This window comes from Longitalea arenae, from assembly GCF_016924755.1.
In the GTDB taxonomy this organism is placed as follows: domain Bacteria; phylum Bacteroidota; class Bacteroidia; order Chitinophagales; family Chitinophagaceae; genus Niastella; species Niastella arenae.
This window is the reverse complement of record NZ_JAFFJX010000006.1, coordinates 230,685-288,355: the sequence shown is the minus strand read 5'-3', so window position 1 is coordinate 288,355 and position 57,671 is coordinate 230,685. Positions and strand designations below refer to the sequence as shown.

Below are 57,671 nucleotides of genomic sequence, written 5' to 3'. Positions count from 1 at the left end.
TGGTTACTGAGATCGATGCCATTTATGAAGCATGCAGGGCTTCCCTGAGAACGCTCTATGGCAAAATACCCCTGAAAGGCTATCCCCGCCTGAATCCATTGAAAGACATGCCGGCTTACGGCGTGCGCCAGTTCATAATCGTTGATCCCAATGGCAATTATATCAGGGTAGGGCAGCGCATTCAAAAAACAAACAGCCTTGTGTTTCCCGAAAAAGACAAACCGGCAATTGCTGGTACGCCCCTTGCCAAAGTATATGAGCTGGGAAGCAGGCTGGCCGATGCACACGGAGATTTTGAAACCGCTGCTAAAGTGCTGGACAAGGCCTTGCTGGTGGCCGATGCGAATGATGCATTCAATTTGCTTAAGGTGCTGATCCTGCGGGCAGATCTTGCAACACGGCTTTCAGAAAGCGATCGCCGGCAGGAACTGATCCAGGCTGCAGAAGGCCAGTTGCTGCTGCTTCCTGCTGAGGATACCAAAGAAGAACGCAGGCTGCTGGCAGAGTTGAAGAATATATAGAAAAAAGCACCGATGCAAGGAATTTCCGGCTGAATAGTTTTTAGCATGTTGTTGCTTTTGCTAAACGCCGAAATTCGTTGTATTCACCGTTAACATTAAACTTTTTTCTATGAACCAAACGCTTGCTTTATGCCGCATGAAAGCAGCCTGGCTATTGCCGCTGCTGCAATTCATCATCCTTCCAACAATGGCCCAGATAACGTGGCCTTCTTCACAACTCCTTCCTTCATTTCCGCCGCCTGCAGCAACGCAGGATCATATACTGCTCCGGGAGACCTCTTCCCATTGGGAAGCAGAAGGCCCGGCATTACGCCATAATACCGGCCGCCTGGAATCAGATGGCTGGCTCTGCCAGACCAGCATCGATGCGCCGAACCAGCATATGATCTATGGTCCCTATGATGCCAGTATCCCTGCCGGCCCGAACGTGGCGGAATTCAGAATGAAGGTGGATAACAATACCGCCAATAACGACTCGGTAGTGGATATTGACGTTAGAAACGCCACTACCGGTGAAACATTGGCATTTCGCACTATCACGCGGCTGGAGTTTCCGGTGGCATCAAACTATGTAAACTTTACCTTGCCCTTTACCATGCCGGCCGCCAATCAATCGATCGAGTTGCGGGTTTTCTGGCGCGGCACTTCTTATACAAAGGTCGACTGGGTCGCCGTGCAGCAAAACGCTTCTTCCGCTGAAATGTTCCTTTTCGCTTCTTTGAAAGGCATTATAAACAGAACAAAACCCCGCATTTTTTCCTATGAAGGAGATGCCTTTGCGGAAGGCCCTTTCACCTGGCTGCAATCCCTGGGTTTGAATTATACCGAACATAGCGATAAATGGAGTTTGATCAGCAAATACCGGAACGAGATTGCCGGCCTCATCGTGTATGACCCCGCGCAGATCCATACAGTAAACCTGGCTACCATGCTGGCGAAGAACAGAAGGGCCCTTATAGCTTCGCCATTATTATTGTCGCGCCTCACTGCTGCACCTTATAATTTACCGGTCCTGCTCGACCTGCGCGGTCAGTTCAGCAGCAAATTACAGGTGTATCAAACCCTGTATAATACCTATTGGCCCAACCTCGACCGCCGCTTGCTGATCGGCCTAAATCCCGATATACATAAGGCGGCTCTTCGTGAATATGCAACAGCACTGGGCGCCGCCGTTATATGGCTCGATCCGAATATACCTGCAGAAAGTACGCTGCTGAATAGTTTCCTGGCTTCCATGCCGCCCGGCGCCAACTACATGGGTTGGTGGCCAGAGGAAGCGCCCGGCGTTCAAAGGGCATCGCAATATGGCATCTCCACTATTGCCAGCGACTGGTGCAGCAATCTGACCATGCACAGCGGTACTTCGCGAACTGTAGCTGTAAAACCCACCCCGCCAAAACCGGCATTACAGAACAAGATCTATGTAGCTTTTATTTTAAGCGATGGTGATAACCTGCAGTATGTTGAACATTTGATGCGAAAGCTTTGGAACAATCCAGATCGCGGCTCCGTCCCTATTGGCTGGACCCTTTCGCCGGCCATGCTCGATGCCATGCCCGGCGCCCTCAACTTCTATTATCAAACGGCCACTGATAATGATAATCTCATCTCCGGTCCATCAGGGTATGGTTATGTATATCCCAACAGTTTTCCCAATCAGCAGCGCCTGAACCAGTTTGTGGCCAAAACCGAAGATTACAATCGCCGTGCAGGTTTCAGGGTGATCACCATTTGGAATACGATCACGGGCGGCATTAATCAAAATGTAGGACAAAGCTTTGCTACCTATGCGCCTTCACTGCTTGGCCTTACCGCCCAAAACACCGGCGGCGGCCTGACCATTTATAACAATAGTTTGCCCGGTGTGGCGCTTTCCTGCAATTACTGTACAGGTGAACAGGCCATGAAAGACCATATTGCTTCCGCGGCTGCCGGCTGGAATGGCACAGCGCCCCGCTTTATCATCATTCAGGCGCAACCCTGGACAGATGTAAAACCATCCAATTTCAAGAATGTGGCCAATTCCCTCAATGCCGATTATGTGGTGGTGCGGCCTGACCATATCTTTCAGCTGATCAGGGAAGCCAATGGTTTACCGGTGGATGCTTCACCCAATGGCTGCCGGTTCAACCCGATAACAAAGAAGTAAAATATTTCCAGCATTACCTGTGGCACATTTTTCGAAATGTGCCACACCTTTTTATGGGACTTGTTGCTGCTTACGAGCGGGAATATCCGAAGTAAGCTTACTATGTTAAACGCCACTTCATAATACATGGAATTATATATAATATTTGGCATTGCATTTGCGTAAAAACTGACATATTTTGCAGCAGTATACCTAATATCTAATCCATTACCAATGAAAATGAACATCCCTTTTACCATGTGCATCATGGCCTTCATTGCATCATGTACTGTTTCGAACCAGGTACAGAAATCCTGCTGGACAGTTAAGGAGGTGCAGGAAAGGTATAATAAGGATTCTTCAAAGTACAATGCTAACTGCATTCTTTACCGCGGTTCCGACAACCAATCGCACCATTTTCTAAGTCAGTTTACCGACAAATGGGTATTTCTCACCATCAAAAAAAATGAATTATCAATTACTGAAGAAAAGCCTTACAAGGTCGATTCAGTGGTTAAGCTGGGCTACTATTATGTAGATCCCAATAATCATTTCGTAAAAGTCCGTGAGTACAACTAATTCTCAATACCTGTACAGGTAATTATACGAATAGTATGATCCGGTGTTTACCAGGTATGATCCCACATAGGCACAATTTTTTGGTACCGCCAACAGATTGTGACCTATGTGGTTAAAATAAATATACCAGAGGCATTGCAATTGTTTTACCTAGTTTTTATATTTCCGTAATAATCCGTATTAAACAAAAAAATCCAGTACCATGTGGAAATCACTTGCCTACACCCAAAGAGTTTACCAGGGAGATAAGATCAGATTCAATAACCCTCCACGCGAAGTTGGTCCACAAACATTGTTTCAGGTAGTAAGAGCGGATGAGCATTATTTTGAAGTGTGCCCCATTTCACAGGAATGCGATACCCTGCTCGATATCTTTACCAAGAAGATCGTACGGTATTTCGATCTCGGCTATCATGTTCAGGTAGAGATCTGGAATGATGAATAGCGGATGGCCTGATTGTCTTTGCTGATACGATCTCTTATGTGATTCCCGGTTATATCTTTTCCAACCCCTTTCAACTGCCCTAACAAGACCCCCGGCCTGAGCACTATTTCGATATAACTTAAGGAGGTTAACAGGTGTGTGGACTTAGGTCACTGCTGCAACTGATGAGGTATTTCTTCAATGGAAGGCCATATAAAATATGGCTTACTGAAAAAATTATGCCTGGCATGAAAGGCATTTACCGATGATATTGTGCAGTGTTTGCAACAATTCAATTCTGCTGCCCGTTATTTTTTTTCTACACTTCCCTTAGGCGCAGGTATATTTTTTTTCTTCCATTCCTTGCATTACCTTAGTATGACTACGGTAATTCACTGTACGTTCATACTATTTCCTGGTCGTTTTTCCCAACAAGTTTATATTCCCATTCATTTGTTGTTCTCCTTTAAGGTAAGGTCTGTTATGCTGGCATGGCTATAGTAGTGATCATTAATAAAAGGAATCGTTTATTGAACATGCGCGAAAAAAATGTGCTGAAAGACTTATGGTTAAAGGAAATCGTTCCGGATCAAAGAACCGGCCAGTCTTCATTTACCCATAGCCGTATTGATTGCCGCAACAATAACCATGCAAAGGAATGTTTTCACATTGCAGCGGGCAGGTTACGGAATGTGAACCGATGGAACGAGTTTGCCGGGAAACCGACCGCTGCCTTCCAGGTGTTCGACGAAGCTGGCAATGCCGTTAACCGGCCGGTGCAGAAGAACGATTATATGCGGATCAATATTCCAGGCCCCGGTAACCCGGATAGTGATGGCGGCGATTGGGTGCAGGTGATCGAGCTTGGCGAAAAACAGGGCGAACAGCAGCAGTTGCTGTTTTTTACGGTAAGGGCGGCTTCGAATCCGATGGTGACCGCAACCGGTGCTGCGCATTTCTTCGACCGGCCAGCTACCTCAACATTCGTGGTGTATCGCAAGCAGCTGACCCTGATGGCCGCTGTATTTGGAAGGAATGAGCATTCGAACCTCCGGACCCCAAATTTTATTACCAAGATCCGCAATTGGTTCATCTATATAGGTGCACAGCTGGGTTTGGCCAACCTGCAATGGAAAGCATTGACCCATGGGTTATTACATTATAATCAGTCCTGAAACTATAGATAATTTAAAAGACGATCTATGATACGCACAGTTGTACAAATTATTTGCTGCCTTTTTGTTTACTTTTCATTCACTGCCTGTGATAAATTACCTTGTGAGCCTGAGATCGACCGGTTGAAAACGGTCTTTGTCGATGATACCTTCCAATTGACAGGGGTGGCCATTACGCCGGAAGAGCGTTTATTTGTCAACTATCCCCTGTGGTCAGATATTTATAAGTATGCAGTCATAGAAGCCGGCAGGGAAAACGATAAGCGGCATGAAGAGACATCCTGGAACCGTAAACACCCATATCCCAATTTATATATGAACAGCTGGCAGGCGGGGCAGGATGGAAAAGACAAATGGGTATGTGTACAGGCGGTATATGCTGATGAAAGGAATTACCTGTGGGTAGTTGATCCCGCATCTCCTAAAATGGCAGGCGTGTATCAGAACAGCCATAAGCTGGTAAAGATCAATCTGGCTACCAATAATATCGAGCGCACGTACTTCTTTGAAGGAGTGGCGGGGCCCCAAAGTTATATCAACGATGTGCGGGTAGATAACCAGCGCCAGTATGCGTACTTGACCAATAGTAATGAAGGTGGTATCCTGGTGGTGAACCTCGCTTCAGGAAATGCCCGCCAGGTTTTACAGGAACACTATTCTACCAAATCCGATCCGGCCTTCAGGTTCATCATCGATGGCAGGGAGCTCACGAAAAACGGACAGCCGGTGAAGATACACTCCGATGGTATTGCGCTAACACCTGATGGTGACTGGTTATACTATAAACCCTTAACAGATGATAAATTGTATCGCATCCGTACAGAATTCCTGCGCAATGATACCATGAGCAGCGCCGCATTGGGGTCCAAAGTAGAAGACCTGGGCCATTTTGCCACAACGGATGGAATGATCTTCGATAAAAAAGGGAATCTGTATATCGGCGATCTGCAGAATTATGCCATTAAACGCATTTCACCCGATCTCAAAATGCAAACGCTGATCAGGGATGAAAGACTGATCTGGCCCGACAGTTACTCTATTTCCAATGATGGCTATTTGTATATCAGCTGTTCGCAGATACACAAGCAGCCCGAATATAATAACGGAGTCAATAAACGCACTACGCCGTACACGGTCTACAAACTGAAGCTGCCCTGACCGTATTTGTTTTATTTAAATACTATTTTATGATTGAAGGAATTGTGGGGATCATTGCAGTTATAGGCATACTTATTTTTCTATTTGTTGCCTTTAATAAGAAGAAGAAAGGCCAGGACCTGGGAGAAAGGGACCAGCAATAAGTTTTGCCGGACAAAAAGGTTTGTGAAGCAGTTTTTTCGTAATTTTTCCAATATTTGATTACAAAATCACTGCTATGAACCTTTCCAAACAGATAGCTACGAATTTCAGAACGGTGTATTTCGGTGATAACTGGACCGATGTAAACTGTAAGGACAGTCTTGCCGGGGTAAGCTGGGAGCAGGCGACCAGGCAGATCTATAACTGCAATAGCATTGCAACGCTGGTTTTTCATATGAATTACTACGTGAGCCGCGTATTGAAAATGTTCCAGGGACAGCCGTTCGAGGCGCATGATAATAATGCCTTTAATACGCCGCCGATCAAATCGGAAGCAGACTGGCAGAAGCTGTTAGATCAATTCTGGAGCGATGCGGAAGCTTTTGCCAAAGAAATTGAAAAATTACCGGATAGTAAGTTTGAAGAAGTTTTCGTCAATGAAAAATATGGTAATTATTACAAGAACATTCATGGGATCATCGAGCATAATCATTATCACCTGGGACAGATCGTTCTTCTGAAAAAGATCATGGCCCAGCTTTGAATACAATTTCTCATTGCGGGATTTAGAGATTTTGGGATTTGCCGCGGTTTGATTTTTCCCATTAACTGCAAATCAAGAAATCCCGAAATCTCGAAATCAGAAATCCCGAAATCAGAAATCCCGAAATCCCGAAATCTCGAAATCAAGAAATCCCGAAATCCCGAAATCGGAAATCCCGAAATCAGAAATTTCGAAATCAGAAATCAAGAAATCTCAAAGTCCTCCGGCGAGCGCCACCAACGCCGCAATTAATGTATTGAGAAAATTCACCTGGTCATTATTGAGCCAGCCTTTTCGTTCAAGGGAGGCACCGAGAACCGAATCTGCAAGGTTGCCGGTAAAGCCGGCAAGCAGGATCCATATGACTGCCGGGCTGAAGCCATAACCGATCGCATAGATCAGAGCGATCATGGCACTGCCGGCAATACCCCATAGCGTGCCCTCAAGGCTTATAACGCCATCCAGTCCGCAAGCGTCTTTTTTAAAGGTTAGGATATTGTAGAAGGATTTACCGTATACACTTCCCATTTCAGAAGAGAGTGTATCTGCGCTGGCGGAAGCGAGGGCAGCGGCGGCGGCCAGTTGGCATAAACCCGCCTGTTGCGGATACAACCAGCCCAGCAAGCCTGCCAGGGCGGCAACACCACCATTGGCCAGTACCTGTCCGGCCCTTCTTTGGCCCTTGTTCTGTTCTGCGATACCAATTTTTTCTTTTTTGCTGCGGCCGAAAGCCGTGGCGGCGGTACCGGCCACAAAAAAGGCGCCCAGCATGGCAAGCCCGGTAATACCGGCGCCTTTATACAGGAACATAGCCAGGCAAGCGCCTGTAAGCGCACCAGCTACCGTTAATTTGCGGAAAATGATAGTGGCCGCTACCAATGCGCCTGTAAATAACAGCACGATCCAGTCGGTTATATGCATCGTGGCAAACTACTTGATTGACGGCAAACGGCCAATTTATCTGCCGGGTAATACCGGTTGCCGCGATTTGGTTGGTACAGCCGTTTATAGGCTTCCAGGAAGGCAATTAAGTCGGTTTATTCTGCTATTCGTCGGGCATTATAAAATGCAAAAATGGTCCCTTTTTAAAGGACCATTTACCCATAAGGAAAATTCATTTATGAAGAAAGAAAATAGAACGGACTGTTAGGTATTATGCAAGATTTAATCAGCCATTACTCCACTACGGTTATGCCGGTTGCAGTAAACCGGATCTCTTTTTTAGGTTGTGTGATGGCGTTGATCTCAGCGGCTGATTTTTTGGCGTCTTTCGCATAGTGCTGCAGTTCACTCACCGGCGTGGTGATCATTTTTACTTCGCCATCCAGTACAATCGTTTTGCCTTTCACTGCTGTTGGCAGGAAGAACCCATAGTCCTTCATTTTTACAAAAGCCGTGGTACTGTCGTTAACAGCCAGCTTTAACCAGCAACCTTTTTTGGGACAAACATCCAGCACTTTGGCTTTCACCTTGGTGTTGAAGCTTTCTTTGTTGTTGAGTTTTGCCGGGATCTCTGCAATATCTATTGCATTGGCCGTTTGTATTTTCTCCCCATACCAATCGCCGGGATTGGCATTTCCGGCCGGTGGTTGGGCGGCCGCTTTTATAAGGCTACAGGCAACGAGTGCCGTCAATAGTAAGTGTTTCATATACCAAATTTAGTTGAAAAGTTGATAAGGCGATATAACTGATATAATTGATAAAGTTAATATGGATGATGGGTGGCCACACAGAAGGATTTGGGTTGTTCTTCGATCCGCGGCGAATGTATCAGGAGCTGCAGTAAATAGTGATAGCGATTAGGGAAACGATTTACGAAAGCCGTAAAAATCTGGTAGTATGAAGTAAATGAAGATGCGAGTGAGGGGCGTTGAACTGAAATAGCTTAAGAAGCAGGTTTTATATGGTCCGGATCTTACAAAAGCAGCAATAAAAAGAAGGGTACGGATCAATACAAATCAGGTAATCAGTGTAATTAAAAACGGGACATTTGGTGAAAAAGGGATTAGGGACAGGAATAACTAAATACGAAGAATTGACATGGCTGATCAGCTGACAGCCGGTTGACTGGTATCCCGTAGCTGCAATCATTTCTCAACCCAATGAGATAATTCATAAGAGAGTTAGCATCGGCTTTTTCAGGACTATGGATATTATACTTGGTTTTTCACTGTTCATTATTTGGGTGATATCGCTGGGTTATGAGGGTACTTGTAAGTTACAAAAATTTTCAATACAACAATTAATTAGCATACTATTTCATGTTGGCGTTAGTGAGTTTTGATTTTCGTCAAGGCGCTTGCAGGGCCCCGTGTACCAATGGGTGCGGGAACGTATTTGGTAATTTTACTATTGCGAACGGCAGCTGATCTTAAGCGTTCAATACGGGTATGCCTAAATATGCTTCAGTGTGATAAACGCCCGATTTATACAACTGTTCTTTTTGTTGCTGCGTAATGTCGAAATCGGTGGCGGCAATGCCAAAGTCATCGATCCGCACGGTTCTTTTTTCCAAAGACGCATTGTTCTCGAAATCGATGTCCTGCGAATCGAGCAGGGTCTCGAACAAAGCCTTGCAGTAAGCGATCGGCTGATCGTAATCGAGCGTACTGGGCTTTTTATTACCGTTGCGGTCATATAAAAAGAAACCAAGGGTTTGCGGATTATCAGGGGCTTTTTCTGTATCGAACACCGTGAGCGGGTAATTTAAGACCACCCCGCCATCTACATAAATATGATCATCGGGCTGGTTATTGCTGAATTTCCAGGCTTTAAAGAAGAGGGGGATCGACATAGATGCCCTTACGGCCTCACAAACAGGAATATCCGGTGTATCGAGGTGGGAAAATTGTTTAAGGTCGTAGATGTTAAGGTCAGTGGCGAACACAAAAAGGCCAATGCCATTTTGAGCGTACAGGTCGGCGAAAGTAGCATTGCCGCCCCTGACGGCTTTGTTGGCGATCATTTTCTGGATCCATGCCAGGAAGGTATTGCCTTTGTACAATCCATAATCAGTAGGCAAACGAAGGGGATCCCAGCCGTCTTCAAATTGTTTGAAGTCCATGCTCATGATGATCGACTTAATTTCAGGCGCGGTATAACCCAGGGCCACCAGTGTGGCCGTAATAGCGCCGGCGGATGTACCGGCGACCTGTTTTATTTGGGACATAATACCGCAATCGGTCAATACCTGCAGCGCACCGGCATAAGCAATACCTTTTACGCCGCCGCCTTCAAATACAAGATTGGTGTAGTTGTAAAACATCTTTTTACGTTTTAATGGTTAATGTGACAACAGTTAATGGAAGGCAGGCCCTGAACAGCTTCTTGTTTTTGAAGCTAGGTACGGGTGATGATGGCAAAGGTTGGGATATTTAGCCGCTTATACAAAAGAGTTAATGGACCGTTCCCGGTGAAGACACAGCGCTAGAACAAGTTTGCGGTACTATTGCTTCTAAAGCATGAGCATGTAGGAATATAAATTGATTATTGTCATGTTGATTTATGCCCTGGCTCTTTACTTAAGTAATGACAAATAAAGCATGCATGGGGAACCGATCTACACTTCCGCGTATAACAGGGCCGGACAGCAGCCTTTAATAAAACCTTCAGCATGGTTAACCGATACTGGTTACCGCTGCTAGCCAAGTCTGTTTATCTTTTTTTGGATCGTTTGTTTATCAGTGATCGTTTTGGCCAGGTGAAGGGCTTTTTCAAAATGCTGCTTTGCTTTTCGGTTGTCTATACCGGTGTATAATTCGCCCAGCAAGGTGAAATAGAAGTGATTGTTGGAGAGTTGCAGTTTTTCCGCCTCGATGATGGCTTCCTGTTTGCTATTGGCTTTTGAAAGGGCGAAAGTGCGGTTAAGGGCTGCCATCGGGGAGTATTCAATTTGTAAAAGCCGGTTGTATAACTGTAATATGTTCTCCCATTTTTCAGGGGTATCACCTTTTTGCGTATTCCAGTAGGCAATTGCAGCCTCGAGGTGATATTTGGTGAGTTGGTCTCCGCTCGCAGACAGGTGCAGGTAATAAGCGCCTTTGCTGATCAGATCGGGATCCCAGAGGCTGGTATCCTGGTCATCGTACAATACGTATTCACCATTCTTATCGATACGCGCGGCGAAGCGCGAGGCATGAAAACACATGAGCGACAATAAGGCATTCACGGGCGGTTTGTTTGTATGTTTATTTTCTACCAGCATATAACAGAGGCGCATGGCTTCCATACACAATTCCTTCCGCAGCACCTTATTATTGCTGATGGAATAATATCCTTCGCTGAACAGGAGGTAGATCGTTGTGAGCACGCTGGCCAGCCTGTTATCAAGCGCTTCCGGCGCTGGTATTTCAATGGGGATCTTTTCTTCGCGGAGCTTTTCTTTTGCGCGGAACAGCCGTTTATTAATGGTTTCTTTATTGGTGAGAAATGCATCGGCAATTTCTTCAATCCCAAATCCGCAGAGGATGCGCAGCGATAAGCCAATCTGAGCTTCGGGCGGAATGGCCGGGTGACAAATGGCGAACATCATCTGCAGCTGGCTATCGTTGATGTTTTGCGGCGAGAGGTCGATCTCGTAATCGGGTTGGGTGATCGTGTTAGCCTGCATCGAACTTTCAGGAAGGACCTTATTGGTAAAAGTAGCTTTGCGCTGCAGATAATTTTTTGCTTTGTTCTTTGCTACCGTATACAACCAGGCCACCGGGTTCTCCGGAATGCCTTGGATGCCCCAGTTCAGCGCTGCGCTCAAAAAGGTGTCGCTCGCGATGTCTTCTGCAATTTCGATCTGGTCGAAACCAAAACGTTTGCACAATACCGCGATCACTTTACGATATTCCGTTCTGAATAAATGTGGTATTAATGCCGGTTCCTGCATATACCAGTCATATGAGTCAAAGTAGTCAAAAAAGTCAAAGGAGCCAAAGCGTGACTCCCTTGACTGCTTTATTACATCTGGCTGATCTCCCGTACTTCTACATTGCCGCCAATGCTTAAAACCGGACAGCCTTTTGCCAGTTCAATAGCTGCATCATAGGATTCGGCCTTCACGACGGAATAACCACCGATTGATTCTTTGATCTCAGCATATGGTCCGTTTGTAACGGTGCTGTCGCTTCTGATCACTTTGCCTGAACTTTCGAGCCGGTTGCCGCGGCTCACCAATTTATTTTGCGCGGCAATCCCACCGATCCAATCCATCCAGCGTTTCATCATGGCCTGCATTTCCTCCGGCGTACGGTCAGGCATAAAACTATAGTCGGCCCGGTATACCAATAAGAATTCTTTCATGTTCTGTTGTTTAATGAGTGCTTTGTGTTATTTGATCATTATCCGTGTTTGTCGATCTTTCTCACTTCCACACTATTGCCTTCGCCCTGCAGCACCGGGCAGCCTTTGGCAAATTCAACAGCTTCGTCGAAGGAATCGGCTTTTACGGTGATATAGCCGCCTATAGTTTCCTTGATCTCGCCAAAGGGGCCGTCGGTGACCACACCGTGCGACCAAACCACTTTGCTGCCTTCGAAGGGCAGGCCAATGCCACTTACAAATTTTCCTTTTGCGGAAATGCCGCCAATCCATTCCATAGTCTGGTTCATCCAGATCTGCATTTGCTCGGGTGAAGCGATCTTATTTCCATCTTCATGCCGGAAGATCAAAATGTACTCGTCCATTGTTTCTGGTTTTTAGTGATTGAATATAATTAATATACCCTTATAACAAATGAAGTGTTATGAATTGGACAGGCCGATAAAAAATTTTTTAGTGATGGTGCATTGACGAGAACTTTAAACTTTCAACTTCGAACCATTCATGTATTCTAATTTTTGTTTTGCCTAATATGGTGTAACTTATAAGACACAAAACTAAAAACTAAAGCTATGAGAAAAGCAGCGTTACTCAGCCTGGTATTCGTTGCCTGTGGGTATGCAACGAATGCGCAACTCTCCATTACACCCAGAGTTGGTATTGAACAAGCCTTTAATTGTGTACAGTACAACAGCACTACCGGTATTAATGCCCTGGGGTCTAATTTCGCCCCACAGGTTGCGCTGAGAATGGATTACCTCTTCAACAAAGCACATGGTCCGTTCGTAGGGATAGCGAGCAACCGTTCAGTGGTTAACTATATGTTCACCAATCCGGAGACCGGCGATAAAGAATTCAGTTCTTCTCATGGCGACTGGACACTACGCCTTGAAGCGGGTTACCAGCTTAGCAGCAAACCCATTGCATTGGGTAAAACGGTTAAACAAGCTTCCAGCGAAACGCCCGCACCCAGGTTAAGTCCCTGCGGGGCGCGCTTAAATCACGCTAAGGCGAATGTTGCGCAAAAACCAGTCATGAACCTGCGCATTCAACCTTATGCCGGAATGGCTTTTGTTCCGAATCCGCAAACAGCTCTCAGCAGCGCCATGCAGGCGGGTGAAACGGTGTACCAGTACAGCGCCGGTAACTGGACTTCAGCTTTTATCACCGGCGTTCATTTTGCTTTCGCTAAAGGCAATGTGAGCAAGTATGTGATCGGGGTACAATACCTGAAAGGCATCGGTAATTTGGGCACTGAAACGCTGACCACTGCATTGGACAATAAACAACTCAATACCCAATTGTCTTCATCCGCTGCTGCCTGGAATATCACCGTAGGTATGCCGCTATATTTTAAAAAAGAAAAACAGGCTGCACCTGCCGGGGCAGTAGCACCAGCAAAAGAACCTGTTAAAGCTGCACCCAAAATAGTGGCAGAACCGAAGAAAGCAGAAGCGCCTGCTAAAAAATCCTGTCAGTATTACCGCAGCCGATGTGGAAGCAATTAGCTAATGTGCTGATTAAGACAGCAATTAGCTAATGTGCTGATGTGCTGATGTGCTGATTAAAACTACAATTAGCTAATGTGCTGATGTGCTGATTTGCTGATTAGAATACAGTTCCTATAGGCAGGATCTTACTGTATTCCATTAGCACATTAGCACATTAGCAAATTAGCACATCGATCATTAGCAGATCAGCAAATCAGCACATCGATGATTAGCACATTAGCAAATCAGCAAATTAGCACATCGATGATTAGCAAATCAGCACATCGATGATTAGCACATTAGCACATTAGCAAATTAGCACATCGATGATTAGCAAATCAGCACATCGATCATTAGCAGATCAGCAAATCAGCACATCGCTCTTCAGTTTCGCTTCCAGCCAATAAGAATAACGCCGATAATAACCAGTACCGTACCGGCAATTTGTGCGGGAAAGATCTTTTCGCCCAGGATGAAATGCGCCTGGATGATCGTTGAAACGGGACCGATCGCCGAAATAATGGCCACATTGTTAGAGCCGATGCGTTTCATGCCATTCGACAGCATGAATGTGGGTAATACCGTTGCTAGAACAGCGAGTAAGATGCCATACCATACATGTGTACCAGCTTCCTGCAAGAGCTGCAGGCTGCCCCCGCCGAAGATAAAATGCGCAAATACACCGGCGGTGGAAGATAACATGGCGTAGGCCGTAAAACGGGTGACGCCTACCGTTGGTATCATGCGGCCGCTGCCAACGATGTATATACTGTAGGTAATTGAACAAAGGAAGATGAGAAAACTGCCCCAGATGAAATTGGGGTTACTGACATCGATGCGCAGCTCGCCAAGATAGGCTATACCAATGCCGGTATAGGTGAGCAGTAAAGCGATCTGTTGCGTGCGAACAACGGGTTGTTTAAAAACAATCGAATTAATAAGTACAGCAAAAGTGGGGTAGAGGAAGAGAATTAACCGTTCGAGCCCGGCTGTAACATATTGCAGTCCGGTAAAATCAAATAAACTACTGAGGTAATAGCCAAAAAGACCGAGGCCGATCACTCCCATCCATTGGCGGGTGGTCAATGGCTTAAGGCCTTCCTGGCGGGCGAACCAGATGGCGCCCAGATAAAAGGGAAGGGAAAAAGTCATCCGCAGCATCAGCAGGGTCAGGGCGTCCATAGACGTGTTGGCAAAAGCCACTTTTACTATGATGGCTTTTGTTGAAAACAGAATGGAGCCAATTATCGTAATGAGAAATCCCGCTAGTGTGACAGTATGTTTTTTCCCTTCCAAATAGTATGGTTAAACAGATACATTAAAATCTCTCAGCGCATCATTCAAACTTGTTTTCAGGTCGGTGCTTGGTTTACGCTGACCAATGATGAGTGCGCAACTTACATGGTATTCTCCGGCAGGGAATTTTTTAGCATAGGTACCGGGTATCACCACGCTGCGGGCGGGGACCCGTCCTTTATATTCAACCGGCGTATCGCCGCTTACGTCGATGATCTTGGTGCTTTGGGTCAACACCACATTGGCGCCCAATACAGCTTCTTTCTCTACTACAACCCCTTCCACCACAATACAACGGCTGCCGATAAAACATCCATCTTCAACAATAACAGGAGTGGCCTGTAAAGGTTCCAGCACACCGCCAATACCTACACCACCGCTTAAATGTACGCCTTTACCGATCTGGGCGCAGCTGCCCACCGTGGCCCAGGTGTCAACCATGGTGCCTTCGTCTACATAAGCCCCGATGTTTACATAAGAAGGCATGAGCACCACATTTTTGGCTACATAAGCGCCGTAACGCGCTACCGCATGAGGTACAGCGCGAACACCCAGCTCTTTATAATTTTTCTTCAGCAGCATTTTATCGTAGAACTCAAAGGGCTCCAGATTCCAGGTTTGCATAGGCTGAATGCCGAAATACATCAAAATCGCCTGTTTAACCCACTCATTCACCGTCCATTTACCATCTGTGGGCGAAGCCACCCGCAAACGGCCTTTATCAACTTCTTCAATAACAGCTTTCACCGCGTCGGTATATTTTTTTTCTTTTAATAACTCGCGGTTGCTCCAGGCTTCGAGTATCAGATCTTGCATTTTTTTAATTTTTTGCAAACATACAGTACAGATCATAAATCTGTTATAAAAACATGAGCGGTTTTTCCCCTGAGTTTATAAATAAGGCAGATGACCGTAAAAGCTATTGAAGGCGGCGGTTTTGACCGCTGCCAACCTTTTGCTATTTTTAGCGCTTCTTATTCTAGGTTTATGCGTAAAATTCCCAGTACCCTGTTCCTGATCTTTCTTTTTTTATTTTCAAACGGTTTACCGGCACAAACAAAGCAATTTGTAGAAAACATCGGCTGGTATGGAAAAAAGCTGGAATTACATACCATTTTGAACAGAACCCGGCAGAGCAGCTGCACATTTTTATTAAGCAGCGACAGCATCAGGGCTTTTGTTTTTACCGGGCCACTGAAACTTATGCGTCAGTTCAGTTTGCCTCGTCAATCGGATACGAAACTGCTGGGTGGCTTTATGCGTGACTCTTCTGTGTACATGTTCACCGAACAAACAGGAAAAGATGAGCTGCATTGCTGGGCTATGAATGTGATCACCGAAAAGGTGCGGGAGAACATCATACCTTTCGATCCGGAAAAGGAAAAAACAGTTACCCATATCAGCGCTGGCAATCATTTTTTGTATGTGACGGCCAGTAACAAGAGAAATGAACTGATCATATACGACTTCTTCAATGAGCAGGCCGGTACGCCATTGCGTTACCAGTTTTCCGACGAGCAGTGGAAAGAACTTACGACCCCTGGTTTTCTTAGCCGCACGGTGCGATTGACTAAAATTGAACAGGAAGGCGATCTCAATCTCGACAATCTCGTCAAAAGAAATAAATTATACTTAGGCAATGAATCGGTATTGCTGGTGATGAACAACCACATCGATTCAACCCGTATCATCAGTTACGATCTAAAACAACAAAAAGTAAGTTCATGGGGCATCGATCACAATCCGGGAAAGCCTGTATCCAAAAACGTTTCTTATTCCGACAATTCATTCCTGTTCCGCAATAAATTGTATTACGTAAAGGCTACCAGTGATAGTTTGCTGATGCAGATAGTTGATCCATATACAGGCGCCATCAATAAATCCTTCTCAACTGCAGCCGACCAGGAGATCACCTGGAAGAACACCCCGATCTTAGATCAGGAGAACACGGGTGCCCAAACCGGCATACGCAACAGGGAAAAAACAAAACAACTGCTGCGTAAAATGGTCAAAGACTCGGCGGTGATCATGGCCAAACCTTATGGCGACGGCCAGATAGAGGTGGTGGTAGGATCATATGCAAAAAAATGGGTGATGACCCAAACACCGGGTAACTACAGTAATAATGGATTCACCGGCCGGCCGGCATCGATGGGCCCGGCATCGATAGGTCCTCCTACTTACACCAATGGCAGTTTTCATCGCGAAACCTGGGTTAGATCCATGCACTTTAAGATGCTGCTGAATGCAGACTATTCTCTATTACCGGGCGAGCCGGTGAGCTCGGTCTATGAAAAGATTGAACGGTACACGTTTAACCTGCAAATACCTTCGGAATTGGAGAACATCTTCGTAACCAACGGTGTACACTATTATGCCTATTACGATAAAGAAGACCGCAGGCTGGTGGTATTAAAATTTTGACCCTACATTTGCACCATGGATTTTTCACACGATATCGATCATTGTTTAAAAGTATTACAGGGCGGGGGACTGATCCTTTACCCTACAGATACCATCTGGGGCATTGGATGCGATGCTACCAATGCGGCAGCTGTTAACCGCATCTTCCAGCTGAAACAGCGGCCGGAAGCAAAAAGCATGATCATTTTGCTGGCCGATGAAAAAGAACTGATGCAGTATGTTGCACATATCGATCTGCAGGTCTTCGACTACCTGGCTAAGACCAAAAAGCCTACCACGGTCATTTACGATGGCGCTATCGGGCTGGCCGATAATGTGGTCAATGCCGATGGAACAGTAGCCATCCGTATCGTAAAAGATCCTTTCTGCAAACACCTGATCAAACGGTTCCGCAAACCCATTGTTTCCACTTCAGCCAATATTTCCGGTGATCCGTCGCCGGCCACTTTTGGCGATATTATGCCGGCCATCTGGCAGGGTGTGGATTATATTGTGCAGCACCGGCAAAAAGAGACGACTGCACATGCGGCGTCTTCTATTATTAAGTGGAATAAGGATGGGAGTGTAACGGTAATAAGAGAATAACAGTTTATAGTCTATGGTTTTTGGTTTATAGTTCTTTAACGGCGAGCTTAAAATGAATTGCCAGCCTCACTTCCTGCACAACCATAAACTATAAACAAGAAACAATAAACATTCATGAAGTTTCTCATAATACAAACCGCCTTTATCGGAGACGTAGTGCTGGCCACAGGCATTATCGAAAAACTGCACCTGCATTTTCCGGATGCTGAGATCGACTTTATGGTGCGCAAAGGCAATGAAGGCTTGCTGCAAAACCATCCGTATCTGCAGGACGTGCTGATCTGGGATAAAAAGAAGGGAAAGCTGAAGAACCTGTTTAAATTATTGGGAACAATCCGCAAACGCCGCTACGATAAAGTGATCAATGTACAGCGTTTTGCCGCTACCGGTATCCTCACGGCATTTTCCGGCGCCCGCGAAACCATCGGCTTCGATAAGAATCCGTTCAGCTGGTTGTTCAGTAAGAAAATAAAACATGTTATCAGCGATGTAGCGCATCCCATTCACGAAGTGGATCGCAATAATGAACTCATCCGGGATTTTACCGGCGACCAGGTGATGAAACCCCGGCTCTATCCTTCTGCCAAGGACAGGGCCGCTGTACAAGTGTATAAAAAACATCCTTATATCACTATCTCTCCAGCATCGGTCTGGTTCACCAAACAATTTCCAACCGATAAATGGATCAGCTTTGCCAGGCAGGTGCCTGCCAATTATACGATCTATTTATTGGGTGCACCCGGTGATCATACGCTGGCTGAAGCGATCCGCACGGGTGGCAGTCCTGCGACTGTTGTAAACCTTTGCGGAAAACTCAGCTTTTTACAATCGGCTGCTTTAATGCAGGAGGCGGTGATGAATTACGTGAATGATTCGGCGCCGATGCATTTTGCTTCTTCCGTAAATGCGCCGGTAACGGCTGTGTATTGTTCCACCCTGCCTTCATTTGGGTTTGGGCCTTTGTCAGATAAACGCTTCATTGTAGAAATACAGGGACCATTGCCCTGCCGTCCATGCGGATTACATGGCAAAGCAGCCTGTCCGCTCGGGCACTTCAAATGCGCTTATGAGATCACTGATGCGCAGTTGTTGGATACCCTTGCCGCGGGTTGATGAGCTAACAGGGGGACGAGTAAATGGCCAATTCATTATAAAGTGACTATCGCTTAACAATAGCAAGCGTTACAAGTTGCATGGTACAGGTTACAAGGAAAACATGTCACAGCCAATTGGAAATTACGCATGCGAGCCATGAAACATGGACCCTGAAACCTGGAACTTGGACCCCGTAACCTGTAACCTGAAACCTGGAACCTGCAACCTGTAACCGGTAACCGTAACTAAATAGTACATTTGTAAGAAGCAAGATACAATGGATATAAAGTGCACTGAAAAGGAGTTGTTTGTGTTTAAAAAGATAGCTCATGCAGCGGAAGAACTGGGCGTGCCTGCCTATGTGATCGGTGGTTTTGTGCGGGATAAATTATTGGGCCGTGCCACCAAGGACGCCGATATCGTATGTGTGGGCGATGGCATTCAATTGGCGCATAAAGTGGCCGAACGTTTTCATCCCAAACCTACCGTTTCCTTCTTTAAGAATTTTGGCACCGCACAAATTAAACTGCGGCATTTCTACGAAGAACACCCGGGCGAGGTAGACCACAGTCATTTGACCGGTGAAAATAATAACGAAGAGGAGCAAACTAATTTGGATCTGCCCCATACCGCTGAAGGCCTGGGCGGGGCTGAGCTTAACGAGACCGTGCCCGAGAAATCTTCGCTTGAAATCGAATTCGTAGGCGCCCGTAAGGAAAGTTACCGGTATCACAGCCGCAACCCGGAAGTGGTGCCGGGCACCTTAAAAGATGACCAGGACAGAAGGGATTTCACGATCAATGCCATGGCCATTTCTTTAAATGCCGCAGATTATGGCAAGCTTATCGATCCTTTTAACGGATTGCTTGACCTGGAGAAAAAGATCATTCAAACACCGCTCGATCCGGGGCAAACATTCAGCGACGACCCCTTGCGCATGATGCGCGCCGTTCGCTTTGCTTCGCAATTGAAGTTTACCATTGCACCGGCTACTTTTCAAAGCATCAAGGACCATGCAGAGCGCATCCGCATTATTTCCCAGGAACGCATTACCGAAGAGCTGAACAAGATCCTGCTGAGCGAAAAACCTTCCATTGGCTTTGATCTCCTGTACCAAAGCGGATTGCTGCATATTATTTTTCCGCAGCTGGTTGACCTGGCCGGCGCTGAATATATCGACGGGCTGGGCCATAAAGACAATTTTTACCATACCTTACAGGTAGTAGACAATATTTCCCGCCACACCAATGACCTGTGGCTGCGCTGGGCCGCCTTATTGCATGATATTGGTAAACCGGCTACCAAGAAGTTTGAAAAAGGACATGGCTGGACCTTTCATGGCCATGAAGTGGTGGGGGGCCGAATGGTGCCGCGCCTGTTTGCCAAACTGAAACTGCCGCAGAATGAAAAACTTCGTTTTGTGCGCAAACTGGTTGAACTGCACCTGCGGCCCATCAGTCTTACCAAGGAAAATATCACAGATTCTGCCATACGCAGATTATTGTTCGATGCCGGTGATGATATTGATGCATTGATGTTGTTGTGTGAAGCTGACATTACTTCGAAGAACAAACAAAAGGTCATTCGCTTTCTCGAAAATTTTGAGCTGGTGCGCCTTCGCCTGAAAGAAGTGGAAGAGAAGGACCGCATTCGCAACTGGCAACCACCCATCACCGGTGAAATAATTATGGATATCTTTGGCCTTTCCCCCTGCAAAATTGTAGGTGACCTGAAAAACGCCATCCGGGAAGCCATCCTGGATGGAGAAATTGATAATACGTACGATGCTGCATACGATTTTATGATGAAAAAAGCAGCAGAAATCGGTCTGCAGGTGGTGAACAGGAACGCTGCCGGCAAATAAGACCACTTACGCCAGCGCTGCGGAATTTTCCCGGTCTTATGTTGGATTTATTTGCATAAGTCGATCTGACTGTGTATGTTCCGGCATTTTGTTGCTATGCAAATGCAGCTTAAATTGCATACTTTGATAGTTGGGGAATTATCTTATTTTTGACGCTGAGGCAAACGAATGGTGGAACTGTCTATAGGCCAATGGGCTGGCACGATTATAGAGAATTATATTACAAGTATCCCGGCATTCCGGGGTATACAAAACAGAAACAAGTAACCTGAAATTCCAAGTATGGCTGTTTTAAAATTCAGAATCTATTTTGAAGAAGATGACAGTATCTACCGTGATGTGGCTATCAAGCACACGCAAACTTTTTTGCAATTGCATCAGGTAATACTGAAAGCATACGAGTTTGATAACAAACATCAGGCTACCTTCTATCGCAGTAACGACAACTGGCAGCGGGGACGCGAGATCAGTCTGGCCACTTATGACAAACCTTATAAAGTGGCGCCCCTGCTCATGGAAAATACTACGATCGGATCTGAGATCAAAGACCCCAATCAGAAATTTGTATACACATACGACTTTGTAAAGGGCTGGACCTTCCTGGTTGAATTGATCAGCGTGTCAAAAGAAGAAAGCAGCAAGATCGATTATCCGGCCATGATAAAATCGGAAGGCATTGCTCCTTCACAATATGGTACAAAAGGTATCGCTGGCGATAAGCTTACCGAAATGGAAGAAAAATACGATCTGAAAGCAGGTACCGAAGGTTTTGGCACCGAAGGCGACGAAGATGATGAAGATCTTGGCCTCGGTGAAGAAGCGGAAGAAGGACAGGACGATGAAGCCTGAAAGTAATTTTTGATTTAGAGATTTTTAGATTTAGAGATTTTTAGATTTAGAGATTTTGAGATCTGGAGAGTTAATTATTTTTGAAACCAATGCCTGATCGTTAATCCAAACAGAAATCAGAAATCTCTAAATCAGAAATCAGAAATCAGAAATCCCAAAATCCCGAAATCGCAAAATCCCGAAATCAGGAAATCAGAAATCCCGAAATCAGAAATCTAAAAATTTGTTGTGGGTTCTGTACAAGCTCAAGCAAATAATATGAATGAAAAGATCTGCATTATAATAGCTGGTCCCACCGCCGTGGGAAAAACAGCTGTAGCTATTGAAGTAGCCCGCCATTTTAATACACAGATCATCTCCGCCGACTCCCGGCAATGTTTCAGGGAAATGACCATCGGGGTGGCCAAACCCTCAACGGAAGAACTGCAACAGGTACACCATTACTTTATCAACTCCCATTCCATCCATGATGATGTAAATGCGGCCGTATTTGAGCAATATGCATTAGCGGCTGCAGAAGCCATTTTCCGGCATAACAGGATTGCTGTAGTTACCGGTGGTACCGGTTTGTATATAAAAGCATTTTGTGAAGGACTCGATGATATGCCCCCTGTTTCGCCAGGCATCCGCCAGGCTATTACCGAACAATATGAATTGCATGGACTCTCCTGGTTACAGCAACAGGTGCAGGAACAGGACCCCTTGTATTATAAGACCGGTGAGATCCAAAACCCGCAGCGGCTGATCCGTGCATTGGAAGTAAAGCAGGCAACCGGTACCTCTATACGCAGTTTTCAACAGGGAAAAAAAGTGCAGCGCCCTTTCCGCATCATTAAGCTGGCGCTTGAATTACCAAAGCCTGAATTGCATTTGCGCATCAATACCCGGGTAGATAAAATGATGGAACAGGGCCTGCTGCAGGAAGTGAAAGCGCTGCTGCCACAGCGGTCACTGAATGCATTGCAAACAGTAGGTTATACAGAACTCTTCGACCATCTCGCTGGAAAGATATCATTGCAACAGGCCATAGAGCAAATAAAAACAAATACCCGCCATTATGCCAAACGGCAAATGACCTGGTTCAGGAAAGATAGCAGTTTACAATGGTTTGCGCCTGATCATGTACAGGCAATCATTGAAAGCATTGATGTACATGCATAAATGTGTTTGCGTTCATTGTTAACTGTTCGGGATAGTCCTCACTGATAAGGAAATTTACCTAAGACCCGCTAGGTTTTAATAAATAGCATTCAACAATAGCCGGGCAATGGCTTTTGAATACGGCTGGGAATAACGAGTTTTACACTACGAAAGAAGAAAGAAAGTTTAATCCGTAACACCTAAGAAACAGGTAAAGGTACCACGTTGAACCACAATTGGAAGACCTTTAAAAGACCCCGGCGCTAAACCGCCGGGGTTCCTTTTTAAAACGGTTCGATTATATTTTGAAACCAAAGGTCAGTAATACCTGTCCGATGCCACTTTTTACATTGGCAAAGGGAACGCCTTTATCCGGTAAGCGGTATGGAATATTAACATCCCGGGAAATACTATGCACATAGGTAAGGTCTACAAAGATGCCTTTATCACGATATCCCAGACCGCCGCTGATATTGGTTCTACCCGCTTTGAACATCTTTTCTTCATAAGGGCTTCCATAATAAGCAAAACCCAGGCGGGTCATAAGGGTATTGAATTTTAATTCGCCCCCCACCCGGAAATTAAAAGCGCCTTTATAATCCTGTTTAACCACTTTGTTCACGTCGTCGAAATAGCTCTCATCATCGTCTGCCTCGGCAGCACTGAAACGCGTAGAGCCATAAGTGACATATTCCAGGTCTGCAGTAATAAAGCCTCTTTGCCGGCTAACATCCTCCACTTCATTGAACACGTATGAGCCGCTTACCAGGAATTTCCAGGGTGAGCTCATATCGTATTTATAAACCGGGTTGCTGCCAAAATAATCGGAGGTGACACTGTCAACCGGATCATTTCCGAACAAACGCTCTACATCTGTCACCATTTTGGTGCTTATCTGGTCTTTCAATCCGAATATAGTGGGGGTATGAATGGCAAGGCCAATACGGGTTTGCGAAGCGGGTTTAAAAATAATACCCAGTTTGGCATTCAAGCCTACGCCGGTAGTAGTGAGTTTTTCTTCATACCGGGCATAGCTGAAATCATTGTCCAGGTCACCGCTGGGATCCGATTCTTTAAGCGTCTGGCGACGTTCGTATCTTAAGATAGGAACGCCAACACTGCCCCCGATATAAAATTTGTCCTGCAGGTTACCGGCGTAACCAAGGGCTATTTCCGTAATGCCGCCGCGGGTAGTAGCCCAGTATTCCTGGTCAACCGCGTTCAGGTATTCGGGCCGGCCAACCACCTGTAATTGTCCATTTAGCGTAACCGTATCGATCAGGTATGTATGAATGGCCGATTTGGTGCCCAGGGAAAGATAGGGGGAGGTCTGGTAGTCCCCGATATCAACGCCCGACTCGGCTAATTGCACAGCATACACTTCAGAGAAGGAGCTTGAATCATTAATGCCGCGGTAATACACTGAATTATTGAAATTGGCCATGCGGTTAATGGCAATGCTGAAAGCCTTGCTCACCCATCTGCTGCCCGGGTCGTTGGTGGCCGATACAAAACCTGAGGTGCTGAAATTAAAGCGGCTGATATTATCACTGGTTGAATTCATGCCCAGGTATTCGCCCTTACTTTTCGCCAGGGTTAAACCTGGCGTCAGCACAATTTCGCTCAGTTTGTAAAAACCCAAACCGGCGGGGTTAACAAAGGTATTCGTTATTTCACCACCCAGTGAACCTACAGCGCCGCCGATGGCCTGGCTGCGCGCGGTGCCTGAGGGTACGTTCCAGTTCAAACGGATAACATCTTCTGGTAACTGTGACATTGCCTGTTGGCCGATCAATAGAACTACTGCTATCGTTATTGTATACTTCATGGTGCGTCATTACATTAAAAACGGTAAACCTGAAATGCTACCCCGGCAAACGACCCGCCAGTGGCGAAGTTTTGTACCGGTATTTCATGTTTACCGTTGTATAAAAGACATTTATCTTATTCTAGTAAAACAGGATCGATCCTGATCTGTAAAAACCAATTTGTTTTTTAAAGAGTGTTATGCGTTGCCAACAGCCGCCCGACCATTGGTTGTTGATTATCTTCCACCACGGCTTGGTCTGCCGCCACCGCCACCACTGCTTCCGCCGGATGAGCCACCCGATGAAGGGGAGTAACTTCTAACCGGTGAAGATGATGGAGGAGGTGAGTACGATGGCCTTGAGTTAGACTGCGACTGGGGCGTATAATAACTGTCATTGCTTCTGCTGGGATAAACCCTGCGCAATCCACCTGAATTCTCGTTATTATAGTAGCTGCCGCTGGTACTTGAACGGCCATTGGGGTTTGAATAGTAATTGCTCCTGCGGCTGGTGGTGGTATTACTGCGGTTATAGTAATTCTTGTTACTATAACTTGCCATATTGAAATTACGCACCGACTGGTACACCACCGGGTTGGTTTTCGGACTGCCTACAATAAAACCGGGACAGTATGGATTATAATAGCTGTTCCAGTTATAGTAGCTGTTCCAATAGGAACCGAACGACCAGGGATTGTAAGCCCAGGGGTTATAAAAGCCATAACCGCCATATGGGCTATAGGGGCTGCCATAGAAACCGCCATATGAATAGGGGGAATACATACCATAGTACCCGCCATTGTATTGCCAGTCGTTCATATAGGCATAGTCGTCAAAGGTACTCCAGCGGCTTCCATAACGACGCATACGCAGGTAATTGTCATCCGGGCTGGTATTTCTTTCGTAACGGTCGTAGCTGCGGCCACGTCTGTTATTATCAACGGTGACATACGAATCCTCCGTACGTCCGGGAGAATAGTACACATCATCCGGTGTTTGGCCAGACCGGTACACCGAACAGCTGGATAAGGCAGCCATCGCCAATACAACAGGAAGTATATTTAGGAACCTCATAGTTATGGTTTTACGTTATGCTGACTAATAATTTGAAACCAATTCACAACTCGTTTTACAACGCTAAATGTTACTTTTGCGTTTTTCCGAATTAAAGTTACAATAAAAAGACAGCCGCAACGAGGAAATTATTGCATGGCGATTGTTAAAGTTTGACGGTAAAGCACCTGATAATGAGGACGGAAGGGGAATTGGGTTGGGATTAAATGATAATTAAAAAATAGCGATATCAGTCAAAGGAACCAGATTGGTCAAAGTGGTCAAAAGAGTCAAATCAGTCAAAGGAGTTAAAGCAGTCAAAGAGTTCCATAAAAAATAAAACATGAGCAAAGAGATCACCAGCCGGAGCGCAGATTATTCGCAATGGTACAACGATTTGGTAATTAAAGGCGGCCTGGCCGATTATTCGGCGGTAAGAGGTTGTATGGTAATTAAACCTTATGGGTTTTCGCTGTGGGAGAATATGCGTGACGCCCTTGATAAAATGTTCAAGGATACCGGGCACGTAAATGCCTATTTCCCGCTCTTCGTTCCCAAAAGCCTGTTCGAGGCCGAAGAAAAGAACGCCGAAGGTTTTGCCAAGGAATGCGCCGTGGTAACGCATTACCGCTTAAAGACCGATCCTTCCAAAAAAGGCGCCCTCATGGTTGATCCCGAAGCAAAACTGGAAGAAGAACTGGTCGTTCGCCCCACCAGTGAAGCCATCATCTGGAATACCTACAAAAACTGGATCCAGTCGTACCGTGATCTGCCTTTGCTGATCAACCAATGGGCCAACGTGGTTCGCTGGGAAATGCGTACCCGCCTCTTCCTGCGCACTGCTGAGTTCTTATGGCAGGAAGGCCATACCGCCCATGCTACCGCCCAGGAAGCCGTTGCCGAAACCGTTCAAATGCTGAACGTGTATGCCGATTTTGTAGAGAACTGGATGGCCCTGCCCGTGATCAAAGGCGTAAAAACGGAAAATGAACGTTTTGCCGGCGCCGTTGACACCTATTGCATCGAAGCCCTGATGCAGGATGGCAAAGCCCTGCAGGCCGGTACATCGCATTTCCTGGGACAGAATTTTGCCAAAGCCTTTGATGTGAAATTTTCTGATAAGGACAATAAACTCGATTATGTATGGGCCACCAGCTGGGGCGTGAGCACCCGCCTGATCGGCGCCCTCGTAATGGCCCACAGTGATGACGATGGATTAATACTGCCACCAAAGATTGCCCCCCTGCAGGTGGTGATCGTTCCGATCTATAAAGGAGAAGAACAAAAGGCGAAGATCGATGTGAAAGTGCAGGACCTGGTAAAGCAATTGAAGGCCCTGGGTGTGCGCGTAAAATATGACGATAACGACAATGCCCGGCCCGGCTGGAAATTTGCCGAATATGAAATGAAGGGAGTGCCCGTTCGTATTGCCCTGGGCTTACGTGATCTTGAGAACAATACGGTGGAACTGGCCCGCCGCGATACAAAAGAAAAACAAAGCGTGTCTATGGACGGACTGCCCGAGCGTATTGTACAATTGCTGGCCGATATTCAGCAGGCTATTTACAATAGGGCGCTGGCCTACCGCGATTCCCATATCACCCCTGTAAACAGCTGGGATGAGTTTGTGAACACCCTGAATGAAAAAGGTGGTTTTGTATCGGCTTTCTGGGACGGCACTGCTGAAACCGAAGAGGCTATTAAAGACAAGACCAAGGCTACCATCCGTTGTATTCCGCTCGATAACCCGCAGGAAGACGGTGTATGTGTGTTCTCGGGCAAACCTGCCAAACAACGGGTATTGTTCGCGCAAGCCTACTAAATGATTGCTGATTTCTGATTTAGAGATTTCTGATTTTGAGATTTAGAGATTTTGAGATTTAAAAATCCCAAGATCTCTAAATCCCGAATTGGAATCGGGAAATCTCGCAATCAAGAAACCACAAAATCAAGAAATCAAGAAATCGCAAAATCCCGAAATCCCGAATTCCCGAAATCCCGAATTCCCGAAATCAAGAAATCCCGAAATCAAGAAATCATTTGCCTATCTTGTATGTCATCCGCCTTCCATTAACCAAAAACACTGAATATGGAACAATACAATCAAGCCACTACAGGAGCCGGTCAGCATTTATTTGAGCTGCAGGTCGATCAGCAAAGCATCAGTTACCTGGGTGAAACTGCCCGCTGGGCAAGATTCCTGTCGATCGTTGGATTTGTATTGTGTGGGTTGATGATCATTTTTGCCTTGTTTGCGGGAAGCATACTCACTACTTTCGCCCGGCTGGGCAACCGGGATGCGCTCACCAGCAACATGGGACTCGGTGGGGCTTTTGTTTCCCTTGTTTATATTGTAATTGCGCTCTTATATTTCTTTCCCTGTTTATACCTCTTTAATTTTTCGGGCAAAATGCAAATGGCCTTGCGGAACAACGACCAAACGCATTTAAACGCCTCTTTTGCCAACCTGAAATCCTGCTTCAAGTTCGTGGGCATTCTCACGATCGTTTTTCTCTCGTTTTATTTACTGGGAACTATCGTAGTGGTGTCGGTTGCTTCGATGATGCGGTAAACAATGTGATAATGTGATAATTTGATAATGTGATAATGAATTACAGGGATAGTCGATGCCTGCTCGTGCGGATCGCCTTTTCTCAGAATGCCTGGCGGGAGGTCATTATCGAATTATCAAATTATCGAATTATCACATTTGTCAGTCCTAGTTGGTCGAATAATAATTATAATCCTTCAACAATGTTTGTAAGAATTCCAGTGAATCCTGGTCGCTGTTCATTTTGAGTTTTGACTGAATGCGATCGGCTATCTTGAGCGCCAGGTCGTGGTCGTTGCGCTTTTTCACGGTCTCAATGATATTCTTCAGGGTGTTGATATCACGGTCGCTCAGCTGCATCACCTGCGGATAGCGGGGCTGATAGGTAGATTCCACCTCGGTGAATACCGTATCCTGCCAGGAAGTGCGGTGTTTAAGATCGATGAGAATGGTACCGGCCACCAGGTCGCCCACCCGTTGGGAATGAGGCGTGGCAATGGTGCAGATCAAACCGGCAAACAAAAAGATGACCACCCACCAGGTGGAATAGCCACTCGCTACCCCAAGGAAGAGCAGCACGGGAAAATCAATGATGCGGAATAACCAGCGGATCAGGAACTGGCTCACGGAAGGTTGTCCGCCCTGCAGGGTCATTACCTTTATTTGCATGGCCATTTTACCAATACTCTGGCCGTTCATGATGATTTCGGAAAGCAGGTGATAACAAATGAAAGGCAGTAAAAACAATACCACGATCCACAGCTCATCATTCCAGCGGAAGCTGGTGAGCGCATCGAGAAATTTGGAGCCCAGCCACAGGTAGGTTCCCTGAATGGTAGCATCGATCAACCAGGCAAAAAAGCGGCGGTGAAAAGGGCTCAGCGCAAATTCCACTTCAATGTTAAAACCGGTATCTAATTTTACTTGCAGCATCTTTAACTATTACAACGTTTACCCGGTCAGGCCGGCGTTACAAGGTACAGGTTAGAGGGGGAATTCCAAAGTACGTAACCCCTGAAATTTGAAACCTGGCCCCTGAAACCTCAAAATCCTATATTGTTTACTTATAATGTATTATATGTAATAATTCCGATGTCGGTAACAAGAATATCTGTTTCCCAACGTTATAACGTTCAAAATTTTACTATTATATTTACTTGAGCCATTTATTTTGGGCCTGAATAGGTAGATTTGAAACCATAAAAATACGTCTGAGTGAGAGAAGGACTATTTATAAAGAAAAATATTGATAAGTGGAGAAAGTACCAATATGAAACAACCACCGATCCAGATGAAATGGCGCAGCAGTTCACCGAACTGGTAAATGACCTTGGTTATTCCAAAACTTTCTATCCGCACAGCAAGGTGACCCAGTATCTGAACGACCTGGCATCGCGCATTTACCTCGACATTTATAAAAACAAAAGGGAAGAAACTTCCCGGGTGGGCCGTTTCTTTAAAACGGAGCTGCCTTTAACGGTGCGCAAACATCACCGGGAGATCTTATATGCTTTTCTCATTTTTGTTGGTTTTGCGGTTATGGCGGCTTTTTCGGCAGCCCATGATGAAAGTTTTGTAAGAGGGGTATTGGGGGATGGCTATGTTGAAATGACCGAAGCAAATATTGCCAAAGGCGATCCCTTCGGTGTGTACAAGCAAACCAATCCCGCCAACATGTTTGCTTACATTGCTTTGAATAATATCTATGTTTCTTTCCAGGTTTTTGTATGGGGCCTGTTCCTGGGCCTGGGCAGTGTATATGAATTGTTCATTAACGGCGTAATGGTAGGTTCATTCCAGTATTATTTCTTTGCCAAGAACCTGGGCTGGCCTTCGGTGCTGGTGATCTGGATCCATGGTACCCTGGAAATATCCGCTATTATTTTATCCGGCGCAGCCGGGTTAATTATCGGTAACAGCATATTATTTCCCGGTTCACATAAACGCTTGCATTCCCTCATGCAGGGGGCGAAAGACGGATTGAAATTAATGATCGCGCTGGTACCGATCCTGATCGCCGCCGCCTTCCTGGAAGGATTCGTTACCCGGTATTCTTATTCATCCATGCCGCAGTGGGTAAGCATCTTGATCCTGGCCCTGTCTTTCATTTTTATCTTTTGGTATTTTGTGTGGTACCCCATCCAGGTACAACGCCGAACAAAAGCCGAAAAAGCCCTTACATAAATTTTAGCCTTACTGATGAATGATCTTGCTTCATACCGGTTGTTGATACCCACTGTTAAAAGGATACAGCGAATAGCCTGCCTGGCTGTTTTGCTTGCCTGTTCAGCGGGTATGCAGGCGCAGGTAAAAGAATACGATTCTACCACGGCTGTTATTGAAGAGGCGCTTGCAGAAGAACCCACCAACGATACGGATGCCGAAGAAAATTATAAATTGCCCGAACCGCCCCAATACCGGCAGGTTCCTGATTCTGTAGTAAAGGAATTGCAGCGCCAGAAAGAATTCGCCTATGCGAATGATCCTGCTTACTGGGCCCGTGACCCGGAAACAGCCAGGGAGCCCCGCAAGCGCAGCAAGGGGTTCTGGGATTATTTCTTCAACTTCTTTTCAGGATCTGCCGTACGCACCATTACCTACGCGGTACTGATCGCCTTTTTCCTCTTCGTTATTTACCGCATAATAGTAGTGAATAAGCTCTTCCTGTTCTATTCATCCGGTAAAACAAAAGCAGTAGCCGATGGCGAAGCCATCGATATCGAGGATGAGAACCTGGATGAAAAGATCCGGAAAGCCGTAGCGGCCAGGGAACATCGCCCCGCCGTACGGTTCATGTACCTGAAAGCCCTGCAGCTTTTGAATGAGCGGCAATGGATCAGGTACCATGCCGATGGCACCAACTATGAGTATGTGATGCAGATGAGCGCCCATAAACTGGGCAATGCATTCAGTTCACTCACCCGCGTATATGATTATGTGTGGTATGGTGAGTTTACACTGACTGAAGAACAGTTTGATATAGTACATAACAATTTCAGCCACTTTTACAACGCCCTTCATTCTTGAAACCGATTATACGATATCGATTTTTGATCTGCTGGCTGGTGGCGTTAACCGGTCTTATCGCCAGTTGTGGTTCCGGCTCAAAACGTATTAACAAACGGGTGACCCTTTGGCGTACCGATAAGATACCTTATGGTACTTATTATGCGTATGAGCAGCTGGAGCATCTTTTTCCCGATGCCTCGGTGCTGATCAATAAAAGATCACCCGACCGGTACAAGACCTTTAGCCTGAAAAATAAAGAGGAGGAAGAAGAAGCCTACAATAACTACGATGATCAAAAGACCAACTACATCATCATCACCAACCAGGTTATTCCCGATGACGATGAAATAGCCGCCTTATTAGGTATGGTAGCCCGGGGGCAGCACGTGTTCATTTCCGCCCTGCGCATCAGTGAAACCCTGCTCGACAGCCTGCATTTAAAGACCGCTTTTTATACCAGCGCCTATAATACCGACGATTCGCTCACCGTAAGCGTGCAGCATCCGGTGTCGGGTGATTCGCAATCGTACACCTATCCCGGTTATGCCCTTGACAACTATTTCGTAGAGGTGGATTCTTCCATTACTTCCATCTTGGGAAAAGACAAGAACGGCCGGCCCAATTTTGTACAATTCAATTACGAAGGCGGTGGATCGCTGTACATTCACCTGGCGCCGATCACTTTTTCCAATTTCTTTTTATTGCACAAGAATAACAAAACATACTACGATAACGTATTGTCATACCTGCCGAAGAACAGTGATGTGGTGCGCTGGGATGAATATTTCAGGTACCATACGAAAGGGAATGACAACGGTTCGGGCGGAAAAGGGAAAGGCCTTTTTGGCGCGGGCAGCTGGTTGAGCAAACAACCCGGATTTGCCATGGCGCTGCCCTTATTGCTGATCCTGATGTTGATCATTTATCTGTTTGAAAGCAAACGCAAGCAACGCATCATACCGGTAATACAACCCCTGAAGAACGCTTCCGTCGATTTCGTTAAAACCATCGGCCGCCTGTATTTTCAGCGACACGATAACAAGAACCTGGCGCAAAAGATGATCGTGCATTTTCAGGATCATGTGCGCAGCCGGTACGGCATCCGCGCTTCCCTGAACGATCCGGAATTTGAGAAAAGACTGGCCTGGAAAACAGGCTATGATGTGAATGCCCTGAAAGACCTGCTGTACTTCATGAACATGTTGCAGGATGATTACAGTGTAAGCGATGAAGCTTTGCTTGAACTGAACCGTAAATTGGAGCATTTTTATAAACACGCATAATACATGGAAAACTTTTTCGATGTTAGAACCGATCTCAGCGCATTGCAGCAATCGGTACAAACCTTAAAACAGGAAATAGGTAAGGTGATCGTTGGGCAGGAACAGATGGTTGAACTACTGCTGGCTGCTGTGTTGGCCGATGGACATGTTCTTATTGAAGGTGTGCCCGGTGTAGCCAAAACCCTTACCGCCAAATTGCTGAGCAGAAGCATTTCGGTTGGTTTTTCACGTATCCAGTTCACCCCCGACCTGATGCCCAGTGATGTGATCGGTACATCCATTTTCAATCCCAAGGATTCTACTTTTCAATTCAATAAAGGACCCATCTTCAGCAATATCGTGCTGATAGATGAGATCAACCGCGCCCCGGCCAAAACCCAGGCCGCCCTGTTTGAAGTCATGGAAGAGCGCCAGATAACGGTCGACGGTCATTCTTACCAGTTATCGATGCCCTTCATGGTGGTAGCTACGCAGAACCCCATTGAACAGGAAGGTACCTATCATTTACCGGAAGCCCAGCTGGACCGCTTCCTGTTTAAGATAAATGTATCGTACCCCAGTGCCGAACAGGAGTTCCATATCGTTTTGCAGCACCACCAGCAAAACCTGGGCGATATGATCAACAAGGTATCTACGGTGCTTTCGGCTACCCAGATCCAGGAGATCCGCAAACAGGTGCGCAGCATTCATGTAGAAGAAAAGCTGATCACCTTTATTACAACCATTGTAGCCAATACCCGTAACCATAAATCCATTTACCTGGGCGCATCGCCCCGGGCTTCAATAGGCATTCTGAATGGCGCCAAAGCGCTGGCATCCATGCGGGGCCGCGATTTCGTTACGCCCGATGATATCATTTATATCATTCCGCCGGTATTACGCCACCGGGTGGTATTAACGCCGGAAAAGGAAATGGAAGGAGCGAGTACCGATGATGTGATACAGCAGATAATTACGAGTATAGAGGTACCGAGGTAGTTGCCGAAATATTTCGGCGTTTATGGTTTATAGTTTATGGTTTATTGTTCTTTAACGTTCAGCAGCCCAATTTCATTTCAACCTCAGGATTTCAAGGTTTGAGTATGCTGCTATTTGTGAGCAGCTGCGAAACAGGATAACCACAAACAACAAACCACAAACCACAAACTCTTTATTTTTTAACCCTACATGAATTTTTACAAAACATACATACTACCATTATTCTTCGCTCGCCGGTTCTACTGGTCTTTCGTAGCTGTGATCCTGCTCTTTGTGCTGTCTTACAGCTGGCCTGTACTGTACACGGTAGCGCAGATCTGTTGCTGGTTCCTGCTGGCGATGGTGATGCTCGATTATGGCTTGCTGTTCTTTCGCAAGGAAGGATTACGCATCGAGCGCAGGGTGAGCGACCGGTTCAGCAATGGGGATGTCAATAAAGTGCAGCTGTTCATTACCAACCGCTTTCATTTCCGGGTTCAGCTCAGGATCATCGACGAGATCCCTGTGCAGTTCCAGCAACGGGATTTTTCCGTAGCGGCCACTTTGAACAGCGATGAAACCCAGAACATCGTATACACCCTCCGGCCTGTGGAAAGAGGGGAATACATCTTCCATGATACCAACGTGTTTGTAAAAAGCCCTTTACAACTGGTGGTGCGGCGCATCCGGAATGAAGGGGAACAGATGGTAAAAGTATTGCCCTCGTATTTGCCATTGCGCCAGTTTGAATTACTGGCCTATTCCAATAACCTGGCAGAAGCAGGCAGCCGCAAGATCCGCAAGATCGGGCATAGCCTGGAGTTTGAACAGATCAAGGAATATGTGACCGGCGACGATATCCGCAGCATTAACTGGAAAGCGACCGCCCGCAAAGGCGGACAGCTCATGGTGAACAATTATACCGACGAACGCAGTCAGCAGGTATATTGTATCATCGATAAAGGCCGCGTGATGAAGATGCCCTTCGAAGGCATGACCCTGCTCGACTATGCCATCAATGCCACCCTGATCTTATCGCGGGTAGCGCTCATAAAACAGGACCGGGCCGGACTGGTTACCTTTGCTGAAAATATCGGCCATTTTCTACCGGCCGACCGCAAAGCGGCGCAGATGGGACATATCCTGGAAACCCTCTACAATCAGCAAACGAAGTTCCTGGAAAGCGATTTTGAAAAACTGTATGCGCATATCCGAACCCGGATCTCGCAACGCAGCCTGATTGTGTTATTCACCAATTTTGAATCTTTGTCAGGTTTGCAGCGGCAGCTGCCCTATATCAGGCATATTGCCCGCAATCACCTGGTGCTGGTGGTCTTCTTTGAGAATACCGAGCTGCGCCAGCTCACCGATGATCCGGCAGAAGATATTGAAACGCTGTACACAAAGACCATTGCCGAGAAATTTGTATATGAAAAGCGGCTGATCGTAAAAGAATTGCAGCAGCACGGCATTTTCACTATTTTAACAGCACCGCAAAACCTCACCATCAACACCGTGAACAAGTACCTCGAGCTGAAGGCCCGGCAGGCGATCTGATGGCAGCATAAACCAGTAAAACCTTTAACCACATAAGCAACCTTCCATATGAAACAACTTGCAAAAGGCATCTGCCTGGTCCTGATGGCCGGCGCCTGCAACAATACCGTATATGCCCAGCACAATGATAAGAGCACGGAACTGCTTCAACTGATGCCCAAACGAACAACGATCAGTTCCGCCAATTTTTCCCAGGTAGAAGTAGTAGATACCCGCTTCGATACGGTGCAGCTTGGTTTTATTCAAAAAGGCGGCCTCAACAGAAAAGAGAATCTGGTGCTCACACAACCCCTGAAAAACGAGCTGGCTTCCATTGCCGGTAAAATGCTCCGCGAGGCCCAAAAACAGGAAGGCACCCTGCTCATCAATATCCGTAATTTCAATATAGGCGAAGTAAGTGCCGGACTAACCGAAAAAGGAACCTTTACTTTTAATGCCGGATTTTATATAAAACAGGGAGCTGGTTACAATTTCCTCTTCGCTATTGACAGTACGGTTACGGTAAAAGCGGGTAGCGAGCTGGACGTGACCACAAAATTACTCGACACGGTGCCCGAGATCCTGGCCGGCTATCTTAAACAGGCTGCCGGTTTTGATCTGAGCAAGGCAGGAACCAAACAATATACAGCATACGAAATAGAGCATATTGTTGAATTGGAAAAAAAGGAAATACCCGTTTATAGTCTTGAGCTGCCGAAAAAAGGGCTTTATACCAGTTATGAAGATTTTAAGAATAACCGGCCTTCGCGCGAAGATGTGATCATTCAAAACAAAAAAGGCTTTAGCCGTCCCTTTATCTTCGAGATGAAAGAGAATGGAAAAAAAGGGGTGGAGATCAAGCACAAATATTACTACGTTGTTTGTGACGGCGAAAAAATGTTCGTCTCCAACGCATATGGTTTATATCCTTTAACGAAGCAGGGCAATGATTTTTGCTTTACCGGTATAGGAAAAGATGACATGGACGTGGGCACTGCAGCCCTGGCCGGGGCGCTGCTGGGCGTTGTGGGCGGAATCGCTGCTTCAAAGAATGATCTTGCCCTCTTTGAATTCAGAATTGATCATTTAACCGGCAATTTCATAGCAGTAAAAAAACTGAAAGATTAATTTCTTTATAATTCCGGAATGATGGTTCAATGGAGTTGTACGATCGCAATCCGTTGAACCATCATTTTTATTAGCTTCGCACCCAAATGCAACAGGCGCCTAAAAATATTTTTGAGGAAGGAGAGGTTTTATTGATCAATAAACCCCTTGAGTGGACCTCCTTTGATGTAGTCAGAAAGATCCGGAATACGATCAAAATAAAAAAAGTGGGTCATGCGGGAACCCTTGATCCCCTGGCAACCGGTTTGTTGATCCTGTGCACCGGTAAATTCACCAAGCGTATTAACGAATATATGGCGCAGGAAAAGGAGTACACGGGCACCTTTACTTTTGGCGCCACTACGCCTACCTACGACCTCGAAAGCGAACCGCAGGATTTCAAAGATTTTAATGGTATTACGCCTGAACAATTAGCCGCCATTGCCCGGCAGTTCACCGGTAATCTTTTGCAGGTTCCGCCCATGCATTCGGCCATTAAAAAAGATGGCAAAAGGGTATATGAGCTGGCCCGTAAAGGCCAAACCATCGAACTGGAACCCCGCAAGATCCTGATCAGTGAATTTGAATTTACAAAGATCGAATTGCCGGTGGCGCACTTCAGGGTGGTTTGTTCAACCGGAACCTATATCCGCAGCCTTGCCAATGATGTAGGCCAGGCCGCAGGATGCGGCGCTTATCTCAGCAGCCTTTGCCGTACGCGTATCGGCGCATTCACCCTGGATCAGGCTATGACCATGGAGGAAGCGTTGGAAAGGATAAACCAGTTGGTGAAAGCTAACCAGTGAATGGTCAGTAATATATTGGTGAGTTGCAGGTTGCAGGTTACAGGGCTTATTGTCAGCATCCGAAGCAAGCGTTGCCAACCAAATTGGCAGCTATAAATCATGTATGAAATTTGTAACCTGGAACCTGTAAGGCATGATTGGTAAACCTTACAACCAGGAGATCAGGAACCAGCTGATTAGAAGGGATATCCAATGCCCAACTGAAACTGCCCGTTCAATATGCGCAGGTCGTTGAACCATCCATCATTTTTATAGGCATAGAGCGGGTCCTTGATCCGGTAGGCCCAGTCGAGCCGGATGAGGAAGAAGTCGAAGTCGAACCGCAAGCTGCTGCCGGCGCCAATGGCAATGTCTTTGTACAGGCGGTCGATAGCGAAAGAGGCTTCCGGTATTTTTTCTTTGCTGGCCGGATCAAACTCCTTGCTCCAGATATTTCCAATGTCAACGAACAATGCGCTGTTCACCTTGATGCCAGCAATGGTGGTGATCGGAAAGCGGTATTCCGCATTCAATTCAATTTGCATATTGCCGAAGCGTTCGATGCCGCTGGTGTCACGTTTGTCGTAGAGGTTGGAGGAGCCGGGACCTAGACGCCGGATAGGCCAGGCGCGCATGCTGTAGGGACCGCCCGCAAAAAACGCTTTGAAGAATGGCAGGTTGTTCTCATTTACGATCTTGCTGGGCCCGGTGGTAGCCGTGTCGGTTTTACCGTATACAAAACCATAACCGGCAAAAGCCCTGAAAGCCCAGGAAGAATGCGGCTTATTGATCACATGTTTCCACTCGCCGTCAATTTTTATAAAGCGCGCCAGGGAGCCCAGCTCCAGGTTTTTGATCAGTCCGAATAAGGCGCCGCTTTCCTCTATGCGGGCCCGCAGGAGGGTGAGTTTATTGTCTCTTTCAGCCCCGGTCGACAGGCTCAGGATCTGGCTGATGATAAGTCCGCTGTTGAAAGCGAACTTGTAGGAACTGACCCTGTCTTCCAGTTTCAATAAGCTATCGGTTTTGGTTACATCGGTATATTCAAAATTGATGGGCACGTATTGCCAGGTCTTGCGCCATCTTTGTCCCACCAACTCCTGGTCTTCGCGGCGGCGGCCCTTGATCCATTCATACCCCCAGGAAGCGTTGAATGAATGGGATTTATACAACAGGAAGCGGTCGGTGTACGCGGCGTTGAGGTTTAACAGCGTGCGTGGCGCGATCAGGCTGTCGGTCTTTATTCTGATGGGCGAAATGAATTTCGGGAAATTGATGGTATGCGCCAGGCTGGCCTGCAGGGTTTGAATGATATTTGTTCCCAGCTCAATGCCAAACCGGGCACTGGTCACCGTTTGAATGGCTTCGCGATAAGCGTTCCGGTTCAGCAGGCGGCCGTTCAAACCGATGCCGAATAACTGTCCGGTCGACAGGATGTCGCTGACGTTGCGGCTGGTTTCGAATGATACGTTCAGGTTTTGTTTGGCCTGCGGATACAAAAGCAGTTTGGCATCGAGCAAAGGGCGGCTGCTGTCGTACCGTTCGGTCATTTCAATATCCACGTTCTGCCAGGCGCCGAGGCTGGTGAAATTGTTGATGGTTCTGAAATAGCGGCGCTGTACATACATCGATCCCGGTCGCAGGTATACGTTATTGGCAATAAAAGGCAGTTTGAACCGCCGCGAATTATAGATCAGTTTAAAACCCTTTATCGTCGCGGTATCATGCCGGGTGGAGTCAAATTCTTCGGTATAACTGGCATCGGGATACACGGTCACATTGCCTATATAAAATTTTTTTAAGCGGGTGCTGTCCTTTACCGGTTGCTGTTTCATCACCACGTTAATGGTTGGGTTCTCCCTTTTTTTCCGCAGCGAATCCAGCAGCCGGATCTGTTCAAAAGGATCCAGGGTAGGGTCTATCAGGGCCGCCACCACGGTATCTACTTCGGCAAAAATGTCTTCTTTATTCAGTTTGTAATATCCATTGTTCCTGAAAATGGTGATCAGCCGGTCCAGCTCATCCGAGAGTTTTTGCAGGGAATAGGTCTCGCCCTTTTTAAGCACCGATTTATCGAGCTGGCGCAGGGCGAGCTGCTGCAATTCCGGATTACTGAACGCATACCCGATGGAATCGAGCCGCAATACCTTGCCGGGTGTAACTGTGAATTTTACATAGGTGCGGTATTGCTTTCGCACCGTGTCAATATAAAATGTATCGCGGATCTCAGGGTGAAAATAGCCGAGCGAATGCAGGAGGCTGGTCATAAAAATGCGTGAACGGCTGATATTGGCAGTGTCGAATACCGGCTGTTTCAGTAAGATCCTGCGTACCCCGGCATAGGTAATGACCCGGGTTTTCAGGCTGTCATCGAGCTGGTTTTGCAGGCGTTCCTGCATCTGCAGGTTATCGGGAACATTGCCATCGATGTTGATGGTGGTCTTGTAAACAAAAGGTTTTCCTGGCTGAAATTTTCTGGGAACTGTACAGGAAGTTATTGACGCCACAACTAAAGCGCAGTACGCTATCCATTGAACCAATCTAAAAACAGTAACTTGCCGGGCTAATAACATATTTAGTTTAAACGGAATGCAATGTTGATTAAATCTCAGGTCAAATATATTCAAAGTTTAAGCCACAAAAAATTGAGAGATAGCGAAGGGGTATTTGTTGCCGAGGGACCGAAGCTAATTAACGAATTATTAAGTGCCCGTTTACCCCTGCAGCAGTTGTATGCCGTTAAAGAATGGATCAGTGAACAGGATAAGCAGATGGCCGGTATGGCCATGGAAATAACAACTTCAGAACTGGAGCGGATCTCCCTGTTGCAAACGCCTAACCAGGTACTGGGTATTTTTAAGAAACCGGCTTTTACGGCGGACAAGCCTCGCCGAAATACCATTTCCCTGATGCTCGATACCATTCAAGACCCGGGCAACCTGGGTACTATTATCCGTTGTGCCGACTGGTTCGGCATTTCACAGATCTTTTGCAGTGTTGATTCTGCAGATGCCTATAATCCGAAAGTAGTGCAGGCTACTATGGGCAGTATCGCGCGGGTACAGGTAGTGTATGGATCATTAACGGAAATGCTGCAACAGGAACCTGCGATCCCCACCTACGCGGCCGTTTTGAATGGGACCAGCCTGCGGCAATTGCCACCCGTTAAAGAAGGTATAATCATCATCGGTAATGAATCGAAGGGTATCAGTGAAGAACTGCTGGCGATGTGCCGTAACCGCATTACCATTCCACGCCATGGCCAGGCGGAATCACTCAATGCAGCAGTGGCAACGGGCATTATATTGTCCCACCTCGTGAATTCGTAATGTACAAAGCTTTTTATCATAAGGCATGAGTTCCAGGTTACATGTTGCAGGTTACCCGGTCTTCCCAATTAATGCCCTTTATCTTTCGTATTACTTCAGCGAATCCAGGCCGAATGCTGAGCATCGGAAACCTGGGGTTGCAGGCCCTGGAACTTCTAACCTGAAACCTGTAACTATTCTTTTTTGATCACAATACGCTGGCCGGCATCTACCTGCATATCATCAAATAATTTTTTAATGCCGGCATAGGCGGCTGCGGGAATTTTGTATTGGTTCAACCGGACGGAAGCGGTGGAATACACGGCTTTTTCTGCTTCATTATACCAGTAGCTGGTGCTATAGCTGGCATAAGGGCCCGATAGCATGGCTGGTTTGGGCAAGGCTTCCACCGTGGCGCCTGCAGGCAGTTTAAAAATGGTGGTGTCGGTAATGTCGAATGGACTTTGAAAATAGTAATCCAGTTTTCTGTTCTCTGTTTTGGGTAATTTAAGATCCCAGATCTTGTGCAGGCGCGGCGCCAGGAAGATCTTATTACCGGCTGTGAACTCCGGTATTTTTTCTATTGTCATTGTGAGCATGGTGGTGAACAGGTCCGGACTGTCTTTTTGAATATACTCAAAACTTTCAGGTTGTTTAAAACCGAGGGTAAGTACAACAGATTCTTTCTGGTCGTCTTTTTTCTCGCTGAGGATATAATCGAGTAATCCCTTATAGTGGCCATTTGACCGGAAGCAGGTAACCGTACTACCCGAACCATCATTATTCAGTTCAACGGTGGTCGTAGTGATCAGTTTGTTGCCGGCGGCGGTACTGGCGGGCGTATTTACCAGCACACCGCCTGCATCGGTTACCAGCAGGGCATTCCTGTTTTCCGTGAAGGAACCCAGGATGTCGAAATCGGCTTTTGCGCTGGTGCATTCCAGCCAGATAGAGTCCTCCGGCTGGGGAACGCAGAGGATCGCATGATCAAAACTGTTGGCCGGAAATTCCCGGTCAACCGGCTCTTTATTATAACCACCGTTGATGATGGCTATGTGGCTGTTAATGTTCACCGCTTTCAGGGCAGCCTTCATATAATTGCTCAGCCCTTTACAATCACCATATTTTTTTTGATCCGTAATATCGGCCGGAAATGGTTTCAGTCCGCCAATGCCCAGTTGAATACTTACATAGCGGAAGTTCTTTTGCAGGTAATCATAGATAAGCCGTACTTTTTCGCGGTCATCCCGCGCGTTTTTGACCAGGTCGCGGAAGAAAGCCTTTCTGTCTTCAGGCAATTCATCGAGGCCGGTATACAGTTTCCTGATCCATTCCCCGAAAGATTGCCAGGTATTGAGATCGCCTGGATTGCCATAATAAGAAAAACGGTTAGGCGCCAGCAAGATGGAAGGGTAGCGGCTTTCAGCACTTACGGCGCCTGCTTCGTTGGCGATCGGCGCCAGGTTACTCACCGTCCATTTATACAAACGGTATGCTCCTTCTTCGCTTATCTGGGGAGCCAGTTTAATATTTTTTTCTTTGTATCGCAGGTCCAGCTCCTTTGGCACTTTAGCCATGAAACTAGATCTTTCAACACCCTGGCCAGGACTTATAATGTGGTAAGGCGGGTAAAAGAGGGTGCCTTTGAAGCGGAGGGTAAATTTATATTCCACGGTAACCGGATAAGCGGCGGCGGGTACATACATACCGGTTAAAAATCCATCTTCGATCAAACCTTCGCCGGTAGCCATGGTTTGCATGTCTTTTTTCTTATACCGGCCAGTTTGCCTGCCGAGGGCATCGTACACGGTTATACTGGCATCATCGAGCAGCATGGCCTTGTTGGTGGGTACGCTGAAAGCCAGTTCCGATTTTCCTTTTTCGTTTTTGATGGTCAGTATTTTGTGCACGGTATAGGAAGCCCGGTTGATATCGGTTACTTCAAATACAATTTCCTCGAAGCGTTTGATAACATCTGCATCTTTTTGTACCGTTTCCGGCACCAGCGCCAGGTCATAGGCTGCAAGCTGCGCCTGCAGGCTGCCAGTAAAACACAAGAGGGCTATTATTAGTAAGTACTTTTTCATGGTGAATGCTGAATGGTCAATGGTGAATGGTCAATCCCTTACATCAACAGTCTTTATTGACTCAAAACTGAATAACCGAATAATTTTTATCTGTGAACTTTGAACTGTGAACTGGTGAACTCAATCAGGCTTTTTCAAAACGATCTGTTCGTTCATCAGCTCAGCCATTTTTTTATAGAAATTCTTTACATACTCATATTCATCGGCGGTGAACACACTGCGGGTGGTGGCAATTTCATATCGCACCAGCAGCAGATCGTTCTTTAGTTCCAGATAGCGGCTGAAACTGATGCTGGTGTCGGGCATGATCATCCGGATATTTTTGGGCAGGTTCTCTATTTTCAGCGCCTGCGGCAGTGAGATGGCTTCGGTTACCACATGCGTTTGCAAACAGCCATAGTCGATATTCGTGAACCGGATATCAGAAATGAATGGGTTTTTGGCGATGCCGGTGAAGAGATTGAGATTGATAAGCCGGTAATCGCCGCTTACTGTGGGAGGAATGGAAAAATGGAATTGCTGCTGGAGCGGCAGCGAATCATTATCCAGGTTCTGCATTACCAGGCTGTCCATTTTCATGCCCGCCTGGTAGCGGGTAAAGTAGTTCTCTCGAAAGCGTTCTTTGTCGCGTTCCCAGGCCCGCATGCGGGTGAGGCGCGCATATTCATTACTTTGAATGTCCGCTTCTCCCGTAAGTGCCCCGTTTTCGTCTATCCGGGCATTGATGTTAACAAAGTTCCTGTCTTTTTTGCGGGTTTCGGTAAGAGAAATGATACCGCCTTTCTTCCGGTTTACCACAAATGCTTTTGTATTGATCACGGAAAAGGGCGTCATAAAGGGTGGGGTATATGAACCCGCTGCATCCAGCACATAGTATCTGCCATCGATAAGCACATATGCCATTACTTTATTGAACTGGTCAATGAACGGATATTCGGGAATTACCTTACCATGTCCCCGTTCGCTTACCAGCAGGGGATATACTTCCAGTCCGGCGGTTTTCAGCAGGTTAATGAGCAGCAGGTTGATATCGCCGGTGCTGCCTTTCTTTTTCTCCCAGGTTTCCTTAACGCCATTGGTGCTGGCGATACTGCTGGTACCATCGCTGCCGATGGCATCATAGATAAAGTTGTAAATGGCAGCCATTCTTTCGAATGCCGAAGGCATCGCCTTGATTTTGTTCAGCCATTCCTCCCCAACCGGGATGTTCTTGTTCAGCTGTGCGCCAAAAGAAGGGTTGCCCATTAATTCCCGGGTCACTTCATCCCAGGTGGTCATATAACGGGTAGTGCCCCCGAAGCTGCCCTGGTAGCCCGAAAGTTGAAAGGCTACGTGCTGCAGATAGTCTTTTTCCGCATCCATAAACGGTTCGTCGCGCAAACCGGCTATGTTGTTCATTTCAAAATAAATTTTACCGGATCCTTTTTCCTGTTTGATCTCGATAGGCAGCTGGTCGCTTTTATATACCCGGTAGGCAAATTCGTAATTGGGCATGATCACCAAAGAGAACTGGCTGTGCATAACAGGCAGGTCGCGCTGGAAATACCAGTCGTCGAGATAATTGTAATTCTTTGAGGTAGTCGTGTACTTATATTCGATGATGCTGCCGACTTTTACATCGGGCATGGCGATTTTAACAACAGAGATCCTTTCATTTAATTTTTGCCGGTAAATGGCTGAATGCGGAACCTTTTTGATGGCAGGCACTGTGCCGTTGTTGGTAAAATTACAGGTATAGGCTTCAATATCGCTCACATATTGAATATCGTCGGGATTACGGTAATGGATCGCTATATCGCCATGGCGGTTTCCCTGGGGTTTCAGTATTTTAATGCGGATGCGCCGGTTCACAATAAGATTATAGCGGTCATTGTGATCGGCGTATGCGGCGTCGAAGAGGACCACCGCATCGGCTTCTTTATCGAATGCACATTCGGTTATGGCGCTTTCTGCGGCGGTAATTTGTCCAAATTCCGGCAGGGTCTTTTGGGCCGAACAGAGTTTAACCAGGGCAAGCCATAAACAGCTACAAACAAGGCGTTTCATGTATGGTACTTTAAGCGATAATAGCAGGCAGAACACAAAACGCAGAACGTTTAATGCGCATGCAACAGCCGGAAACATAGCCGGCCTGCCTGTTGACGGCAGGCACAATTCGCGGAAACCGGTGTTGAGCGTTAAACCTTAAGCCTTCTGCGTAAATTAATTCGTACATATCAACCAGCCGGTTTAGCTTTGTTGAACGTATTTAAGGTATTAAACCTACCGGCACAAGTATAATAAAAAAAGTACCATATTCATATCAGGTAGGTCAAAAGCAAGCAAATATGTTATCGAAAAAAGCCAGTATGTTAATTTTTTATATGGCCCTGGCCATGGCCGGATTGGGACAAAATGACAAACCGGGGAAGAAGCAGAGCGCTCCTGCAGCGAAAACCGCCTATAATCATTTAGATAACACACTATTATGGAAGATCAGCGGGAATGGGCTCAGGAAACCTTCCTATCTCTATGGCACCATGCACGTACTTTGTGCCGATGATGCAACGCTGAGCGATAGCCTGAAGCATGCCATCAAAAATTGCGACCAGATCTACTTCGAGCTCGATATGGACAACCTGGGGGAAATGCTGGGCGCCATGAAATACCTGCGGATGAACGACGGCCAGAAATTATCGGAGCTGCTCACCAAAGAAGAATATGCCAGGGTGGAAACCTATTTCAAGAATAATTCGGTGCCGCTGCCATTGGCCATGATGAACCGGTTTAAACCCTATTTCATTTCAAGCCTTATTGGCGAACAAATGATGAGCTGTTCGCAAAAGAATGGGATGGAAGAATTGATCATGCGCGAGAGCAAACAATACAACAAGGAAATAAAAGGATTGGAAACAACCGAGTTCCAGGCTTCCATTTTCGACAGTATTCCCTATGAAAAGCAGGCGAAAGACCTGGTGAATTATATCGACAGCATCGATAGTTACAAACAGGTTACTATGGAAATGGTAGATGTGTATCGCCAGCAAAACCTCGAAAAAATGGATTCGCTGATGCACAAAAGCGATCCGGGGATGGATGAATACATGGATATTCTCTTATATGGCCGCAACCGCCATTGGGTAGATCAAATGCCGGCCATTATGAAGGATCAAACCATTTTATTTGCGGTGGGTGCGGGGCATTTACCGGGCGAGCAGGGCGTGATCAATCTTTTGCGTAAGAGCGGGTATAAGGTGACGCCAATGAAGAATATCAGTAAAAAGACAGCGTCGCTATAAAGTATAAGCTTACGTTATTTAAGAAGCAGGAAATTTTGAGATTTCGGGATTTAGAGATTTTGAGATGTATCGGAAACTTAAAACCGGAGCAAATCACAAAATCTCTAAATCACAAAATCAGCAATTGTCAACTGACTTCCTACCTCTGACTTCGCCATCTTATTATCCAAATCTATCAATTGATGAGATGCATCGCATCAGAACTGCTCCAGACCGCTAAAGAAGAAATTACCCTCGATAGCAGCATTCTCATCGCTGTCGCTGCCATGGATGGCATTTTCGCCAACGGAAGTAGCGTATAATTTACGAATGGTACCGGCTTCGGCCTGGGCGGGGTTGGTAGCGCCGATCAGGGTACGGAAGGCAGTAACGGCATTGGGTTTTTCCAAAATGGCGGCAATGATAACCCCGCTGCTCATAAAATCAACCAGTTCGCCATAGAAGGGACGCTCTTTATGCACAGCATAGAACTCGCCGGCTTTTTCTTTGCTTAACTTGGTCATTTTCAGCGACACAATGCGGAAACCTTCTTTTATGATGCGGTCTAAGATCGCGCCGGCATGCCCGTTCTTCATGGCGTCGGGCTTAATCATTGTAAACGTGCGGTTACTCATACAATCTTCTAATTTTGGCCGCGAAGGTAAAGCAATTGTGCAAAACTGGTAATTTGAAACCGGGAAAATAAAAGGCCGTTACAGGTTTCAGGTTGCAGGTTTCAGGGTAATTCGAAAAGCTTTCGGCAAAACAGCCCTGTAACCTGAAACTTGCAACATGGAAGGGAGAACCGGTTGCCAGTTACCATTTTCCCGGCAACCGGAAACCGGTAACTGGTAACTATTCTTTGGTGTTTGGGTTTTATTTCTGCAACTTTGCTGCCGCTCCATGAAACCTATACAAGACATATATTCACAGTTAACAACCCCACGCAATGTGGTGATTACCACGCATCAGAAACCCGATGCCGATGCCATGGGCAGCTCCCTGGCCATGTATCATTTTTTGACCTCCTTCGGGCATTCTGTAACCGTAATATCACCTACCAATTGGGCCAAATGGCTCGACTGGATGCCGGGCAGCGCCAGCGTGATCGACTACGAACTGCAGCGCGACCGGGCCGAGGCCGCCTTACAGCAGGCCCAATGGGTATTTTGCCTCGATTTCAATGTGCTGATCCGTACCAAACATATGGCCAATTCCCTGCGCCAGGGCGCCTTTGACCGTATTTTGATCGATCACCACCAGCAGCCGGAGGTAGCCATTTTCAACTGGGGCATCAGCGATACCGCTAAAAGCAGCACCTGCGAAATGGTGTATGATTTTATCGTTGGTTCCGGCTATACCGATCGCATTACCCCGGCAATTGCAGATTGCCTGTATGCGGGTGTAATGACCGATACCGGCTCATTCCGCTTTCCTTCGGCCAGCGCCTCTGTGCACCGCATGGTGGCCGACCTTAAGGACCGCGGGTTAAAGCATACCCTGGTGCATGAAAATATTTATGACAATTTCTATGAGAACCGGCTCCGCTTCATCGGGCATATCCTGTTGCACCGGATGGACCTGTTCTACGAATATAACACGGCACTGATCGCCATTTCCAAAAAAGACCTGTTGCGGTTCGAGATCAAGACCGGCGATACGGAAGGACTGGTGAATTTCCCGCTCAGTATCCAGGGGATTAAACTGGCTGCCCTCGTGATCGACCGGGATGAGGAAAGGAAATGGAGCTTCCGCAGCAAGGGCGATTTTGATGTGAATACCTTTGCCCGCACCTATTTTGAAGGCGGAGGCCATTACAATGCTTCGGGCGGCCGCAGCAGCGATTCACTCGATGTTACCGTACAGCATTTCATTGAAGCCATCAAGGAAAACGCATTACAGTTACAGTAGTCTATGAATGTATGGTCAGCTTTACAGTATCATACCTCATAAATAAGCAGTTTTCAGTTGGCAATTGGCAAACTGAAAACCTGGAACAACAATTAAAATAAAAGCTTGAATTAAAAAGCAAAATATTCAAATGAAAAAGACATCTCTATTATTAAGTGCCCTCTCAGTCCTGTTGCTGTCGACAGCCTGTAAAAACAGTGGGTTCAAAAAAACAAAAAGCGGTCTGATGTACAAGATCGTTTCCACTGGCAGCGGCCCGAAGGTTAAGCGGGGTGATGTAATTAAAATTCAGTTCGTACATAAATTACGGGATTCTGTACTGGCCAGCTCATACGAGCAAATGCCTTTTTATGCAAAGGTCGACAGTGTAGGTCCGGTGTACGATCCGCAGGAAATTTTCACCATGCTGCGCAAAGGCGATAGCGCTGTAGTGGTTCGCCTGGCCGACAGCCTGGCTAAAAAACAGGGTATGCTGCCTGAGTTCATTAAACCAAAAGATAAGCTCGTATTATCTTTTAAAGTGGTTGAGATCTTCACCGTTGACAGCATTGCGCAACGCGACCAGATGGCAGAAATGCAGGCTGCGCAGAAAAGACAATCTGAAAAGCTCGAAAGCCTGAAAGGGCCTAAAGTAAAAGAGATCGAAGAATACCTCACCAAAAACAAAATTCAGTACCAGAAAGGGCCTGAAGGCACTTTCATTGAAATAAAAGACCCGGGTAATGGCGCCAGGATCGATTCTGGTAAATATGCGTCTATCCGTTATACCGGTAAAGTATTCCCTTCCATGAAGGTTTTTGAAAGCAATATGGAAGCGGGTAAAGAACCTTTCAATGTGCAGGTAGGAACCCATGCGGTTATTCCTGGTTGGGATGAAGGCCTGAAATATTTCAAACAGGGTGGAAAAGGTACGTTGTACATCCCCTTCTTCCTGGCCTATGGAGCACAGCCTGGTCCTGGCGGCAAACAATACGAAAACCTGGTTTTTGATATTGAAGTAGCCAATGTAAGCGATACGGCGCCCAAACAGGCTATGCCGAATATCCCGATGCCGCAGCAGCAACAACAGCAGCATGGTGCGGGTGACGGACATAATCATTAATAACGACCCCCAAACCTCTAAAGGGGGGGAGAAGAATTAATTCAGGTGAGTTTCTCTATAAGAGAAGTTCACCTTTTCTTTTTTTACCGGTTTGCAGTTTGCAGTTCAAAGTTCACTGTTCACGGCTCGTTGCCCACTGCCAATTGCCGACTGCCCACTGCCAATTGGCACTAGGGGTAGGCGGTGGCAAAGTTGTGGTCAGGAGCTGGTTAGGTGGTTTAAGAGCGTGATCACCTCCTTTGCTTCCTTCACGTCATGCACCCGGAGGATGTTTGCCCCATTCAATAATGCAATGGTATTTAAAACGGTAGTGCCGTTCAATGCTTCCTTCGGCGTTAAACCCAGGGTTTTCCATACGGTCGATTTACGGGAAAGGCCTACGAGAATGGGACTTTGCAGCATTTTGAATGTGGCCAGGGCCTTAAGCAGCGTGAAATTATGGGCCTGCGTTTTGGCAAAGCCAAAACCAGGGTCAATGATCAGATCGGTAATACCTGCCTGATGGCATTCAGCCATTTTTTGAATAAAGAAATCGAGCACTTCCCTGATCACATTGTCGTAGTTGGCGTGTTGTTGCATAGTAGCCGGCGTACCTTTGATATGCGTGCATACATAAGGCACTTTTAAAGCCCCGGCGGTTGTGATCATGCCGGGGTCAACGATGCCCGCGCTCACGTCGTTGATGATCCAAGCGCCGGCGGCCACTGCGGCTGCGGCCACCTGCGCATAATAGGTGTCGATGGATATAATAGCTTCAGGAAAATTGTAATGCAGCGATTCAATGGCCCCGATCACCCGTTGCAGTTCTTCCTCCGCCGAAACGGTGGTGCTGTTGGGACGGGTGCTTTGTCCGCCGATATCCAGGATATCGGCGCCGGCCTTCAGCATCTGTTCGGCTTGTTTCAGCACCCCCGATTCGCCCATAAAGCGGCTACCCTCATAAAATGAGTCGGGCGTCGTATTGATTATGCCCATCACCAACGGTTTATCAATGACCAGTAAACGGCCTTTACAATTCAGCGTAAACATTTATAGTTTGTTCATTACATTTGATTTACAAATGTAACTTACCCACCGATTAGTTTGGTACATTTGATCATGAATGATGATTGAACAGCTGGTAGTAAATGACGAGTGACGAGTGGATATGACATGATGAACGCTACTTACGAGCCATAACATGCCGATCACTATTTAAAACCCTGGATCAATACATATACAATATCTTGTATGAGAATATTACTCAACATAACCCGTATCATCGTAGGTCTTTTGTTTATTTTTTCAGGACTGGTAAAAGCCAATGATCCCCTTGGGCTCAGCTATAAAATGCAGGAGTTTTTTGAAGTATGGGGGTGGAGTTTCCTCGATAATTATACCCTGGCTTTTTCCGTAGCCATGATCGCGTTTGAGATCATTGCCGGGGTGGCCGTATTGGTTGGCTGGCAAATGCGCCTGTTCAGCTGGCTGCTTTTGCTGCTGATCGTTTTCTTCACCTTCCTCACCGGTTATGCCCTTTTCAGCGGAAAAGTGCGCGAATGTGGTTGTTTTGGCGATTGTATCCCTTTAACGGCCGACCAGTCATTCATGAAAGACCTGATCTTGCTGGTGCTGATCGGATTCATCTTCTGGAAACGGAACAGCATCCGGCCAGCCTTAAATGCTACTTACAGTCTGGCGGCGCTTTTCTTTACCACGGTGTTTTCATTCGCTTTTCAGTGGTACGTGCTGGTGCACCTGCCCGTAAAGGACTGTCTGCCTTACAAGATCGGCAACAATATCGTTGAAAAGATGCAGCCGCCGCCCGGTTCTATTCCCGACAGCACGGTCATAACCTTTGTATATGAAAAAGCAGGCAAACAGGTGGAGTTTACAGCCGATAATTTCCCGGCCGATTATGATGAGGCCACCTACAAGTTTGTAAAGCGCTACGATAAAGTGGTACGCAAAGGCAATGCGTCGCCGGCCATTAAAGATTTCTCCCTGCAGACCTATTTTGGCAATGATACTACCCAGGCTTTGTTAAATGAGGATCAATACCAGTTGTACCTTTTCCTGAAGAACGGTTATACGTTGGGGGAATGGACCAACGTGCTGAACCTGGTCATGCGGAGCGCTGCGCAAAAGCATATACAAGGCTACCTGGTGACCAATGTGCCGATCGAAAATCTGCGCATAGATCCGCCCGATGTGTTTTATGCGTTTATGCCGCTGCGTTGCGATGCTACGGCCATTAAGACCGCGGCCCGCGCGAACCCGGCTTTATTCCTCGTTAAAAAGGGAACTATTTTAAATAAATGGAGTTATGCCGACCTGGAAAATGCCTTGCTGGTGGTTAATCACCTGCCGGGTAATGCGGCCAATAGCAATGGTCAGCAGTTGGGGGAAAAATAATGGGAGCAGCGGCAGTTACAGGTTACAAGTTTCAGGTTACGGGGAAAACTGCAGGTAAAGTGGTTAGTAGTTGCCCTGAAACCTGGAATCGGGTTCCGGTTGCCAGGGCCCATATTTTTTCCCGGTAACCTGTATCAGGTATCAGGTACCCGGTAACCGGCAACTGGTAACCGGTATATGGTAACCCGCAACAACTGAATCACCAGGCATCACCTTAAAAGGAACGATCTTGATCAAATACTTCACACGGCGAATCATCTATGGCATCCTGGTAATGCTGGGTGTTATTGTGCTGGTATTTTTATTATTCCAGGGTTTTGCAGATCCATCGCGGCTGATCATGGGCCAGCGGGCCGATGCGGCTACCCAGGAAAATATCCGCCGCGAATTGTACCTCGATCAACCCAAATGGAAACAGTTCGTGCTATTCATGAACGACCTCTCGCCAATTGCCGTTCATTCCGATGCGGAGATAGCGAAAAAGCAATTGAAAGGTATTTTTATAGGTGGTGATCGTAACCTGGCTATCAAGCTGCCTTATTTGCGGCGGTCTTATCAAACCCGGAAAAATGTAGGGGAGGTATTGATGGAAGCCCTGCCGGGCACCCTGCTGCTGGCGGTAGCCGCCATGTGTATTGCCGTTGCATTGGGCATTCCCCTCGGTGTGCTGGCCGCTGTGAAGAAAGATACCTGGCTCGATACTTCGGCTATTTTCACCAGTGTACTGGGAATTTCGGCGCCGTCATTCTTTATGGGCATCGTGATCGCCTACCTGTTTGGTTTTGTTTGGAGCCAATATACCGGCCTGCACATGACCGGCAGCTGGCGCGATATGGATGAAGTGACCGGAAAACCTTTCTGGTCTTTACAAAACCTCTGGTTGCCCGCTATTACCCTGGGTATTCGTCCACTCGCCATCATCACGCAGCTTACCCGCAGCGCCATGCTCGATGTGTTGAACCAGGACTATATTCGCACGGCTTATGCCAAAGGATTGTCAAAACGGGTGGTGATCTGGAAACATGCTTTGCGCAATGCATTGAACCCGGTGATCACGGCTATTACCGGCTGGTTTGCTGAATTGCTGGCCGGTGCTTTTTTTGTAGAATACATTTTTGGCTGGAAAGGGATTGGAAAAGTAACGGTAGATGCGCTGGAAAAGTTGGATTTTCCGGTAGTGATGGGATCGGTATTGATCACCTCTTTCTTTTTTATCCTGGTGAATATCCTGGCCGATGTGTTGTATGCCGTGGTGGATCCCAGGGTGAGGTTAGAATAGATTCAGTTATTCAGTTTCTTATTTACAAACTTAATAACTTACGAACGCAGCAACTCAATAACTCAATTACTCAGGAAAGCGAACAAGTTCAATTGATAATATGAAAAGAATCATTATAACAATAGCTGTGCTTGCCATAATAGCCGGTTGTCATCGTAAACACAATCCGCAGAAAGAGTTTGGTAAATCGCTGTTCAGGGCTTATGACCATACGGCGGAAAACCTGTTTACCAGGAACTGTGAGGGACCAGCTGTTGATAAGGATGGGCGTTTGTTCGTGGTGAACTACCAAAAAGATGGCACGATCGGGCTGGTGCAACCCGAGGGTACCGTAGAGCTGTTTGTAACGCTGCCCAATAAAAGTGTTGGCAACAGCATTCGTTTCAAGGCCGACGGAAAAATGCTGGTAGCCGATTTCGTTGAGCACAATGTGCTGGAGGTTGATCCGGTTACTAAAGAGGTGACGGTCTATTGCCACGACGACCGTTTTAACCAGCCGAATGATCTTTGTATCAGCAAAAAAGGCGTGGTATATGCGTCTGATCCCAACTGGCAGAAACAAACCGGCCAGATCTGGAAAATAGGTACCGACCGCAAAGCAGTGCTGCTGAAAGAGAATCTGGGCACGACGAATGGGATTTGTTTAAGCCCTGATGAAAAGATCCTGTATGTAAATGAAAGTGTTCAACGCCGCATTCTCGCATTTGAGCTCGATAACAAAGGCAATATAAAAAGTGAACGCACTTTTGCCACCTTTACTGATTATGGCATGGATGGCATGAAATGCGACAGCAAAGGCAATTTGTATGTTACGCGCTATGGAAAAGGCACCGTTGCTATTTTCAATGACGGAGGCCGCCACATCCAGGAAGTGGAGCTGAAAGGAAAGGACGTAAGCAATATTACCTTTGGCGGCAAAGACGACAAAACCTGCTTTGTTACTTTGCAGGACAGAAAATGTGTAGAGAAGTTCAGGACAGATATTGCAGGAAACAGATAAAAAAAGAAGAAGAGCATTACAACTTGTAATGCTCTCAAACATTTGCACTATGGTGTTAATGATCAATAAATGGTAAGTGTAATGCCGCCGGTAATGGTGCCAACATTATAAAAGGTCATTATGTAACCATTCATATCTACTTCGCCGTTGAATTGTACGGTACCTCCGGCAGTTGTCATGGTGCCCCATTCTGTGTTTATCAGCGGATCACCGAATGTATGAAACTCGATCCAGGTAATATTGGTCATATCAGGGATCGTAAAAACTTCTGAACCTCCATTGGGAACGCCACTTCCGTCATTATCGAGAAAATATTCTACGGGCGGCTGGTTACTGAAATACACGGTCAGCCTCGGCATTACCATTGTTTTACCACCGGGCCGGTTATTGATCAGCGTTGAGTTGTTCAATGTTATGCGGTCAAAGATTTTCACCGACTGCCGGCTAAATGTCAGGCCCGCTTCCGGAGCGATCTGATTTTTGGGCGCGGGGGCTGCATGATTTGCGCGGGCCGTTTCCATGCTCAGGCTGCATAGAACGATCATTGCCAGCAGGAGTGACAATTTGTTTGTTTTCATCTGATAAGTGTTTTATGATTAATATAAGTTCCCGCTAATCCGAATGGGTAACCGGGAAAGGTGTTCAGTTCTTCCTAGTTAACAACTATAACAACCCCACCGGTTAAGCTGGCAGGCAGCGGAAAGTTCAACCATTCGATCCGCTCCACGCAGGATGACCAGCCCAGGTAGGTAGTTTCGCTGTTATTCGCTTTTAGCGTGGCCGTTTCTTCGCAGGGAAAGCTGGAGCCTAAATGACGCAGGGAGATCCTGTAAATATTACCGGTTAAGTCGGGACAGGTAAAGGCTGCCGTTGAGCCGTTGGGGGTTACTATCCGGTTGTCATACGCCATGATATATTGAGTAGGGGTATTATCAGTGTATTCTACTTCCAGCCAGGCCATGTCCAGCTCTTTATTGAGGGGCCTGTTATTCGTTATGGTCGAATTGGTCGCCCTGGTGGGCCAGTATTGGATCTTTTCCAGGATGGAGACAAGCTGATTGAATGTTTGCAGGGACTGAAGGTTTACATGCCAGCCATTTTTCGTGGGTGCAGGTGCAGGCGCCGCTGCGCCGCCGTTCTTGTTTGCATAAACTGCCGTCATTTGCGCAAGACAGAACAAAAGCGCCAGGCAGGCGCTGCCTAAGGAAGTACGTTTCATAAAATAAAGTTTTTTGGTTTCGTTAATGAATGATCAAGGCACCGCTAACCGGTGGCCGTAAAGGTAAATGACCGCACTGCAGCCAGAATAGACTCAGCCAGCCGGCCTTTCAAAACGCAGCATAAAAAAACCTTTGTTCAGGTAATAGTAAGTGTTCCTTTGCCTGCAATAAGCAATGGGGGGCTCCCAGTTCTTTCATATCGTTCAGGTATTTAAATAAAGTACATCTTGCAATGCCCAGGGTATTTGCCAGCTGGTAAGCATTGCCGGTGTTTTCCGCTTGGATCAGCTGGTCGATCACGCCAATGCGATAGAAATAAATTTTCATAACAGACAGGAATAATGGCTATCCATAACATGCGTTTGGTTTGTTATGGGGTTGATGTTGTTCGTGGAACCGGCTTAATTCATTTTTTGAAACCGCAAAGAAAAATGGAAACCATCACCGTAGTAATAGGTTTCCCGGAAGCGGTCATATTGTATGGGAGCACCCATTGATCGCAACAGGGAGATATACGCATAAAGCGATCTTTCAGAGATGTTGAGGCGTTGTGATAATGTTCTGGGATTGCCGGTTGCTTTAATGTGGATGAGGTAATTCAACCGTTCTAAGCGGGTAACAAATGATGGAAGCATATGATAAGGTATTTATATGGGTTTGTAAGCCCATAATTAATGAACGCGGCTTTACAGTTGGCTATATAACGGTAATGCCGCTATGATGTGAAGTCCTGATCACTTGTTTCCCTTCCTTGCAATTTAGGAAAGAATTTAAAAAAGAAGCGGGCCATTAACGAATTTTAATGACCCGCTGATCTGCTATTTTTTACTCGTAAAATTTATCTATTGAATAACTACCTCCTTGACAGCATTTTCGCCCAGGGTCTCATTCACCCGTTTAATAATGTTATCTTTTTGATACAGGAGTTCCTGTTTCAGCGGGGCCATGCTGGTAGAAATATAGAGGGTTTTACCCTGGATCTGAATTTTGTCGGTGTATTTGGCAATGGTTTTACCCATGATCTGTTCCCACACATCTTCAATTTGCAGGGCCTGGATATACCCTTTCAATTTGCTTTGGTTGAGAAAGTATTTCAGTGCGTCGCCAAGTGATTGTTCGCCCATGGGTTTTTGTTTCTGGACCCGAAGGTAAGAAAAAAAGCAAGTAGCCACCGCCCATTTACAAAGCCATCAACTGAAAGGGAATATTCAAATTATCGAAATGTAACCTGATACGATCAGCATGGGTATCGGTAATAAATACCTGCCCCAGGTTCTGCACACATACATGGTCGAGCAGGTTATGCATCCGGCCGGCATCGAGTTTTTCAAATACATCGTCGAGCAGCAGCAGGGGGGGAAATTGTTTTGCCTGCTTCAGGGTCTCGAACTCGGCCAGTTTCATGGCGAAGAGCAGGCTTTTTCTTTGTCCCTGCGAGGCCAGGGATTTAAAGGGCTGGTCATTAAGCTGCGCATTGATGTCGTCGCGATGAATGCCACCGCTGGTACGTTGTACGATACAATCCTTCTGGCGTAAGCGCTGTAACAAGGTGGGGAATGTACAGTCGTGCAGCTGGCTTTCGTAGGTTAAGGCCAGCGGTTCTGTTTGTCCGGCGATCTGCGTGTAGAATTTCCCTACCAGGGGCAGAAAGCTTTGCAGGAAATCGTTTCTTTTCTGGTAAATGGTATCGCCATAACGCGCCAGTTGCTCATCGTATACATCAAGCAATTTGTAGTCGGTGATCTTTTTTTCGGCCAGTGATTTTAAGAAGCCGTTGCGTTGCTGCAGCACCTTGTTATAATCCATCAGTTGTTGCAGGTAGGCGGCATCGAGCTGGGAGAGCAGGGCATCGAGCAGGCGGCGGCGCTCTTCGCTGCCACCGGTAATGATCTGTACGTCATCAGGCGCTATGATCACGCAGGGCAGTTTGCCGATATGTTGCGCGAATTTCTCATAGGGTTCGTCGTTTACAGAAAACTCCTTGCGACCGGTTTCCCGCAGAATACAAACCACTTTCAGCGCATCATTCTGCAAATTGAAATGGCCCTCGATACGGAAGCCGCCCGATCCGTGTAAAATATTCTGACTATCGCCGCGCGTGAAATAACTTTTGGTAAAACAGCAGTAGTAAATGGCGTCGAGCAGATTGGTTTTGCCCACGCCGTTCGGTCCGCAAATGCCAACGATCCTTTCCGTGAAAAGAAAATTCCGGGTTTGATAGTTCTTGAATTGGGTGAGTGATATGTTGTTCAGGACCAGCAATAATGGTAATAGGTTTTGCTTACTGTAAAAATCCTGCAATATTAACCAAAATCGTTTTGCTAATCGTGCTTTGGGTGATTACATGGTTGAAATGCGGCAAAGTTAGCTGCTTGTAAACGGTATCAGCCTGCTTTTTCATACCTGTAAGCAGTTTTATTGTCACAGTAAGTTGTTATTAGCTCATTGTACCTTGTTTTGGCACCGCTGCAACAAGTGCGGCTGTCATGGCAAGGGCTAAACACATGATTACAGCCTGAAATGATGAAAATTCACGCTGTAATAACCCCAGGTAAGCCGGAAACGCTCACAAGTAAGCTGGATTTGATCTCAAGTAAGTTGGAAATGATGAAAGATCCGTTATAATGCGGGTTTTGAAGGTTGCTTAGCAGATAAAACGGTTTGTGTGGCTCAATGGCAGGCAGTTATGACCCAAATCCGGCTTGCAATGATCGAAAGTCACGCAGCATTGGTTGATCGCAGGCAAACAAAGCGCTGAAGCCGGCGAAGGGGCATCGCAGCGGGGCAAACTGGCTCGATGCCTGGCAATCGGCAACTGGCAATCGGCAACTGGCAATTGGCAACAGGCAATTGGCAACAGGCAACCGGCAATTGGCAATAGGCAACTGGCAATTGGCAACTGGCAATCGGCAATTGGCAATCGGCAACAGGCAACTGGCAACAGGCAATTGGCAATCGGCAACTGGCAATTGGCAATCGGCAATCGGCAACTGGCAATTGGCAACAGGCAACCGGTAACCGGTAACTGGTACCTAGTAACCGGTACCTGGTAACCGGTACCTGGTAACCGGGTAACTGGCAACCGGATTTTCGAAGAAATATGTGCCAAATACAGCCCTGCCGGCAAATTTTCTCCCAACCAACTGGCTATCAAACCATATATTAGGCCTAAAATTCCAGATCGCCATTCCATTTTTCCCTTTCTTACCCTATCTTTGCCCCCGCCTTTGCCAGCCAGCCGCGACTTGTCGGGGGCCGGTGAGGCTAAAACCTCAAATTTTTTATACTGTGGCTTCGAAATTCTC

53 protein-coding genes (2 of these 53 cut by a window edge) are annotated in these 57,671 nt (G+C 46.6%); 31 read left to right on the top strand and 22 right to left on the bottom strand.

Translation table 11 applies throughout. The features are described 5' to 3' along the window. The 7 genes from JT717_RS15930 to JT717_RS15900 all read left to right on the top strand — a co-directional run. A protein-coding gene (locus JT717_RS15930) for a DUF8817 family protein (RefSeq protein WP_205511490.1) crosses the window boundary here: on the top strand, positions 1–521 show its 3' portion. 214 nt of this gene lie to the left of the window's left edge; the window shows 521 of its 735 coding nt (coding positions 215–735); its start codon lies off the left edge, out of view; it ends in the stop codon at positions 519–521. Positions 522–630: 109 nt separating this feature from the next. After that, positions 631–2,670, top strand: a complete 2,040-nt coding sequence (locus JT717_RS15925) for a GxGYxYP domain-containing protein (RefSeq protein WP_205511489.1) — start codon at positions 631–633, stop codon at positions 2,668–2,670. Between the two features lie 213 nt (positions 2,671–2,883). Beyond that, positions 2,884–3,228, top strand: a complete 345-nt coding sequence (locus tag JT717_RS15920) for a hypothetical protein (protein WP_205511488.1) — start codon at positions 2,884–2,886, stop codon at positions 3,226–3,228. A gap of 202 nt (positions 3,229–3,430) precedes the next feature. Further along, positions 3,431–3,673, top strand: coding sequence for a hypothetical protein (locus JT717_RS15915; RefSeq protein ID WP_205511487.1), 243 nt, complete (start codon positions 3,431–3,433; stop codon positions 3,671–3,673). Between the two features lie 470 nt (positions 3,674–4,143). Next, positions 4,144–4,827 (top strand): hypothetical protein, encoded by a 684-nt coding sequence (locus tag JT717_RS15910; protein WP_205511486.1) that lies wholly within the window; start codon positions 4,144–4,146, stop codon positions 4,825–4,827. 27 nt (positions 4,828–4,854) lie between these two features. Continuing rightward, positions 4,855–5,985, top strand: coding sequence for an L-dopachrome tautomerase-related protein (locus JT717_RS15905; RefSeq protein WP_205511485.1), 1,131 nt, complete (start codon positions 4,855–4,857; stop codon positions 5,983–5,985). A gap of 217 nt (positions 5,986–6,202) precedes the next feature. After that, positions 6,203–6,670 carry a DinB family protein gene (locus JT717_RS15900; protein WP_205511484.1) on the top strand — a complete coding sequence of 156 codons (468 nt, stop codon included), beginning with the start codon at positions 6,203–6,205 and terminating at the stop codon, positions 6,668–6,670. A 213-nt stretch (positions 6,671–6,883) separates the two neighbouring features. On the opposite strand, the gene JT717_RS15895 is transcribed toward JT717_RS15900, so the two are convergent. The 6 genes from JT717_RS15895 to JT717_RS15870 form a co-directional block, all read right to left on the bottom strand. Then, positions 6,884–7,591 carry a DUF92 domain-containing protein gene (locus JT717_RS15895; RefSeq protein ID WP_205511483.1) on the bottom strand — a complete coding sequence of 236 codons (708 nt, stop codon included), beginning with the start codon at positions 7,589–7,591 and terminating at the stop codon, positions 6,884–6,886. A 254-nt stretch (positions 7,592–7,845) separates the two neighbouring features. Beyond that, complete coding sequence (locus tag JT717_RS15890; protein ID WP_205511482.1) at positions 7,846–8,319, bottom strand: DUF4920 domain-containing protein; 474 nt, start codon at positions 8,317–8,319, stop codon at positions 7,846–7,848. A gap of 722 nt (positions 8,320–9,041) precedes the next feature. After that, positions 9,042–9,935, bottom strand: a complete 894-nt coding sequence (locus JT717_RS15885; RefSeq protein WP_205511481.1) for a patatin-like phospholipase family protein — start codon at positions 9,933–9,935, stop codon at positions 9,042–9,044. Positions 9,936–10,310: 375 nt separating this feature from the next. Further along, positions 10,311–11,546, bottom strand: a complete 1,236-nt coding sequence (locus JT717_RS15880; protein ID WP_205511480.1) for an RNA polymerase sigma factor — start codon at positions 11,544–11,546, stop codon at positions 10,311–10,313. A gap of 71 nt (positions 11,547–11,617) precedes the next feature. Continuing rightward, entirely contained in the window at positions 11,618–11,959 is a 342-nt protein-coding gene (locus JT717_RS15875; protein WP_205511479.1) for a YciI family protein, read from the bottom strand. 38 nt (positions 11,960–11,997) lie between these two features. Then, the gene (locus JT717_RS15870; RefSeq protein ID WP_205511478.1) at positions 11,998–12,342 is read right to left on the bottom strand and encodes a YciI family protein; all 345 of its coding nucleotides are present in this window, start codon (positions 12,340–12,342) and stop codon (positions 11,998–12,000) included. Between the two features lie 207 nt (positions 12,343–12,549). On the opposite strand from JT717_RS15870, the gene JT717_RS15865 reads away from it, so the two are divergent. After that, positions 12,550–13,485 (top strand): hypothetical protein, encoded by a 936-nt coding sequence (locus JT717_RS15865; protein ID WP_205511477.1) that lies wholly within the window; start codon positions 12,550–12,552, stop codon positions 13,483–13,485. 366 nt (positions 13,486–13,851) lie between these two features. Here JT717_RS15865 and JT717_RS15860 read toward each other — a convergent pair whose 3' ends face one another. After that, positions 13,852–14,763 carry a DMT family transporter gene (locus JT717_RS15860; RefSeq protein ID WP_205511476.1) on the bottom strand — a complete coding sequence of 304 codons (912 nt, stop codon included), beginning with the start codon at positions 14,761–14,763 and terminating at the stop codon, positions 13,852–13,854. Between the two features lie 9 nt (positions 14,764–14,772). Then, positions 14,773–15,579: a 2,3,4,5-tetrahydropyridine-2,6-dicarboxylate N-succinyltransferase gene (locus JT717_RS15855; protein WP_240348133.1), complete on the bottom strand. Its 807-nt coding sequence runs from the start codon at positions 15,577–15,579 to the stop codon at positions 14,773–14,775. A 171-nt stretch (positions 15,580–15,750) separates the two neighbouring features. On the opposite strand from JT717_RS15855, the gene JT717_RS15850 reads away from it, so the two are divergent. The 6 genes from JT717_RS15850 to miaA all read left to right on the top strand — a co-directional run bounded on the left by JT717_RS15850 (position 15,751) and on the right by miaA (position 22,741). Then, entirely contained in the window at positions 15,751–17,187 is a 1,437-nt protein-coding gene (locus JT717_RS15850; protein WP_205511474.1) for a hypothetical protein, read from the top strand. Between the two features lie 15 nt (positions 17,188–17,202). Beyond that, entirely contained in the window at positions 17,203–17,772 is a 570-nt protein-coding gene (locus JT717_RS15845; protein ID WP_205511473.1) for an L-threonylcarbamoyladenylate synthase, read from the top strand. A 114-nt stretch (positions 17,773–17,886) separates the two neighbouring features. Next, positions 17,887–18,885, top strand: coding sequence for a glycosyltransferase family 9 protein (locus JT717_RS15840; protein ID WP_205511472.1), 999 nt, complete (start codon positions 17,887–17,889; stop codon positions 18,883–18,885). A 259-nt stretch (positions 18,886–19,144) separates the two neighbouring features. Further along, positions 19,145–20,731 (top strand): CCA tRNA nucleotidyltransferase, encoded by a 1,587-nt coding sequence (locus JT717_RS15835; RefSeq protein ID WP_205511471.1) that lies wholly within the window; start codon positions 19,145–19,147, stop codon positions 20,729–20,731. A gap of 282 nt (positions 20,732–21,013) precedes the next feature. Next, positions 21,014–21,580, top strand: coding sequence for an IS1096 element passenger TnpR family protein (locus JT717_RS15830; RefSeq protein WP_205511470.1), 567 nt, complete (start codon positions 21,014–21,016; stop codon positions 21,578–21,580). 258 nt (positions 21,581–21,838) lie between these two features. After that, complete coding sequence (gene miaA, locus JT717_RS15825; RefSeq protein WP_205511469.1) at positions 21,839–22,741, top strand: tRNA (adenosine(37)-N6)-dimethylallyltransferase MiaA; 903 nt, start codon at positions 21,839–21,841, stop codon at positions 22,739–22,741. A 277-nt stretch (positions 22,742–23,018) separates the two neighbouring features. Here the strand turns inward: miaA and JT717_RS15820 are convergent, their stop codons facing one another. Beyond that, positions 23,019–24,548 (bottom strand): OmpP1/FadL family transporter, encoded by a 1,530-nt coding sequence (locus JT717_RS15820; protein WP_205511468.1) that lies wholly within the window; start codon positions 24,546–24,548, stop codon positions 23,019–23,021. Between the two features lie 216 nt (positions 24,549–24,764). Continuing rightward, on the bottom strand, positions 24,765–25,601 hold the full coding sequence (locus tag JT717_RS15815; RefSeq protein ID WP_205511467.1) for a hypothetical protein: 837 nt from the start codon (positions 25,599–25,601) through the stop codon (positions 24,765–24,767). Positions 25,602–25,923: 322 nt separating this feature from the next. Between JT717_RS15815 and proS the strand changes: the two genes are divergently transcribed. Together proS and JT717_RS15805 are read left to right on the top strand one after the other, a co-directional pair. Continuing rightward, entirely contained in the window at positions 25,924–27,402 is a 1,479-nt protein-coding gene (gene proS, locus JT717_RS15810; protein ID WP_205511466.1) for a proline--tRNA ligase, read from the top strand. Between the two features lie 267 nt (positions 27,403–27,669). Continuing rightward, entirely contained in the window at positions 27,670–28,152 is a 483-nt protein-coding gene (locus JT717_RS15805; protein ID WP_205511465.1) for a DUF5362 family protein, read from the top strand. 147 nt (positions 28,153–28,299) lie between these two features. On the opposite strand, the gene JT717_RS15800 is transcribed toward JT717_RS15805, so the two are convergent. Further along, on the bottom strand, positions 28,300–29,064 hold the full coding sequence (locus JT717_RS15800) for an RDD family protein (protein ID WP_205511464.1): 765 nt from the start codon (positions 29,062–29,064) through the stop codon (positions 28,300–28,302). 282 nt (positions 29,065–29,346) lie between these two features. On the opposite strand from JT717_RS15800, the gene JT717_RS15795 reads away from it, so the two are divergent. From JT717_RS15795 to truB, 7 genes are all read left to right on the top strand, one after another. After that, positions 29,347–30,315: a stage II sporulation protein M gene (locus JT717_RS15795; protein ID WP_205511463.1), complete on the top strand. Its 969-nt coding sequence runs from the start codon at positions 29,347–29,349 to the stop codon at positions 30,313–30,315. Positions 30,316–30,330: 15 nt separating this feature from the next. Beyond that, entirely contained in the window at positions 30,331–31,158 is an 828-nt protein-coding gene (locus JT717_RS15790) for a DUF4129 domain-containing protein (protein WP_205511462.1), read from the top strand. Between the two features lie 23 nt (positions 31,159–31,181). Next, positions 31,182–32,423, top strand: coding sequence for a DUF4350 domain-containing protein (locus tag JT717_RS15785; RefSeq protein WP_205511461.1), 1,242 nt, complete (start codon positions 31,182–31,184; stop codon positions 32,421–32,423). A gap of 3 nt (positions 32,424–32,426) precedes the next feature. Further along, complete coding sequence (locus JT717_RS15780; protein WP_205511460.1) at positions 32,427–33,401, top strand: AAA family ATPase; 975 nt, start codon at positions 32,427–32,429, stop codon at positions 33,399–33,401. 189 nt (positions 33,402–33,590) lie between these two features. Next, a complete protein-coding gene (locus tag JT717_RS15775; protein ID WP_205511459.1) occupies positions 33,591–34,937 on the top strand; it encodes a DUF58 domain-containing protein in 1,347 nt (448 codons plus the stop codon). 48 nt (positions 34,938–34,985) lie between these two features. Next, positions 34,986–36,044, top strand: coding sequence for a hypothetical protein (locus JT717_RS15770; RefSeq protein WP_205511458.1), 1,059 nt, complete (start codon positions 34,986–34,988; stop codon positions 36,042–36,044). Positions 36,045–36,130: 86 nt separating this feature from the next. After that, positions 36,131–36,829, top strand: a complete 699-nt coding sequence (truB, locus tag JT717_RS15765) for a tRNA pseudouridine(55) synthase TruB (protein ID WP_205511457.1) — start codon at positions 36,131–36,133, stop codon at positions 36,827–36,829. Positions 36,830–37,005: 176 nt separating this feature from the next. Here the strand turns inward: truB and JT717_RS28815 are convergent, their stop codons facing one another. Next, entirely contained in the window at positions 37,006–39,315 is a 2,310-nt protein-coding gene (locus tag JT717_RS28815; protein ID WP_205511456.1) for a BamA/TamA family outer membrane protein, read from the bottom strand. Positions 39,316–39,402: 87 nt separating this feature from the next. Here JT717_RS28815 and JT717_RS15755 point away from each other — a divergent pair, with 87 nt between their 5' ends. Beyond that, positions 39,403–40,137, top strand: a complete 735-nt coding sequence (locus JT717_RS15755; protein WP_205511455.1) for a TrmH family RNA methyltransferase — start codon at positions 39,403–39,405, stop codon at positions 40,135–40,137. Between the two features lie 173 nt (positions 40,138–40,310). Here JT717_RS15755 and JT717_RS15750 read toward each other — a convergent pair whose 3' ends face one another. Together JT717_RS15750 and JT717_RS15745 are read right to left on the bottom strand one after the other, a co-directional pair. Then, positions 40,311–42,203 carry a DUF3858 domain-containing protein gene (locus JT717_RS15750; RefSeq protein WP_205511454.1) on the bottom strand — a complete coding sequence of 631 codons (1,893 nt, stop codon included), beginning with the start codon at positions 42,201–42,203 and terminating at the stop codon, positions 40,311–40,313. A 120-nt stretch (positions 42,204–42,323) separates the two neighbouring features. Continuing rightward, positions 42,324–44,249 (bottom strand): DUF3857 domain-containing protein, encoded by a 1,926-nt coding sequence (locus JT717_RS15745; protein ID WP_205511453.1) that lies wholly within the window; start codon positions 44,247–44,249, stop codon positions 42,324–42,326. 302 nt (positions 44,250–44,551) lie between these two features. Here JT717_RS15745 and JT717_RS15740 point away from each other — a divergent pair, with 302 nt between their 5' ends. Beyond that, entirely contained in the window at positions 44,552–45,481 is a 930-nt protein-coding gene (locus JT717_RS15740) for a TraB/GumN family protein (protein ID WP_205511452.1), read from the top strand. A gap of 197 nt (positions 45,482–45,678) precedes the next feature. Here JT717_RS15740 and JT717_RS15735 read toward each other — a convergent pair whose 3' ends face one another. After that, positions 45,679–46,095, bottom strand: coding sequence for a nucleoside-diphosphate kinase (locus JT717_RS15735; RefSeq protein ID WP_205511451.1), 417 nt, complete (start codon positions 46,093–46,095; stop codon positions 45,679–45,681). 268 nt (positions 46,096–46,363) lie between these two features. On the opposite strand from JT717_RS15735, the gene JT717_RS15730 reads away from it, so the two are divergent. Together JT717_RS15730 and JT717_RS15725 are read left to right on the top strand one after the other, a co-directional pair. Beyond that, positions 46,364–47,371 (top strand): DHH family phosphoesterase, encoded by a 1,008-nt coding sequence (locus JT717_RS15730; RefSeq protein ID WP_205511450.1) that lies wholly within the window; start codon positions 46,364–46,366, stop codon positions 47,369–47,371. Positions 47,372–47,501: 130 nt separating this feature from the next. After that, a complete protein-coding gene (locus JT717_RS15725; protein WP_205511449.1) occupies positions 47,502–48,473 on the top strand; it encodes an FKBP-type peptidyl-prolyl cis-trans isomerase in 972 nt (323 codons plus the stop codon). 198 nt (positions 48,474–48,671) lie between these two features. On the opposite strand, the gene folP is transcribed toward JT717_RS15725, so the two are convergent. Beyond that, a complete protein-coding gene (gene folP, locus JT717_RS15720; protein WP_205511448.1) occupies positions 48,672–49,502 on the bottom strand; it encodes a dihydropteroate synthase in 831 nt (276 codons plus the stop codon). 201 nt (positions 49,503–49,703) lie between these two features. On the opposite strand from folP, the gene JT717_RS15715 reads away from it, so the two are divergent. The 3 genes from JT717_RS15715 (at position 49,704) to JT717_RS15705 (ending at position 53,146) form a co-directional block, all read left to right on the top strand. After that, positions 49,704–50,867, top strand: coding sequence for a BT_3928 family protein (locus JT717_RS15715; RefSeq protein WP_205511447.1), 1,164 nt, complete (start codon positions 49,704–49,706; stop codon positions 50,865–50,867). Between the two features lie 229 nt (positions 50,868–51,096). Next, positions 51,097–52,146: an ABC transporter permease gene (locus JT717_RS15710; protein ID WP_205511446.1), complete on the top strand. Its 1,050-nt coding sequence runs from the start codon at positions 51,097–51,099 to the stop codon at positions 52,144–52,146. A gap of 100 nt (positions 52,147–52,246) precedes the next feature. Then, positions 52,247–53,146, top strand: coding sequence for an SMP-30/gluconolactonase/LRE family protein (locus JT717_RS15705; RefSeq protein ID WP_205511445.1), 900 nt, complete (start codon positions 52,247–52,249; stop codon positions 53,144–53,146). A 62-nt stretch (positions 53,147–53,208) separates the two neighbouring features. Here JT717_RS15705 and JT717_RS15700 read toward each other — a convergent pair whose 3' ends face one another. From JT717_RS15700 to recF, 6 genes are all read right to left on the bottom strand, one after another. Next, positions 53,209–53,724: a hypothetical protein gene (locus JT717_RS15700; protein ID WP_205511444.1), complete on the bottom strand. Its 516-nt coding sequence runs from the start codon at positions 53,722–53,724 to the stop codon at positions 53,209–53,211. 74 nt (positions 53,725–53,798) lie between these two features. After that, positions 53,799–54,365, bottom strand: a complete 567-nt coding sequence (locus JT717_RS15695; protein ID WP_205511443.1) for a hypothetical protein — start codon at positions 54,363–54,365, stop codon at positions 53,799–53,801. A 109-nt stretch (positions 54,366–54,474) separates the two neighbouring features. Further along, positions 54,475–54,693, bottom strand: a complete 219-nt coding sequence (locus JT717_RS15690; RefSeq protein WP_205511442.1) for a hypothetical protein — start codon at positions 54,691–54,693, stop codon at positions 54,475–54,477. A 74-nt stretch (positions 54,694–54,767) separates the two neighbouring features. After that, positions 54,768–55,001 (bottom strand): HTH domain-containing protein, encoded by a 234-nt coding sequence (locus JT717_RS15685; RefSeq protein WP_205511441.1) that lies wholly within the window; start codon positions 54,999–55,001, stop codon positions 54,768–54,770. Between the two features lie 207 nt (positions 55,002–55,208). Further along, positions 55,209–55,490, bottom strand: coding sequence for a DciA family protein (locus tag JT717_RS15680; protein WP_205511440.1), 282 nt, complete (start codon positions 55,488–55,490; stop codon positions 55,209–55,211). Positions 55,491–55,545: 55 nt separating this feature from the next. Further along, a complete protein-coding gene (recF, locus tag JT717_RS15675; RefSeq protein WP_205511439.1) occupies positions 55,546–56,628 on the bottom strand; it encodes a DNA replication/repair protein RecF in 1,083 nt (360 codons plus the stop codon). A gap of 1,026 nt (positions 56,629–57,654) precedes the next feature. Here recF and pdhA point away from each other — a divergent pair. After that, positions 57,655–57,671: the start of a pyruvate dehydrogenase (acetyl-transferring) E1 component subunit alpha gene (gene pdhA, locus JT717_RS15670; RefSeq protein ID WP_205511438.1), read on the top strand. Its footprint extends 979 nt past the window's final position; 17 of the gene's 996 nt are visible here — the first part of the coding sequence; it begins with the start codon at positions 57,655–57,657; the stop codon falls past the right edge of the window.

What these genes read in the sequence shown, in the direction of transcription:
- JT717_RS15925 (WP_205511489.1), top strand. Translation starts at nt 631, where the DNA reads ATGAACCAAACGCTTGCTTTATGCCGCATGAAAGCAGCCTGGCTATTG.
- JT717_RS15920 (WP_205511488.1), top strand. Translation starts at nt 2,884, where the DNA reads ATGAAAATGAACATCCCTTTTACCATGTGCATCATGGCCTTCATTGCA.
- JT717_RS15915 (WP_205511487.1), top strand. Translation starts at nt 3,431, where the DNA reads ATGTGGAAATCACTTGCCTACACCCAAAGAGTTTACCAGGGAGATAAG.
- JT717_RS15910 (WP_205511486.1), top strand. Translation starts at nt 4,144, where the DNA reads ATGGCTATAGTAGTGATCATTAATAAAAGGAATCGTTTATTGAACATG.
- JT717_RS15905 (WP_205511485.1), top strand. Translation starts at nt 4,855, where the DNA reads ATGATACGCACAGTTGTACAAATTATTTGCTGCCTTTTTGTTTACTTT.
- JT717_RS15900 (WP_205511484.1), top strand. Translation starts at nt 6,203, where the DNA reads ATGAACCTTTCCAAACAGATAGCTACGAATTTCAGAACGGTGTATTTC.
- JT717_RS15895 (WP_205511483.1), bottom strand. Translation starts at nt 7,591, where the DNA reads ATGCATATAACCGACTGGATCGTGCTGTTATTTACAGGCGCATTGGTA.
- JT717_RS15890 (WP_205511482.1), bottom strand. Translation starts at nt 8,319, where the DNA reads ATGAAACACTTACTATTGACGGCACTCGTTGCCTGTAGCCTTATAAAA.
- JT717_RS15885 (WP_205511481.1), bottom strand. Translation starts at nt 9,935, where the DNA reads ATGTTTTACAACTACACCAATCTTGTATTTGAAGGCGGCGGCGTAAAA.
- JT717_RS15880 (WP_205511480.1), bottom strand. Translation starts at nt 11,546, where the DNA reads ATGCAGGAACCGGCATTAATACCACATTTATTCAGAACGGAATATCGT.
- JT717_RS15875 (WP_205511479.1), bottom strand. Translation starts at nt 11,959, where the DNA reads ATGAAAGAATTCTTATTGGTATACCGGGCCGACTATAGTTTTATGCCT.
- JT717_RS15870 (WP_205511478.1), bottom strand. Translation starts at nt 12,342, where the DNA reads ATGGACGAGTACATTTTGATCTTCCGGCATGAAGATGGAAATAAGATC.
- JT717_RS15865 (WP_205511477.1), top strand. Translation starts at nt 12,550, where the DNA reads ATGAGAAAAGCAGCGTTACTCAGCCTGGTATTCGTTGCCTGTGGGTAT.
- JT717_RS15855 (WP_240348133.1), bottom strand. Translation starts at nt 15,579, where the DNA reads ATGCAAGATCTGATACTCGAAGCCTGGAGCAACCGCGAGTTATTAAAA.
- JT717_RS15850 (WP_205511474.1), top strand. Translation starts at nt 15,751, where the DNA reads ATGCGTAAAATTCCCAGTACCCTGTTCCTGATCTTTCTTTTTTTATTT.
- JT717_RS15845 (WP_205511473.1), top strand. Translation starts at nt 17,203, where the DNA reads ATGGATTTTTCACACGATATCGATCATTGTTTAAAAGTATTACAGGGC.
- JT717_RS15840 (WP_205511472.1), top strand. Translation starts at nt 17,887, where the DNA reads ATGAAGTTTCTCATAATACAAACCGCCTTTATCGGAGACGTAGTGCTG.
- JT717_RS15835 (WP_205511471.1), top strand. Translation starts at nt 19,145, where the DNA reads ATGGATATAAAGTGCACTGAAAAGGAGTTGTTTGTGTTTAAAAAGATA.
- JT717_RS15830 (WP_205511470.1), top strand. Translation starts at nt 21,014, where the DNA reads ATGGCTGTTTTAAAATTCAGAATCTATTTTGAAGAAGATGACAGTATC.
- miaA (WP_205511469.1), top strand. Translation starts at nt 21,839, where the DNA reads ATGAATGAAAAGATCTGCATTATAATAGCTGGTCCCACCGCCGTGGGA.
- JT717_RS15820 (WP_205511468.1), bottom strand. Translation starts at nt 24,548, where the DNA reads ATGAAGTATACAATAACGATAGCAGTAGTTCTATTGATCGGCCAACAG.
- JT717_RS15815 (WP_205511467.1), bottom strand. Translation starts at nt 25,601, where the DNA reads ATGAGGTTCCTAAATATACTTCCTGTTGTATTGGCGATGGCTGCCTTA.
- proS (WP_205511466.1), top strand. Translation starts at nt 25,924, where the DNA reads ATGAGCAAAGAGATCACCAGCCGGAGCGCAGATTATTCGCAATGGTAC.
- JT717_RS15805 (WP_205511465.1), top strand. Translation starts at nt 27,670, where the DNA reads ATGGAACAATACAATCAAGCCACTACAGGAGCCGGTCAGCATTTATTT.
- JT717_RS15800 (WP_205511464.1), bottom strand. Translation starts at nt 29,064, where the DNA reads ATGCTGCAAGTAAAATTAGATACCGGTTTTAACATTGAAGTGGAATTT.
- JT717_RS15790 (WP_205511462.1), top strand. Translation starts at nt 30,331, where the DNA reads ATGAATGATCTTGCTTCATACCGGTTGTTGATACCCACTGTTAAAAGG.
- JT717_RS15780 (WP_205511460.1), top strand. Translation starts at nt 32,427, where the DNA reads ATGGAAAACTTTTTCGATGTTAGAACCGATCTCAGCGCATTGCAGCAA.
- JT717_RS15775 (WP_205511459.1), top strand. Translation starts at nt 33,591, where the DNA reads ATGAATTTTTACAAAACATACATACTACCATTATTCTTCGCTCGCCGG.
- JT717_RS15770 (WP_205511458.1), top strand. Translation starts at nt 34,986, where the DNA reads ATGAAACAACTTGCAAAAGGCATCTGCCTGGTCCTGATGGCCGGCGCC.
- truB (WP_205511457.1), top strand. Translation starts at nt 36,131, where the DNA reads ATGCAACAGGCGCCTAAAAATATTTTTGAGGAAGGAGAGGTTTTATTG.
- JT717_RS15755 (WP_205511455.1), top strand. Translation starts at nt 39,403, where the DNA reads ATGTTGATTAAATCTCAGGTCAAATATATTCAAAGTTTAAGCCACAAA.
- JT717_RS15750 (WP_205511454.1), bottom strand. Translation starts at nt 42,203, where the DNA reads ATGAAAAAGTACTTACTAATAATAGCCCTCTTGTGTTTTACTGGCAGC.
- JT717_RS15745 (WP_205511453.1), bottom strand. Translation starts at nt 44,249, where the DNA reads ATGAAACGCCTTGTTTGTAGCTGTTTATGGCTTGCCCTGGTTAAACTC.
- JT717_RS15740 (WP_205511452.1), top strand. Translation starts at nt 44,552, where the DNA reads ATGTTAATTTTTTATATGGCCCTGGCCATGGCCGGATTGGGACAAAAT.
- JT717_RS15735 (WP_205511451.1), bottom strand. Translation starts at nt 46,095, where the DNA reads ATGAGTAACCGCACGTTTACAATGATTAAGCCCGACGCCATGAAGAAC.
- JT717_RS15730 (WP_205511450.1), top strand. Translation starts at nt 46,364, where the DNA reads ATGAAACCTATACAAGACATATATTCACAGTTAACAACCCCACGCAAT.
- JT717_RS15725 (WP_205511449.1), top strand. Translation starts at nt 47,502, where the DNA reads ATGAAAAAGACATCTCTATTATTAAGTGCCCTCTCAGTCCTGTTGCTG.
- folP (WP_205511448.1), bottom strand. Translation starts at nt 49,502, where the DNA reads ATGTTTACGCTGAATTGTAAAGGCCGTTTACTGGTCATTGATAAACCG.
- JT717_RS15715 (WP_205511447.1), top strand. Translation starts at nt 49,704, where the DNA reads ATGAGAATATTACTCAACATAACCCGTATCATCGTAGGTCTTTTGTTT.
- JT717_RS15705 (WP_205511445.1), top strand. Translation starts at nt 52,247, where the DNA reads ATGAAAAGAATCATTATAACAATAGCTGTGCTTGCCATAATAGCCGGT.
- JT717_RS15700 (WP_205511444.1), bottom strand. Translation starts at nt 53,724, where the DNA reads ATGAAAACAAACAAATTGTCACTCCTGCTGGCAATGATCGTTCTATGC.
- JT717_RS15695 (WP_205511443.1), bottom strand. Translation starts at nt 54,365, where the DNA reads ATGAAACGTACTTCCTTAGGCAGCGCCTGCCTGGCGCTTTTGTTCTGT.
- JT717_RS15690 (WP_205511442.1), bottom strand. Translation starts at nt 54,693, where the DNA reads ATGAAAATTTATTTCTATCGCATTGGCGTGATCGACCAGCTGATCCAA.
- JT717_RS15685 (WP_205511441.1), bottom strand. Translation starts at nt 55,001, where the DNA reads ATGCTTCCATCATTTGTTACCCGCTTAGAACGGTTGAATTACCTCATC.
- JT717_RS15680 (WP_205511440.1), bottom strand. Translation starts at nt 55,490, where the DNA reads ATGGGCGAACAATCACTTGGCGACGCACTGAAATACTTTCTCAACCAA.